We start from the raw sequence: 57671 nt of genomic DNA on the forward strand, positions 1-57671 counted from the left end.
AAAGCTGACGAGTATTCCATGGCAGATGACGTGTTGCTCTCAACCAAGGCCGCCAAACGCAAGATATGCGTTTTGAGCTCTAGGTCATTTTGTACTGTTTGTTCAATACGGAAATCTTGAGCTCGGCGAACGCCAGCACTCTCAAGCATAGGACTTAATTGATCAGGGTGGACATATAACATTTTATAATGAAGGGTGTCGTCGGTACCGGAATGACCGTCGTGAGCATCCTCTGGGTTGAACACAATCACATTGCCAGAATAGCTTTTGTGGTGTTCTCCCAAGGCATAAAAGTCTTGTCTGCCCGACAAGGTAACACCAAACGAAAACTCTTCGTGGGCGTGAGTTCCATAGCAAAAGTCATTCATTGACGCTTCGAGCAACATCACTTCATCAAAGGTGGCGCTTTTCACAAACTGAAAACAATTTTCTGCCGACATCACAACCCTCTCACGCGTCTCTTAACCACTTCAATCAGAATAGAATATCCAGTTTGAAGATAAAAAGATTGGACGATATTGCGCAATCAGCACAAATAAACGCCTAATTTGATGCGCCAGATTCCACCTTTGCTAATGCCTGCAAATACATTCTCCAAGCACACATACCAGCTAATAGGTTACCAACCAATACGCCAATGAACAGGCCTTTTAGCCCTGCCAGCTCAGCACCGAGCCATAAACAAGGCAAAAAGAAAGCAAATAGCCGCAAGGCAGAAATGGTTAACGCCACATAGGATTTACCCAACGCATTACAGACAGACACCATCAACATGCAAACACCCAAAGCACCTAGGCTGACCGGGACGATGAGTAAATGCCAAGTTAAAATGTCCGACACAGCCTGTTCACTGGTCATAAGACGAGCCAAAGGCCCTGCTAATAAGAAGGTCAGTAACGCCACACCTAATTGAAACAGCAAAATATACCGAATCGCTATCGAAACCACAGAGCGGATGTCTTGAATCCGATTGGCCCCCAATAAGCGACCAACCATAGGTGGCATCGACATGGTTAATGCTAAAACAGAAACAATGGTAAAGAACTCAAACCTCGACCCTAACGCCCAAGAGGCTACCGCCGCAGTACCAAAGCTAGCAATCAGCTTGGTGGCCATCATGGAGGACACTGGTGGTAATAACTGACTGATCATAGCAGGCCCCATAATATGACCAATCGACGCTAAGCTTTTACCAACATTCAAATTCCTCCAATCAAAACTTACCCAGCGTTTAGCCGACACTTGAGGCGCAACCACCAACGCCCCCACCAAACCAAATGCCACGGTTGTGGCTAACGCCGCACCGTTAAGACCAAGATCAAGAGTAAAAATAAAGATAGGATCCAACACCAAATTCAACACACTGGTTACTATCATCATGATGCCTGGCAAAATCGTATTGCCATTGGCTCGGCTAATGCTGTAAAAAAAGTACAATAAAGCACCAACCCAAGCGCTTAATAACCAATACGGCCAATAATCGTCCACCGTACCATAGACAGTATCCGGTGCACTTAATAACGCTAAAATTGGCCCTCGCATCAGCCAAATGAGCACACTAAAGACGGCAATACCAAGGCTACCAATCATTAGCACCAAGCCGCCCAGTTGCTTCGCATACTGAATATTTTGAGCACCCAACGCCCGAGCAATCATCGCTGTCGTGGCAATGCCCAGCCCCACTTGCAATCCGATGACCAACATTTGAATCGGCAAGGTAAAACCTTGAACTGCCAGAGGTACAACACCTAACTGGCCAATGAAGGCACTGTCCACCAGCTGAAAACTCATCAAAGACAAGATCCCAAACAACATGGGCCAAGTCATATTAAATAATTCACGTGCAAGAGAAGGAGAGGAAGTCATAAAGTGGCAAAGTATCTCTAAAAAAGAATGTTAAACTTCCCTATTGTAACGCGAATAGCGTGACAGTTTTACCTGTTACATTGAGACAATAATCCATCACCATAAAAAGGCGTTAATGGACCATTTACGCTGCCTTTAAACTAAAGCAGACACTCACCCTCTTTTCAGGGAAGAAAAGCGTCCTGCCAATAACATTAAAGCAACACTCATCACTGACAACATAAAAAAGCCCGTGGCAAAGGGTGTTAGAGTATTGTGATAGAACTGCCCAACCGATACGGCCAAGACAATCGCAATCATACTAGACAAAGATGAAATCAATGATGCCCCCAACCCAGCGGTTCGGCCTAATGGTTCCATCGCCATGGCATTCACATTACCGAACACCATACCAAAACAAGAAAACATCAGCATACAAATGGCCATAAACCAGAAAAAAGGCGGTACGCCATCATAATTCAGCACCAAGATAGACAACACAAAAGACAGGCAAACCATCACGCTTAACGCAAAATAAACGCAAACCTTCATCCCCACTCTCAGCACAATTTTGCCGTTGAAAAAGTTCATCACGCTAGAGCCAATGACCATCATAGCGAAATACAGAGGAAAATCCTCTCCCACCAAATAAATGTCTTGAAAAATTGACTGGGCGGTACTGATATACAACATTAACCCGCCAAACACGCAGCCTAACAAAGCCGTGTATGCCATGACCTCTTTACGACTCAAAATGTCTTTTGCATCCGACATCAAACTGGACCACTGCAATGGAATACGACGCTCTTTCGGTAACGTTTCCGGTTGCCGCCAACAGAACCAAGCAAGCGCTAACAAAGACTGAATCAACAACATGGCAAAAATCCATCGCCAGTTGCCCAATTGCATCACCAACTGACCAATTGCCGGAGCCAGCAAAGGCACTAACAAAAAGACCATCATGATAAAAGACATGATGCGCGCCATGGCAGCCCCCTTGTACAAATCACGAATCAGCGCCCGGGATACTATTTTTGGCGCTGACACCCCAAACCCTTGGATCAAACGCCCAGCCAATAACATTTCCAACGACGAAGAAAGCAATGCCACTAGGGTGCCGACAAGGTAAATCGCGATTCCTAACACAATACTATTTTTCCGCCCGAGAGCGTCTGACAAAGGGCCAAAAGTGATCTCACCAAACACCATGCCCAAAATCATCGCCGAAATAATCCATTGGGTATGCTGATAATTCTCGATCAATAAATCTTGTGAAATAAAGGAAAACGCCGGCAACATAGCGTCCATTGTCAGCGCAGTTAAAGACATCATCAAAGCAAATAAGGTAATAAACTCGGCTTCAGGCAGTTGTTTTATTGATGAATCTAACGCTATGGAATCTGAACTCGACATACTTTTCCTTAAAAAATGAAAACAATCTATCCATCATATGACATAAATAAAACCGCTTCATTCAGTACCTGTAGTAAACTGTTAAATGTGCCGAACATCATGATAAATAACCCATAAAAACAACAAACGGGGTCACTATGGAATTAGGTCTGGCCAAACATTTAAAACTCAATCAACTGCGTTTAATTTCAGTCATTTCGGAATATGGACAGCTGGGCATTGCCGCTGACGAAATGGCCATGACACAACCCGCTGCCTCGCGAATGTTAAGCGACATTGAGCAAACGCTTGGTACGCGCTTATTCATTCGTCATGCAAAAGGAATGGAACCAACACTCGTCGGCCAAGCCGTCGCTCGCCGAGCACACAATCTCTTAGTCGAGTTACGCGATCTCGCCAGAGAAGTCAGTGAACTCAAAGAAGGCGGAGGAGGCACAACGGCGATAGGGGCCGTAACAGGAGCCGCTGTCGGCTTTGTCATTCCGGCCATTCAACAATTGCGCGCCATTGCCCCTAGAGCGGAAATCGATATCAATGTCGATACCAGTGATAGCTTGGTTCGAGACTTAATTGCTGGTCACAATGACTTTGTGTTGGCCAGAATTCCGAAACAATATGACGCCAATGTATTTGAAATTTTCCCTGCAAGAAGTGAGTCAGTACAACTCGTCGTTCGTAAAGACCATCCCTTGGCCAATGTAGAAAAAATCGCGGTTCGAGATTTAGCCCATTTTGAATGGGTGATGCAATCTCATAGAGCCCCCATAAGAGAGGCCGTAGAAGCGGCCTTTATGGAAGAACGTGCCGAGTTACCGTTAAGCATTACCAACAGCACATCATTACTCGCGTTAATCGCCATTCTAGTCTCTTCCAATGCCATTGCCCCAATGGCCAGTGAAGTCTGCGACCTTCTTGTTGGGCAAAAGGTAAATGCAAAACTTAAAATCCTTAAGTTAAATCGTAGCATCACCATGAGCCCATACTATGTATTGCAAATGCAAGGTCGCCAATTATCCCCCCTCGCGAATCAGCTCAAACGCTTGGTGCTTGCCGAGTTAGAACAAAAAGCGACAAGCCCTTAAACAAGTAAGGTAAAACGTTAACCGTCCGTCAAACTAGACAGACAATTCCGAGCATTCTCTAGGCAAGAGCTCAATCGGAATGTTCTGGTAACACACAGGTCTCAGGAAACGGCGGATCGACAAGGTACCGACAGAGGTAGCGCCAAAGTTTGTTGACGCAGGGTATGGGCCACCATGAACCATGGTGTCACTGACCTCAACACCGGTTGGAAAACCATTCGCCAACACTCGCCCCGCTTTTCGTTCCAACACAGGCATAAGTTTCTGACACACCTCATAATCTCCTTGATCAAGATGAAGCGTGCAAGTTAGCTGCCCCTCCAAATGACGAGCCAACTCAACCATTTGCTCAATACTGTCCGCCAATACGACCAAACCTAGCGGGCCAAACACTTCTTGATGCAAGGTCGGATTGTCCAGCCAAGCTTGCCCTGACACCACGAACAAATTTGGTCGTGCTGTACGGTCTTCGGTATCGGCTGTGCGTAGAACCGACGTGACATCCGCATTCTCTATCGCCGCGACACCTGAACGGTAAGCACTGGCAATGCCATCGGTTAACATGGTTTGCGCAGACACTTCCGACAAAGCCGCACTCGCGGCGGTTATCATGGCTTTCGAATCGGCGTTATCTAGCATCACCGCAATACCGGGATTCGTACAAAACTGCCCCACTCCCATTGTCAGTGAACTTGCCCAACCTTGGCCCAATTCTTCCGCTCGGTTTTTGAGCGCTTCAGGCATAACAAACATGGGGTTAACGGACCCCAATTCACCAAAGAAAGGAATTGGCTCAGGACGTGCTGCACACAAATCAAAGAGCGCACGACCTCCCGCTAAACTACCGGTAAAGCCAACCGCTTTAATCAAAGGATGCTGAACCAAAGCTTGCCCTGCTGCAAAGCCATCTCCCTGTATAAATGAAAATACGCCCGCTGGCATATTGCATTTTTGAATGGCTGCGTCGATTGCTTGTGCCACGACTTCCCCAGTCCCTGGGTGCGCCGGATGGCCTTTTACCACCACAGTGCAACCCGCGGCTAATGCGGCGGCGGTATCGCCACCCGCCGTCGAAAAAGCCAATGGAAAGTTGGACGCACCGAATACCGCCACAGGACCAATTGGTCGCTGTACCATGTGCAATTCCGGACGAGGTAACGGCTCACGATCCGCTAACGCCCCATCAAAGCGGTGGTCCAAATACTCACCCGATAATATGTGGCTTGCGAACAATCTCATTTGCGCTACGGTACGACCACGCTCACCTTGTAATCTGGCTTCTGGCAAACCGGTTTCTTGTACGCCAATCTCTGTAATGCTATCGCCACGAGCCTCTATCTCATCTGCAATGGCGTTTAAAAAAACAGCTCTATCTTGACGAGAAGAATAACCATAAAGTTCAAAAGCCGCTTCCGCAGCTTTTACCGCAGTCTCCACATCGGCTGCTCGCGCAAGATAAAAAGAATGTGAAGGTCCACTCGCAGGATTAGATGAAAACGTGTCTTCGCTTTTCACCCACTTCCCAGCGATAAAGTGCTGTCCGGTCAACATGCTGACTCCTTATTAATTATGACGAAATAGTGTGCAGATCTTGTTAATGACTGTCTTTCGGAACCGCCGCACCACGGCAACCTTTCAAAAAATCAAAATCGGCCCCGGTATCGGCGCCTTGGACATGATCATGGAACAATTTAATATAGCCGCTTTTAGGTGCCTCAAGATGTGTTTTCCAGTTGGCCAAGCGAGTCGCCATTTCTTTATCCGTGATGTCTACTCGCAAACAACGACGCTCTACATCCAACTCGATCATGTCGCCATTTTTCACGACCGCCAAAGGACCACCCGCTGCGGCCTCCGGCGTAGTATGCAACACCACTGTGCCATAAGCGGTGCCTGACATCCGCGCATCCGAAATCCTCACCATGTCTTTAATGCCTTTGCGTAAGATTTTGGGCGGCAGGCCCATATTGCCCACTTCGGCCATACCTGGGTAACCCTTCGGACCACAATTTTTCAGCACCATCACGCAATGCTCGTCTATGTCTAAGGCTTCGTCATTAATCTTGGCTTTATAATCATCAATGTCTTCAAACACCACCGCCCGTCCGCGATGCTGTAATAAATGCGCGGAGGCCGCCGAGGGTTTAAGCACGGCCCCCTGAGGCGCAAGATTACCTTTTAGCACCACGATACCGCCTTTTTGAGTTAAGGCTTTTTCAACCGGTAAAATAACATCCTCATTCCAGTTACGAACCTCTTTAACCTCGTTCCAAATCGATTCCCCCGAGACAGTAAGCGCAGTTTTGTGAAGTTTTCCAGCTTCGGCTAGATGCTTAATCACCACAGGCAATCCGCCGGCGTAAAAAAACTCTTCCATCAAATATTTCCCTGACGGCATGAGATTCACTATGGTGGCAATGTCCTGACCCAACTTATCCCAGTCATCTAAATTCAGATCAACACCCACGCGGCCCGCAATGGCTAATAAATGAATCACCGCATTGGTTGACCCGCCAATGGCACCATTGATGCGAATTGCATTTTCGAATGCCTGTCGTGTTAACACGTCCGACGGCTTCAGATCGTCTTTCACCATATCAACGATTCGACGCCCAGTAAGGTGTGCCATAACCCGACGACGACTGTCTACAGCCGGAATCGCTGCATTTCCTGACAGCGCCATGCCCAACGCTTCGGCCATCGAGGCCATGGTACTGGCGGTCCCCATCGTATTACAGGAACCCGCAGAGCGAGACATGGATTGCTCTGCTTCTAAAAAGTCTTCCTGAGTCATATTGCCCGCTTTGATGTCCTCTGACATCTGCCATAACGCGGTACCTGAGCCAACCCGCTCACCTCTGAAGTAACCGTTGAGCATCGGGCCACCAGAGACAACAATCGCCGGAATGTCCACACTGCATGCGCCCATCAATAACGCAGGCGTTGTTTTATCGCAACCAGCCAGCAATACAACGCCATCCAAAGGATTCGCTCGTAACGCTTCCTCAACATCCATGGCCGCCATATTCCGATACATCATGGCAGTCGGCCTAAGCGAGCTTTCCCCAACGGAAAAAACAGGGAACTCTAATGGCAAACCACCAGCCTCATAAATGCCATGCTTTACTCGATCGGCAAGTTCTCTAAGGTGCGCATTACAAGGTGTTAATTGCGACCAAGTGTTACAAATACCAATCACTGGGCGACCATCAAACAAATCAGCAGGCAAGCCTTGGTTTTTCATCCAACTGCGATGATAAATATGATCTCGAGACGTACCGCCAAACCATTCGGTGGAACGTAATTTTCGCGGCCATGGTTTGGGAACAAAGATATTTTTTGATGACTCCGTCATACCCAACCTCCATCAACAATAAAATTCTGCGCCGAGCACATAGCGGCCACATTCGACCCCAAAAATAGTGCCATATTCGCCACATGCTCTGGTAACACCTTACCGGCCAAACATTGACCTTGCTTGATCTTTTCTTCGGCCGCATCGTCCACCCACAAACGCAGCTGCTTTTCCGTCATCACCCAACCCGGAACCAAGGTATTGACGCGAATACCAGCGGCGCCAAGATCACGAGCCAATGAGCGAGTTAACCCATGCATGGCGGCCTTGCTCGTGCCATAGGTTGGATACCCTGCGGTGGCCATCATCCAACCAACAGAACCAAAATTGACAATAGAACCCCCACCAAGCTCTTTCATCATGGGGGCGACAGTTTGGGCCGCAAACATGGCATGCTTTATATTTACCCCCACTAATTCGTCAAAACGCTCTTCCGTCAGCGACGCCAAAGAGTGACGAACATCATTGGCCGCATTATTAAGTAAAATACTAATGGGTCCGAAGGCGTCTGCTGCATTGCGAATTTTGCTCTGATAATCTTTGATATTAGTAATGTCACACACATCGAAGCGCACACAGTGCCCGTCCTTCAACAAGCGTTCTGCAAGCTGACGTCCCGCTTTCTCATCCAAATCCACAAACGCTGTTTTTGCTCCTTGTTTTGCATAGGCTTCCACAATCGCCGCGCCGATGCCCGTCGCGCCACCCGAAACAAACACGGAGCGGTCTTTTAAATCTGGGTAAATGGCACTCTGTAGCCTATTCATAAAGCACTCACTTCTGTCGATAATGGCGCGGCCTCAGAGAACGTATTACGCAATGGCAAACCGAAGGTCGGCGAGACAATTTCAAAGACATCCCCTTCGCGAGCTTGAACGCCATCCGCAAAAGATAGGGTCGCCGTGCCAAACATATGCACGTGCAAATCCCCTGGCTGACGGAAAATGGCATATTTAAAATGATGGTGTTCAAGATTCTTAAAGGTGTGCGACATATTGTCTTCACCCGACACAAACCCCTTTTCCCAAAGGGTGGTTTCACCTCGCTCTATTCGAGAATGCCCTTCAATGTGCCTGGGCAGTTCACCGACCAACAACTCAGGACCAAACGCCGCTGGGCGTAATTTTGAATGCGCTAAGTAGAGATAATTCTGGCGCTCCGTCACGTGATCCGAAAACTCATTAGCCAATGTATAGCCGAGTCGGTGTACTTTCCCATCCTCACCAATGAGGTAAAAGCCAGCGATTTCAGGTTCTTCCCCTCCATCCAAGGCAAAAGAAGGTGACAGTATCGCCTCTCCTGGCGCCATCACACCTGCCCCATTACCTTTATAAAACCATTCAGGCTGAACACCTTCTTGACCTTCTATGGGTTTGCCCCCTTCTACGCCCATTTGAAAAATCTTCATCGAATCCGTCAGTTCTTCACTTTTCGCATGCATGGCATTACGGGTGGAGGCCGAACCTAAATGCGTTAGACCGGTTCCCGTCAAATACATGTGTGCCGGATCCGGATGACGTACAGGACAATCAAGTTGGTTGCTCTGTCCCAATTCGACCAAATCCACTTGCTCACCCAGCCCGTGCTGTTTAATCACGGATGCCAATGTGACGTTATGTTTAATGGCTTCTTGCGCCAACTCATACACACTCAAAGCTTGCTTGACGAGACGCGCTTCCTGCCCTTCACGACACACCACGCCACCTTGTTTTATTTGCGATAAAAACAACATAATTGACTCCTTAGCGTGCTTTTTGTTTGTTGTAGACGTCGAAGACCACTGCCGCGAGCAAGACCAAACCTTTAATGACTTGCTGCCAATCGATGCCTATCCCCAAAATCGACATGCCGTTATTCATTACACCCATGATAAAGGCACCAATCACAGCACCAATCACTTTACCCACGCCCCCCGTCATTGAGGCGCCACCAATGAAGACGGCGGCAATGACATCTAACTCAAAGGCAAAACCAGCCTTTGGCGTCGCGGTATTCAGGCGTGCCGCAAAAATAAGCCCAGCAAGCGCCGCCAACATCCCCATATTGGCAAAGGTCAAAAAGGTCAGGCGTTCGGTATTAATACCCGACAGTTTGGCCGCTTTCACATTACCGCCTAAGGCATAGATACGACGCCCAATGGTTGTGCTGTTGGTGACAAAGGTATAAACGGCGATTAGAACCGCCATAGTGATCAACACATTTGGCAATCCGCGATAAGTGCTCAGTAAATACGACAGATAGATAATCGCCACAGCAATTAAGGCATTCTTAACTAGGAAAAACGAAAACGGCTCGTCTTGAATGCCATACTTTAAAGATTGAGCACGACTACGTGCGGCCAAAAACACAATGGCACTGGCCGCTAAAATGCCAAGCACTAAGGCCGTCACATTGGGGCGACCGATTCCAAACACATCAGGAATAAAGCCAGTACTCAATAGCTGAAAGCTCTTCGGAAAGGGTCCCACCGATTGCCCTTCCAATAAGGCTAGGGTCAACCCACGAAACACCAACATACCCGCCAAGGTGACTATGAAAGCGGGAATCTTCCAATAGGCAATCCAATACCCCTGTAAGCCACCAATAATGAGCCCAACCAAAAGACAAACAGGCACCACAACCACGGTTGGCAAGCCATAATTGACCGACATGACCGCCGCCAATGCGCCAATGAATCCAACAACCGACCCCACAGACAGATCAATATGACCCGCCACAATCACCAATAACATGCCAATGGCCATAATGATGATGTAACTATTTTGTAGAAATAAATTGGTTAAGTTCACCGGCCGCATCAAGGTGCCATCGGTTAAAAACTCAAACATCGCCATGATCACCACGAGCGCAATTAACATCCCATAATCTCGCACATGTGTTTTTAAATAATGAGTAACAGAAGGTGCTTCTTGCACCGCCGAAGTCGTTTCTTTTGTTGTTGTCATGGTTATTGCTCCTGTTACGCTTTCACTATCATTGACATGATTTTTTCTTGGCTTGCATCGGCTTGCTCTAACTCACCCACAAAACGGCCTTCGTTCATCACATAAATACGATCACACATGCCAAGCAACTCCGGCATCTCGGAAGAAATCATCACCACGCCTTTGCCATCATCGGCCAGCTGATTGATGATGCTGTAGATTTCAAATTTGGCACCGACATCGATGCCACGAGTTGGTTCATCCAAAATGAGGACATCAGGTTGTGAGTACAGCCATTTGCTCAACACCACTTTTTGCTGATTACCACCCGATAAATTCATGACTTTTTGAAACACACTAGGGGTTCGAATATTCAAGGCTTTTCGGTAGTCTTCTGACACTTGGCGCTCAATATTTTCATCAATGACACCGTGTGACGAAACGTTATTAAGGTTGGCCAATGTCGTGTTAATTTGAATGGTTTCTTCTAGAATCAGGCCGAGCTCTTTACGGTCTTCTGTCACATACGCCAAACCGCTTTTTATGGCATTGGGCACCGTCGATAAGTCCGCAATGTCACCCCGTAATGTCACTTCCCCTTGGATATTTTTGCCATAGCTCTGGCCAAACAAACTCATTGCTAACTCTGTACGACCTGACCCCATTAACCCTGCAATACCAACCACTTCACCGGCACGAACATGAAAGCTAATATCATGGATAATCTGTCGATCTAACGCGTCTGGGTGCCAAACATTCCAAGCTTCTACTGCCATCAGCATTTTGCCTGGGTGACCCTCATCGGATGCTTTGTCTCGAGTGGGATAGCGATGCGCCATGTCTCGGCCTACCATGTCGCGAATAATATCCTCTTCACTAATGGCCTGTGCGTGACAATCTAAAGTGGATACTGACTGGCCATCACGAATCACCGTAATGCTGTCAGCAACCCGACTGATTTCATTGAGTTTGTGGGTAATCAGAATGGAAGAGATGCCTTGCGCTTTGAATTCCAGTAACAGTTCCAACAGCTTGGCACTGTCGTTTTCTTGCAATGCTGACGTGGGCTCATCCAAAATCAGCAACTTCACATCTTTAGCCAATGCCTTAGCGATCTCAACCAATTGCTGTTTGCCAACCCCTAATTGGCCAAGCAAGGTAGAAGGTGACTCTTTTAATCCGACTTTTTCTAATAGAGTTTGTGTTCGTGCATAGGTTTTCGGCCAATTAATCACGCCATGATCAAGATTCTCGTTACCCAAAAATAAATTTTCGGCAATCGACAAAAGTGGCACCAAAGCCAATTCTTGGTGAATGATAATAATGCCTTTCTCTTCGCTATCCGTTATCCCTGAAAACCGAGTCGTTTCATTGTTAAACAGAATATCGCCGTCATAACTGCCATATGGATACACACCACTCAGCACTTTCATAAGCGTCGATTTGCCAGCACCATTTTCCCCTACCAGCGCATGAATTTCGCCTTCACGCACTTTCAGGTTCACCGAATCGAGGGCTTTTACACCAGGAAAGGTCTTGGTAATGCGGCGCATTTCCAAAATGATATTTTCCATAAAACATCCCATCAGCTGGACCTGCTATTCGTGAGAAGCCTCTCACTAGCAACACGTCCGCTTCGTTCTTATTGTTAATTTAGGATAATAGAAACCTTTTTCACTATGTCTCGAGCCAACCAATACCTGAATAGGCGTCTTGATTCAGTTCTATACAGGTATTGGTTAACGTCATCTGCGAGCGCTTATTGGACTTGAGACTTTGTATAGTAGCCGCTACCCAACAGCACCTCTTGCCAGTTGGAATTATCCACTGTGACAGGTTCCAGCAAATAACTGGGTATCACCCTAATGCCGTTATCATAGGTTTCGGTATCATTGATTTCTGGTCTGGTATCACTCAACACGGCCTGAACCATTCCCACGGTCACATTGGCCAGTTCCCGCGTGTCTTTAAAGATGGTCGAATATTGTTCGCCTGCGATAATGGACTTCACTGACGGTACTTCCGCGTCTTGCCCCGTCACGATTGGCATCACCATATCACCAGAACCATAGCCGACACCTTTGAGCGAAGACAAAATGCCAATGGAGATACCATCGTAAGGCGATAAAATGCCATCAATACGCTGTGTGGTATAATGCGCTGACAATAAATTGTCCATGCGTGCTTGTGCGGTCGCGCCATCCCAACGCAAGGTACCTACTTTATCCATTCCCATTTGACCCGATACTATCTTCACCTTGCCTGAATCTATCATTGGCTGAAGCACAGACATCGCCCCATTGTAAAAAAAGTAAGCATTGTTATCGTCTGGTGAGCCGCCAAATAGTTCCACGTTATAAGGACCACTACCACGCTGTTCCATACCACTGACCAAAGACTTGGCTTGCAGTACACCCACTTTGAAATTATCAAACGTCGCGTAATAACTTACATAAGGACTGTTCTTGATCAGGCGATCATAAGAAATCACCTTGATGCCTGCCGCATCAGCGTTTTCTAACGCATTCGATAAGGTTGTGCCATCAATCGCCGCGATGACCAAGACATCAACGCCTTTGACAATCATATTTTCAATTTGAGAAAGTTGATTCGGTATTTCATCTTCTGCGTATTGTAGGTCTACTTTATAGCCTGCATCTTTGAAGAGGGTGACCATTGAGTTGCCATCTGTGATCCAGCGTGCGGAGGATTTCGTTGGCATCGCGATACCAACATAGCCATTCGCAGCAAAGGTACTTGCAGAGCTGAGTAGCGTCGCACCAAACGCCAATCCAATCAGGGTATGTTTCAGGTAGTTCATTAGCTTCTCCTGTTGCGGCCAAGTCAGCTCCATGAAAAGCAAACTCAGTTGGCCTTTAGAGTTATTATGATTATTTTGTCTAGCCAATCAGGTTTTAAAAACCTACCCAGCAGCGTAGGTAAATTAGACATACCATTCAAATAGAAATAATGACCAATGACATACCGATATTGGTATGAACATCTTCCTAATACACTAAAACCAAACAATTCTAAGCTGCGCTCTGCAAACAAATTTCGTATGATGGAACCCCCTTTTAGCACGCTGTTCATTTAGAAGGAATGTATGGAATTTATTTGGATCTTATTCGCTTTTGTATGCGGTCTTGCGGTCAAATTGGTCAATTTGCCCCCCTTGATTGGTTTCTTATTAGCCGGCTTCTTACTCAACTATGTAGGCATTCAACCAAGTAGCGTTCTGGATTCTCTCGCCAATGTGGGCATTACTCTAATGTTGTTTAGCATCGGACTTAAGTTACACGTGAAAGACCTATTGAAGCGTGAAGTTTGGGCATCAACGTTAAGTCATATGGGGGTTTGGACAGTGTTGTTCGGTGGTCTTGGCCTGCTCTTTGCCATGTTAAGCTTGCCATACTTTACCCAGTTAACCCTTCAAACAGCCGCCCTAATTGGCTTTGCTTTGAGTTTCTCAAGCACTGTGTGTGTTATGAAGCTGTTAGAGGAAAGCGGGGAGTTAAAAACCCGCCATGGCCAACTCGCGCTTGGCATATTAGTCATGCAGGACATAGTGGCGGTGGTGTTTCTGGTCGCCGCAACAGGGCAAATACCTTCACTTTGGGCGTTAGGCTTATTCGGTCTTATTCTGGTTCGCCCTTTGATCAATAAGCTTGTCGATCAAGCTGGACACGGGGAAATGCTTCCGTTAACCGGCCTTTTCCTGGCTTTAGGTGGCTACGAATTATTTTACCTCGTCGGTGTGAAAGGCGATTTAGGCGCGCTAATCTTCGGCATTTTGTTAGCTTCTCATACTAAAGCATCTGAAATGAACAAGTCTCTGATGAATTTTAAAGATTTGTTTTTAATTGGCTTTTTCCTTTCCATCGGTTTTACCGCGCTACCAACCCTGAGCATGATTAGCATCAGTTTCATCATCACCTTGGTGATTTTGGCCAAGTTTGCTCTCTTCTTTGTCCTACTAACAAAATTGAAGCTACGTGGCCGTACATCATTTTTATCCGCTTTAATCTTATCGAATTACAGTGAGTTTGGTCTAATTGTGGTGGCATTGAGTGTATCCAATGGCTGGCTAAACAAAGAATGGTTGGTGATTTTGGCGCTTGCTGTGTCTTTTTCGTTTGTTATCACCAGTATTATTTATCGACTATCGCATCGACTGTACCTTAAAAATAAGGACGCGATTCGTCAGTTTGAAAGCACTGACTGCTTGCCTGTGGATGTCTTCAGTCAACCTAAAGGTGCGCATATATTGGTTGTCGGCTTAGGACGAGTGGGACGTGGTGCCTTTGAATCACTCAAAAATCTTGTGGGCAGCAGTGTTGCCGGAATGGATGCCGATCGAATTCGGATTCAACGCATGCAAGAAGCCAATGAAAATGTCTTTTACGGTGACGGTGAAGATGCTGATTTGTGGGAACGATTGGATACTTCAGACATTCAGCTCATCATGCTCGCGTTACCAATTGCTGAAGACAGTACCAACATCGCTATCCAGTTACGTAAAGCCAATTACCAAGGCCAAATTGCCGCTATTGCTCGTTACCAAGATGAGCGTGACGAACTGCTCGCGGCTGGCATTGATAACGTCTTCAACTTCTATACCGAGGCGGGTACTGGCTTCGCGGAAGAAAGTTTAGGATTGATTAGACCAAATGAGTCTAGCAAAGCCACCATACCGGCACTCTAATATCACACTCTGATTAAGTGGTTAGGTGGAGGCAGGTAATGCATCCATCTGAGCCTTCACGGCTTCGGCCTTTTCCGTTAACTCAGAATACAAGCGTATGTCACCACCACGCTGAGCCTGCATGGCTTTTTCAAGTAACTCACCATACTCTTTGTTGAGCTTTTTCTTTGGATCGGCTTTCAAGAAACTAAACATACTCACCCCCTCTGTGTGTCCTTTTAATAGATACGAAGCTCATTCAATTTTAGATGTGTTAAGCCATAAAAAATGCCAACTTAAGCGTATTAAGTTGGCATTTTCGTTTCAATCATCAGCAACACTCTGATTCAACTCAGCGTGATTCTGGACTATTAAACGTCTAGGTAGTCCATGATGCCTTCAGCCGCTTTACGACCTTCATCAATCGCCGTGACGACTAGGTCAGAACCGCGCACCATATCACCACCAGCAAAGATTTTCTCATTGGTGGTCTGGAACATGAACTGGCCTTTTTTCGGCGCAAGAACACGACCACGAGAATCGGTTTCGATGCCAAACTTCTCAAACCAAGGTGCTGGGCTAGCTTGGAAACCAAAGGCCACTAATACCGTATCCGCTGGAATGATTTGCTCACTGCCTTCAATAATTTCCGCCGAGCGACGACCATTTTCATCAGGCTCACCCATCTGAGTCTCGACGACCTTGATGCCTTCTACTTTATCATCACCAATAATCTCAACTGGCTGACGGTTAAAGAGGAACTGAACGCCTTCTTCTTTTGCGTTAGTCACTTCTTTGCGAGAGCCCGGCATGTTTTCACGGTCCCGACGGTAAGCACAAGTCACGCTTTTTGCACCTTGACGAATGGCAGTACGGTTACAGTCCATCGCAGTATCACCACCACCCAGCACGACAACCTTTTTACCTTTAAGATTGATGTAATCGGCTTCGTCTTCTTCCAGCTCCAAGCAGTGATTCACATTGGAAACCAAATAATCCAAAGCGTCATACACGCCAGGCAGGTCTTCTCCAGGAAATCCGCCTTTCATGTATTTGTAAGTACCCATGCCCAAAAAGACCGCATCGTACTCTTCTAACACATGTTCAAATGGCACATCGTCACCGACAGAGGTACCCAAAACGAATTCCACGCCCATTTCTTCGAACACTTCACGACGACGTGTCATGACGCTCTTCTCAAGCTTGAACTCAGGAATACCAAAGGTCAGCAAACCACCAATTTCAGGGTATTTATCGAATACTACCGGCTTGATACCGTTACGCACTAAGACATCAGCACAAGCTAATCCAGCAGGGCCAGCACCGACAATCGCAACCGTCTTATTCACCGGCACGACTTTTGACATATCTGGACGCCAGCCTAAAGCAAACGCGGTATCGGTAATGTATTTTTCAACCGAGCCAATGGTCACCGCACCAAAACCACCTTCGCCCAGCGTACAAGCGCCTTCACAAAGACGATCTTGTGGACACACTCGACCACAAACTTCTGGTAAAGAGTTGGTTTGGTGGCTCAACTCCGCGGCCTCCAAAATGTTGCCTTCACTGACCAATTTCAGCCAATTCGGAATGTAGTTGTGAACAGGGCATTTCCATTCACAATACGGGTTACCACATTCTAGGCAACGGTGAGCCTGATCTTTTGCGTTTGGCTCTTCAAACGGTTTATAAATTTCGACGAACTGAGCCTTACGAGTGATTAAAGGCTTCTTCTTTGGATCCTGACGATCAACTTCGACGAATTGAAATGCATTGTTCAAGCGCTCAGACATAAGCTGCTATCTCCTGTGGCCGCTTGCTCGCAAGCGGCGCTTCTCTCAAATGGGTCAAATCAAATTCATTCATGGCACATCGTTTAAAAAGTGACCTGCCATGACAGCGTGTTTTATTCTGGACGTTGACGAGTACTGGCCAACAACGCCCCTAAACTCGCGGCTTTCGGTTTTACCAGCCAGAATTTGCCAATGTAGTCATAGAAATTCTCTAGAATTTCTTTACCCCATTCACTGTCAGTTTCACGAACATACTCTTCGATAACAGAACGAAGGTGTGAACGATACTCTTCTGTTAATTCCGTACCAATGCGGTGAATTTCCACCAACTCATGGTTGTACTTATCAACAAAGGTACGATCCATATCCAGTACGTAAGCAAAGCCACCTGTCATACCCGCACCAAAGTTGTATCCCGTATTACCGAGTACCGTTACCATACCGCCCGTCATGTATTCACAACAGTGATCACCAGCCCCTTCGATCACAGTATGGGTACCAGAGTTACGTACCGCGAAACGCTCACCAGCCGTCCCTGCGGCGAATAATTTACCGCCGGTTGCCCCGTACAAACAGGTATTACCAATAATGGCGGTTTGTTGTGATTCAAAGATCGAACCACGAGGTGGACGAATAACCAACTTACCGCCAGTCATGCCTTTACCAACGTAATCGTTAGCATCACCTTCTAAGTACATGTTCAGACCACCAGCGTTCCACACACCAAAACTTTGGCCTGCCGTCCCTTTTAATTTCAAGGTTAAGGGCATATCGACCATACCTTGATTACCGTATCGCTTAGCAATCTCACCCGACAAACGGGCACCAATAGAACGATCACAGTTAGTCACATCAAAGGCAAATTCACCGCCTTCTTTTTCTTCTACGACGTTTTGAACGGTATCCCACATTTTTAGAGCCAATAGGCCTTTATCATGTGGCGGATTCAACGGCACTTCACAGTACTGAGGCTTGTCCGCTGGAATCGCGTCATTATTCAAAATCGGAGACAAATCTAGGTTCTGTTGTTTCTCTGTTTCACCCGGTAGCAGGCTCAACAAATCCGTACGACCGATGAGATCTTGTAGGTTAGATACACCCAGTTTCGCTAGCCACAAACGCGTATCTTCGGCCATAAAGCGGAAGAAATTCTTGATCATATCGACCGTACCTAGGAAATGATCGTCACGCAGTTTTTGGTCCTGAGTGGCGACACCAGTAGCACAGTTGTTCAAATGACAGATACGCAAGAATTTACACCCCATGGCGACCATAGGCGTAGTACCGAAACCAAAACTTTCAGCCCCAAGGATGGCCGCTTTGACTACGTCTAAACCGGTTTTCAAACCACCGTCCGTTTGTAGACGGATCTTGCCTCGCAGATCATTAGCACGAAGGGCTTGTTGCGCTTCTGCAAGACCCAATTCCCAAGGCGAACCCGCATGACGAATCGAGGTGAGAGGGGACGCTGCGGTACCACCGTCATAGCCAGAAATAGTGATCAAATCTGCATAGGCTTTCGCCACACCGGCGGCAATCGTGCCCACACCAGGTTCAGACACCAGTTTCACAGAAACCAAGGCTTCGGGGTTAACCTGTTTCAAGTCGAAAATCAGCTGAGCCAAGTCTTCGATCGAATAAATGTCATGGTGCGGTGGTGGCGAAATCAAGGTCACACCCGGCACGGCATAACGCAAACGAGCGATCAAGCCATTTACTTTACCACCAGGTAGCTGACCACCTTCACCCGGCTTCGCACCTTGCGCTACCTTAATTTGTAGCACTTCAGCATTAACCAAATATTCAGGCGTCACACCAAAACGACCAGAAGCAATTTGTTTAATTTTAGAACGACGTTCTGTACCGTGACGAGCAGGATCTTCGCCGCCCTCACCTGAGTTAGAACGACAACCCAACTCGTTCATCGCTTGCGCTAAGGCTTCGTGCGCCTCTGGTGACAAGGCACCAAGCGACATACCTGCCGAATCAAAACGCGGTAAAATGCTTTCAATCGGCTCAACCTGATCCAGTTCAATCGGCGTAGCCTTATCTGAAATGGCAAACAAGTCACGCAACATAGAAGCCGGTCGGCTGTTTACCAATTCCGTGTACTTACTAAAGTCAGCAAAATTACCACTGCCCACTGCCGTTTGTAGGTTTCGTACTACATCTGGATTAAACGCATGATATTCTGCATCGTGTACGTATTTTAGGTATCCGCCTTGCTGAATCGGCTTACGAAGTTTCCAGGCATTATTCGCTACTGACGCTTGTTCACGTTGGAAGTCAATGAAACTTGCACCTTCAATGCGACTCGCAACGCCTTTGAAACAGAGGTCGACCACATCTTTTGCCAAACCAACCGCTTCAAACAATTGCGCACCACGGTAAGACGCCATGGTTGAAATCCCCATTTTCGATAGGATTTTCATCAAGCCCTTGTTAATGCCTTTACGGTATTTCGCATGACAAGCAATGGGGTCGCCTAAGACTTCGCCTTTCTCAATCATGTCGTTAATCAGACGATAAGACAGGTAAGGGTAGACCGCTGTCGCACCAAAGCCTAATAACACAGCAAACTGATGAGGATCACGGGCAAAACCAGTATCGACTATGATGTTAGAATCACAACGTAGGCCAACCTTAGTTAAATGATGGTGTACTGCCCCAACGGCCATAGGCGCCGGGATCGGCAAACGGCTCTTGGTTAAGTCACGATCCGTTAATACGATAATCACCGCACCATCACGTACTTCTTGCTCAGCTCTTAATTGCAACGCCTTGATCGACTCTTCAAGGGACGCTTCAGCCGGATCATAGTTCGTGCCTAAACGTACTAAGCTGAATTTATGATCATCCATCGCTAATAGACGACTAAACTTACGAGGCGACAATAGCGGCGATGACAAAATAATTCGGTTGGCGTGCTTTGGTGTTTCTTCAAACAAATTACGCTCTACACCGACACAGGTTTCCAATGACATGACAATGGATTCACGCAATGGATCAATCGGTGGGTTGGTCACCTGAGCAAACTTCTGACGGAAGTAGTCACTGACCGGGCGAGTCTGGCTCGACATCACCGCCATTGGGGTATCATCCCCCATCGAACCCACCGCTTCATGACCACTTTCAGCCAACGGACGGAAGATCTGTTCACGCTCTTCAAAGGAGACTTGGAACATCTTCTGGTAGGTCGTCATTTCATCTTTCGTAAAAGGTTCAAATTCCTGTGATGACTCCACCAAGATGGTTTCGATGCGAATGGCTTCTTGCTTCAGCCACTTTTTGTATGGGTGTAAGGCTTTAAGACGATTATCGATGTCGTCTGTGTGCAGCACTTTACCGGTTTGCGTATCCACCACCAGCATTTGACCAGGTCCAACACGACCTTTCGCCACCACATCTTCTGGCTTGTAGTCATAAGTACCGATTTCAGACGCTAGCGTAATGAAACCATTCTTAGTAATCACCCAACGAGAAGGACGCAAACCATTACGGTCCAACATACAAATCGCATGGCGGCCATCCGTCATAACAAGACCTGCGGGACCATCCCAGGGTTCCATGTGCATGGAATTGTATTCGTAGAATGCACGTAATTCTGGATCCATGTTTTCTACATTTTGCCATGCTGGCGGAATGATCAAACGCGCCGCACGGAAAATATCCATGCCACCCGTGACGAGTATCTCTAACATGTTGTCCATAGAAGACGAATCAGAACCCGTCAGGTTAACCAAAGGTTGCAGATCTTGCAGCTCTGGAATCAACGGCGAACGCAATTTGCTGCCACGTGCCAATGCCCAGTTACGGTTACCTTCAATGGTGTTGATCTCACCATTGTGTGCCAACATACGGAAAGGTTGTGCCAACGGCCAACGGGGTAAGGTATTGGTCGAGAAACGTTGGTGGAACACACAAATAGCGGTTTTCAGCTTTTCGTTACCTAGGTCTTTGTAAAAAGACGGTAGGTCAACAGGCATCATCAAACCTTTGTATGACAAAACCTTGTCAGACAAAGAACAGATGTAAAAATTTTCATATTGCGCCAACGCTATTTCAGCTTGACGACGCGCCACGAACAAACGCGTTGCAAACGTACGCGCATCCATACGATTGCTATCAATGAAGACTTGCTCAATACGTGGTAAACAGTCTAATGCAATGCCACCAAGACAAGAAGAATCCGTTGGCACATCACGCCAGCCAACGACTTTAAGGCCTTGCTCTTCTAGCTCTTTCGTCACACGCTGACGTTGTTCTTCCGCCAGCGCCAAATCCTGATCTAAAAAGACCATCCCAATGCCATACAAATCCGAAAACGTATGGTTAAACAAGGTTGCCGCTTCTGCACGTAAAAACGCATCAGGCTTTTGAATTAATAGGCCACAACCGTCGCCCGTCTTACCATCAGCAGCGATACCGCCGCGGTGCGTCATACATGTCAAAGATTCTATGGCGGTTTTTAGCAGTTCATGACTGGTACTGCCTTCCATATGTGCAATTAAGCCGAAGCCGCAGTTGTCTTTGAACTCGCCAGGACGATAAAGGCCTGCATTCATACACCAACTCCCACAGTTGAAACATAAAAAATAAATAAGATGTTGAATCGTTTATCTGATGGCGGGGTTAAAAGTGATTCTATTATTAGAAAAGTGTTTTGATAATGACTACTATTTACCCAAAAAGCCACCGAAATGGAGGCCTATACTACCTTGAGGAGATCAGTGACTCAAACTTGAGTCTCCCTGCATTCTGTTATTTTAGGGCTTTTTATAGGGTAATTAGAGGCAATTTAGTGGAGGATAGAGAATTATCTATGGCAGGAGTTTTTGCAAACAGAAAATTCCTCTGTTCATTCACGTTTTTTAGAGAAATACAGTTATTTTTACTAAATTGCGATTTTCTTACACGAACAACCCACCAAAAAACGCATCCGACAGCATTTTTCAATGAGTTTTTCTTATCTGAAAGGGGATTATCCTGATGCCTTATTGTGCCTTACGAATGTCTTCTTGAATACCGCGAGCACTTCTTGCCCAAGGATTCAAGGATCGCAAATCACTCGGTAGCGTTTCCGCCGCGGCAATGGCTTCACTGCGATTACGATACAAACCATACACAACCACAAACCAATCGCGAGCATTGTGCTGAGCCTTAAAGTAACCAAAGGCGTCGATACCACCTTGATCACGAATAAAGTCTTTTACGGTTTGCTGATTGTGAGTCCCCAACAGCTGAAGCGTATAGCGATTCGGGTTTTGTGATAGCCACCACTGGGTTTTATTAAACACATCGTCCGGCGTGTTCACCACCGTTTCTTCTGTTTTCGGCACAACAGGTTTTGGTTCGGTTAATTCGGGCGACTCCACCAACATGGGGGCTTCTGAACGAGCCGGTGCGGCCAACCGAATCGGTGCTGTTTCAACACTTGGAGCCACAGGTTCATTGACTGAACGAGCCTCATTGGTTTTAGACATGCTAATAGCAGGTAACGATGTGTCTTCTGGGATCGGCGGCAAGACAACCTGTCCAGCTTGACCAATTTGTCGCTGCATAGCATCAATACGAGCAATGGTTTCTTCGGAAGATTGGCCCTGTCTAGGACTCAATGGAATCACATTCGCGGTGCGGTCATTTGATGTCTCTTCGGCTTTATCCGAAAACAATACAGCCACCAAGATCCCCAACATCACAATCGACAATAACGCCATGTGCGCTAATGGAAAGCCCATGCTCAAGCTAAAACCTTTACCCGATTTAGCCTTATTACCTTTCCCCATCAGACGTTGAGCAATTTCATTAATACGACCAGGATAACCACCTGACTCCTGATGAATTTGCTTGATCTGTTTATCCGTAAACGGCAGGTTAATACCACCGCCAACAGCACGAACTCGATGCAACATGTAAGCTCGAGTTTGTTCTAACGAATAAGGTGCAAGACTAAAAGAGTGGCTCAATTGCTCATAACGAGAGCGTTGATAAGCGTCCAGATTGCGTCCCAACGAATGTGCACTAAACAACACAATATGCGGTACAGTTTGATTTTCTGTTGCCAACGACATCATATCCAACAACATACTTACCGCATCGGTATTCAGCTCTTGTGCATTATCAACCAGCACTAATGCGGCCTGACCTTTGTCCTCTAAATCATGGGAGAATTTGAGCAAAGGCCCGAACGTGGCTTCATTGGGAGCTTGAGTGAAATGTCCAGAAAAACCCGCATAGATAGCTTGTAACAATTGCCCTGCGGTCATCAACATGCTGGCTTTCACATGGCTAATGACTGTCATTTCATCTTGATGACGAGCAAATTCCATCAAGAAACGACTTTTGCCGCTTCCTTCAGGGCCTTGAACGACTGAAAGTAAATTACTATAGCGACTTAAATGTTCCAGCAAAGCCAGCTGCTGATTACCTTCTTCCGAAGCAAAGTAAACGGAGGCATCCTTCGAACCAAAGGGATCCCTCAGCGGCCCTTTGGAGGGCTGATTCAAGGCATCCTCGAGATCAAACTGAAACTCTGGCTGAGACATATCGTCCTTCTAAGATATCATCAACTAATATTATGCCAAACTGGCTTGTTTACCGACTTCAAGCGCGTCCACAATGCAGGCTTCAAAAGCGTCTATTGGGAAATCTGACGTTACCATGGCGTCGCCTAGCGACGCGAGTAAGACCAAACGCAAGCTGCCATCTAATACTTTCTTATCTAATGCCATACGTTCAACAAAGCTGTCCAAGGTCATTTCAAGTGGCGGTAACACGGGCAACTTAGCCGCTTCAAACATGGCCACGGAACGACTCACATCTTGCTCACTGAGGCTACCCATACGCCATGACAAATCCACTGCCAGCACACAGCCCGCTGCAACGGCTTCACCATGTAACCACTTACCATAACCCAGTTCAGCCTCAATAGCATGACCAAAGGTATGACCTAGATTTAAGATCGCACGAATACCGCCTTCCCGCTCATCCTGTGCAACGACATTGGCCTTAGCCAAACAAGAGCGATAAATAGCTTCGGTAATCTTATTCGATTCCAGCGCCATTAAGTCGGTCATTTCAAGCTCTAACCAATCGAAAAATTCCGCATCACAGATCAAACCATATTTAATGACTTCCGCCATACCCGCCGACAATTCACGTGGCGGTAAGGTCGCCAAGGAATCAATATCGATAATGACCGCTTGCGGCTGATAAAAGGCACCAATCATGTTTTTACCCAACGGATGGTTAACCCCAGTTTTACCGCCAACCGAAGAATCAACCTGAGACAATAAGGTAGTGGGCACTTGAATAAATGGCACTCCTCGTTGATAAGTCGCTGCAGCAAACCCAGCCATGTCACCAACCACACCACCGCCTAAGGCAATAATCGTCGTGGTACGATTGTGTCTAGCCTGCAATAAAGAAGACATAATCAAACCATAGGTATCCAGCGTTTTATAAGCCTCTCCATCCGGTAAAATACACGTATCCACTTGATAATCGGCGGACAGCATGGTCACCATGGCATCTAAATAAAGAGCAGCGACAGTATCATTGGTGACAATCATGACTTGTTTGCCATGAATGGCCTCATCAAACAATGCCTTTTGTTGGCAAATACCACTGCCGATGTAAATAGGGTAACTACGATCACCAAGATCCACGGTTAAGGTGCGCATTAGGATTGCTGTCCTCCGATGTTAAATAACGCTTGATGGCTTCTAATACTTTATTAGCGACGGCTTTGGGATGACGGGCATCGGTTTCAATGACTAAGGTCGCCACCTCTCGATAAAGAGGGTCACGCACTTCGAATAATTTTTTCAACGTTGCTTTGGGGTCACCCGCTTGCAACAAAGGTCGATGAGAACTCTTCGAGGTTCGATAAAGCTGCTGCGCTACCGAAGCATATAGGTACACCACTAAACCATCTTGCTGCAAAATATCACGATTCTCTGATCGTGTAACAATACCACCACCCGTCGCTAGGACAGTATTGTGTGTATCTGACTGAACCATGTTTGAAAGCGCTTGCGTTTCTCTTTTACGAAATCCCTCTTCCCCTTCGCGCTCAAAAATCCATGGTATATCGGCACCGGCATTGTCTTCTATGACTTTGTCTAGATCGTAAAACTCTTTGCCCATCGATTGTGAAATCAAACGGCCTATCGTTGTTTTTCCAGCGCCCATTGGGCCTACTAAAATAATATTGGGGGCATTTATCATTGTATTTTGTTACACAGAAATTAAGCCAATTAAGAATAGGTCTTAGTTTACCGTCATTTGTAGCAGTTTTGGCGTAATAAATACAAGTAATTCAACCTTTTCTTGTTGTTTTGAGTGGCTTTTGAATAATTCTCCCAACCAAGGTACAGAACTCAACAAAGGTACTCGACTTTCCGTCGTAAAACTTTCTTCCCTAAAAACCCCGCCCAAAACAAGCGTTTCTTGATCCTTCAACATCACTTGGGTGGTCAATCGATTGGTCTTCAAACTCGGCACGCCATTGACCAAGTCTCCAACCGAGTCCTGATGAATACTCAACTCCAATAAAATGTAGTCGTCTTGTTTTACATAAGGCGTTACTTCCAACATTAAAGCCGCCTGTCGAAACGACACACTCACAGTGTCATCGCTCACCGTCTGGTAAGGAATTTCTGTCCCCGACTCGATTCTGGCGGTTTGACCTGTCGAGGTCACGATTTTAGGTTTGGAGACCACATTCGCCATGCCTTCACTTTCAAGCATATCCAACGTTAACGACAGCAAACTATTGGCCCCTGTGGCGGACACATTAAATTCACTCGTGGGTGCCAAAGCACCAAGATCAATGGCTCCCCCAATAGAAGAGCGTACACCTTGAGATAATGTACTTTGCCAGTTCACACCAAATTGTGACTGAGCCGATCGACTGACTTGGGCAATTTGAGCACTAATTTCGATTTGCTTTAGCGGTGAATCCAACCAAGCTATCACCTCTTCCACCCCTTCCAACGGCGCACAGTAATGCCCAAGCAATGAATTCGTTCTGAGATCAACGACAATAGAAATAGAGGGATATAAGGTTTGTAAATGTTTACCAACACCTTCTGCCTTAGCGTGTTTCAAAGGCCAAAAAGAGCGCTGACAAAGGTCCGGTTCGGGAAGGACTTTATCGACCACCCTATCAGGCATCAATACCGCCACACCAGACTGCCATTGCAAACGAATACCAGGCTGACGCGCTACAGCCTCTAATACATCTTGCCAACTAGCATCCTTAATGGACAAGGTGAGATTGCGGTCAATGTCTGGACTAATCACCACACTTTCATTTAACTGGGCCGCTAACCAAGGCAAGACTTCCTGTAACGGCTTATTTTCAAAATACACATCCAATGATAAGCACAGGTTACTAAAACATAACCCAGCTAGGCTAATCAGCCACCTCCTGTAGCAAACTGTCATTCTCTGACCTCCCTGTTGTTATTAACAACGTATATTGTGAGCCATCCTTGGCGACTAAAATGACACGATCAGCTAATACCGCGAGGACACTGACACCTGCTTCAGGCAACCAACTTCCCTCGTGAAGCCAATATTGTTTTTGACGAAATTGCATTAGAGCTGAGCGTCGGTCAACACTTTTCATTGTGGAGAATAAACGCCAATCTCGAGCATTAAAATGCGGCCGTCTAAAGGGGGTTGGTAGCCAGTTCTCAAACTCTCGATTGACCGCGGGTAATTGAACACCCAATTCAATAGCACCTTGCCAACGACCATCCACTTGTCGTTGCCAATCCATCTCCATTACCGATACCGCCAAAGTTTCCTGCACCCTTTCGAATACAAGCTGCCATTGAGTCATGTTCGCCACCCCCTCAAGACGCCAGCCTGTTACCAAACGATTACGTGTGTTGATGACGGTCTGACTGAGCCAATCCAAATCGGACAATGGCATCGCTAACAGACGATCGTCTTGACGTTGAATCTTATGCCAGCGCAACCAAGCATCCGCCAGTTTTTTTTCTTCTCGTTTCCAGTCGTCATAGGCTGAGAATAAAAATGGATACCAGATGACCAGCTGCAAGCACAGTATGAGCAATATTAAACGGCCATTAAGCAGACGCAAAAACGCCATATTAATGACAGAACACTTGAATCGAGACATTCACCACCTCCTCTTGATCAAGCGTTGAGAAGGAATCTTGCACTACTATCCAACGCCAATTAGGGTAGGCACTTTGCCAATTATCCATCACCATTTTCAACATGCTTTTCGGCAAACTAAAGCGCATATCAGCTTGCTCACGCTGGACGCTAAATCCCTCGACTCTCACCGTGGCAGGTAAACCTTGAACTAGGGTTAGTGCCGTTGACACAAAAGGGGGTGCTTGTTGGTCTTGCAACCAATTTGACGTCACATCTACAACCTGTTGATAGCCTATTCCCGCCGACTCGACCGCCTGCTCAAGATACCAATAGAGACCCAGCGCCACGAAATGAATCGCCAAGCTAAACACCACACCGAGCCATAGATAACGGCGCACCCTTTGTTGTTTTTCATATTCAGGATGATAACCAGAGATCTGCTGGCCAGTGCAATAGGACCAAGACCTAGATGGGAAATGTTTAAATTGACTGTAAGCAACTAGAATACAATGTCGCCCCTGCTGCTGGAATGCCGAAAATAAAGGCTCAGACCAGCTTTTTGAGCAAGCATATACAGTGAGTTGGGTATCGAGGTTTGAGGCCGTTTTATGCTGAAACGCATACAAGGTATTGTCGGGGGTAGCGTAAGTCGATTCAACGGCGAAACTGAGTGCCGCTAAAGGCAATAATCGAGCAGAAACCGGATGATCCAAGCTATGCTGAGTCACACTTAGCCATTCGTCTGGCACCAATATCAGCAACCTTGAGGCACAATCCAATGATTCGAAATCAAAGTCTTGCAGACACTCATTGATCTTCTCAACCGATGGGGTGGAGGGTTCGGGGGTCACCAATCGCGGTAACAATTCATGGTATTCGGAAGAGTGAAAAAGCTGACAAGCCTGCCCTGAAAATAGAGCGATTGAATAATTTAAAACGAGCGCCATCTTTCATCCTTGAAATAATTATTAACGAAGAGTCAAAGGTCAGCATCCATACCAAACTTTTTTCTCAAGATAACACGTTTTGCTGCAAAGTTAAGCGCCAATTCTATGAAGATATTAGGTATAATGATTCTTTTTCATCCAGTGGCAATTGGTTATCTATGGCTAAGGTATTAAAAATTCTCTTTTTTCTCGGTGTATTTGGAGCAATTAGTGCGGCTGGCATCACCTATGCGATTTATTACAATGTAAAAGATCGCATTCCAACTGTGGAAGAGCTAAAAGACATAGAGTTACGGATCCCATTGCGCATCTACACCGCCGACAACCAATTGATTGGCGAATTTGGTGAACAGCGCCGCTCACCAATTAACTATGCTGACATTCCAGCCAACCTTGAACATGCTATATTGGCCGCCGAAGACACTAATTTCTACCATCATCCCGGTGTTGATATTCTTGGCCTTGGTCGTGCCGTCGTTCAACTGATCACCACAGGTCAGAAGCAAGGTGGCGGTAGTACCATTACCATGCAGGTAGCCCGTAACTACTTCTTATCTTTCGAGCAAACCTTTACCCGTAAATTCACCGAAATCTTCATTGCTTTGAAGATGGAGCGTGAACTCACCAAGCATGAAATCCTTGAACTCTACGTCAATAAAATTTATCTAGGCAAACGTGCCTACGGCTTCGAAGCTGCGTCGCAAGTCTATTATGGCAAGGGTTTATCCGAGCTAACCTTAGCTCAAATTGCGATGATTGCCGGTCTCCCCAAAGCGCCCTCACGATACAATCCTATCGTAAACCCTTCCCGAGCCTTAATCCGAAGAAACTGGATTTTGCAACGTATGCTGTCACTTGGGATGATTAATAAACAAGCTTATGAAGCCGCCGTAGAATCGCCAGTAACGGCTGAAAACCATGGTGTCACACCTGACATTGAAGCGGGCTACATCGCTGAAATGGTTCGCTCTGAGCTATACACTACCTTTGGTAATGACCTCTATAACAATGGTATGACTGTGTATACCACCATAGATTCAGGTCGTCAAAAGGCCGCGAATGACGCTGTTTACAATGGTGTGATTAGCTACGACATGCGTCACGGCTACCGTGGCTCCATTGAAACTCGTATCGATTTAGTCGATGCACCTCTTGAAGAACAGCAAGCCGCATTGGAAGAGGTCAGTCGATTTAAAGATTGGCAAGCCGCTTTAGTCATTGCAACAGAAGACAAAACCGCAGATGTTCGCATGGTCAATGGGGAACGAGCGACATTGTCTTGGGAAGCCGTAAAATGGGCAAAACCCTATGTTGATGCTGACAGTCAAGGCCCTGAGCCGCAAACCATGGCCGACATATTAGTGCCTGGTGATGTCATTCGTTTGCGACCAGACGCTAACCAAGGTTGGCTACTGGCTCAGAAACCCCATGTACAGAGTGCGTTAATTTCATTAAACAGTAAGAATGGTGCAATCCAGTCTTTAGTTGGTGGTTTTAATTTCTACGAAAACAAATTCAATCGCATCACACAATCTAAACGCCAACCTGGTTCAAACTTTAAGCCATTCATTTACAGCAGCGCCTTGGCCCGTGGTTATACTGCGGCCAGCACCATCAACGATGCACCAGTCGTATTCAATGACACAAATCTGGCTACCGCTTGGCGCCCAACCAATGATGGCGGCAAGTTTTATGGTCCGACACGTTTACGCCAAGCATTATATCGTTCACAAAATATTGTTTCCGTTCGACTCTTGGACGAGCTAGGCATCCGTCCAACATTGAATTTCTTAAAACGTTTCGGGTTTGATCCTGATGAATTGCCACACAACTTATCCTTGTCATTAGGCAGTGCTAACCTGTCGCCATTACAAATTGCCGCCGGTTATGCGGTGTTCTCTAACGGCGGTTATCAAGTACAACCTTATTTGATTGATCGTGTTGTGGATCGTGACAATCAGACTCTTTTCCAAGCCACTCCCGTTACGGTCTGTGAAACTTGCACTCTGCTAGAAAGAAACTCAGAAGATGAACCACAAATGGGCCTATTCAATGACCTAGATGGTATTGATAGTTTGCCGGTTGCCCCACAAGTGCTCGACCCAGAAGTCAATTACATCATTTATGACATGATGCGTGATGTCATCAAATACGGTACTGGACGACGCGCCTTAGTACTAAAACGCGACGACATTGCCGGCAAAACCGGCACGACTAATGACGGACGCGATGCTTGGTTCTCAGGCTTCAACGGTGACATCGTCACCTCTGTGTGGAGTGGCTTTGATAACTCCACACCACTAGGACGCTACAGTGGTGGTCGAGCTGAATGGGGTGGTTCAGTATCATTGCCACCTTGGATTGAATACATGCGTTATGCTCTACAGGACACGCCGCCTGATTACGTTGCTAAGCCCTCGAGCTTAGTCACAGTGCGCATTGATCCTAAAACAGGTGAACGTGCCTTACCGGGTCAAAAAAATGCCATTTTTGAGATCTTCCGTAAAGACCATGTTCCACCTAAGCGTGATCTCAACTCACCCGCTTTGGACGACGGCACCACTAGTGAAGTGCAAGAAGAAAAACAAGAAAACAGCGCCCTAGAAAACCTATTCTAATAACCTATTCAGTGCTTAGGGGTCACTCCCCAACCAAAGAGCTGAATGACTTACACCTTTAAAAGATACGCCATAAAAAAGCCCATTTTACCGGGGCTTTTTTATGGCTCTTCCTTTTGCTTACGACTAGCATTAGGACCATTTTGCGACGGGAGCTTGATAATCGAGTAAAGCCGTCAATAAGGATTCCGGTGTCGACTCTCGAATGAGCATATCAAGATACTCCGGCTTCACAAAACCCGCTTCTTGCATGCTTTCCACCATGGTAAATAAAGGGTCATAAAAGCCCTTCACATTATAAAAAGCACACGCCTTTTGATGCAGGCCCAGTTGCCCCCAAGTCCACGCTTCGAACATTTCTTCCAAGGTGCCAACACCGCCAGGTAATGCCACAAAAGCGTCTGCTAATGCCATCATCTTCGCTTTACGTTCATGCATGTCAGCGACAATGTGAAGCTCAGTTAAGCCAAGATGAGCGATCTCTTTTTGTTTTAAATGATTAGGAATCACACCAACCACTTTTCCACCAGCGTCCAATACCGCATTGGCAATCACGCCCATCAAACCGACGTTGCCACCGCCATACACGACGTCCACACCCTGCTTCGCCAAGTACTGACCTAATGACCAAACACTCTTCACATAATCTTCTGAGCGACCCTCTGCGGAACCACAGTAAATTGCTACTCTCATCAATGCACTCCTGACATGGGAATTATTCGCCATAAAAAAAGGCGAGACTCAGAAAAGAGTATCGCCTTTTTTGCTGTGATTAGACCATTAATAGGTCCATCAAAGTATTGTACGCAACTTAAGCACCAAAGTGATCTAGGCTCTCAAGTGGGTAGAAGTCAGGGTATGGAAGTTGAGCCACACCAGAATCTACCGCTGCTTTTGCGACGGCAGCAGAAACAACATTTAGTAAGCGAGAATCCATTGGCTTAGGCAAGATGTATTCTTTACCAAAACTCAATGCTGCACCACCGTATGCCGCGACCACATCCGCTGGCGCTTCTTCTTTCGCCAAATCCTTCAGTGCATGAACCGCAGCCACTTTCATTTCTTCATTAATCTGTGTTGCACGCACATCCAATGCACCACGGAAAATGAATGGGAAGCCCAATACGTTGTTTACCTGATTTGGGTAATCAGAACGACCTGTCGCCATGATCAAGTCAGTACGTGTTTGGTGTGCCAATTCAGGGCTGATTTCTGGATCTGGGTTAGAACAAGCGAATACCACTGGGTTAGCCGCCATTTTGCTCAACTGATCACCAGACAATAGATCAGGACCAGATACGCCGATAAAAACATCCGCGCCATCGATGGCATCATCCAAAGTACGCTTGTCTGTATCGATTGCGAACATCGCTTTAAACTGGTTCAAATCGTCACGACCAGAATGAATAACGCCTTTACGGTCCAACACAAAAATGTTGTCACGCTGAGCACCACAAGCAATGATCAGTTTCATACAAGCTGTCGCTGCCGCACCCGCACCTAGACAAACAATTTTCGCCTCAGCGATGTCTTTGCCTTGAAGTTCAAGCGCGTTCAACAAACCAGCTGCCGTTACAATCGCTGTACCGTGTTGGTCATCATGAAACACTGGAATTGAACAACGCTCGATCAGCTGACGCTCAATTTCAAAACACTCTGGTGCCTTGATATCTTCAAGGTTAATACCACCGTAGGTGTTCGCAATACGAGCAACGGTATCAATAAACGCTTGAGGGCTTTCAGATTCCACTTCCACGTCCACTGAGTTGATGCCGGCAAAGCGCTTAAACAACAAGCCTTTACCTTCCATAACTGGCTTACTAGCCAATGGACCAAGGTTCCCTAAACCAAGAATGGCAGAACCATCAGAAATAACCGCGACCAAGTTACCTTTACCTGTATAGCGATAAGCATTTTCTGGGTCTTTCGCAATTTCACGGCAAGGCTCAGCCACACCTGGACTATAAGCTAGGGAAAGGTCACGAGCCGTTTCAGTCGGTTTAGTAATGGTAACGCTCAATTTACCTGGAACTGGATTCTCATGGTAATCCAATGCAGCTTGCTTCATATCTTCTGCCATTATGATGTTTCCGTCTGTTTGGTGTTATTAATTTAGTTGCTTTATGTTTGGGCCTTAATTCTTGATAATGAAATACACTGCATTTTCATTCCAAAAAATGGCACCTTATCATTTTGGTTCGTCAGAATAATCTATCTAACACACACTTTAAAGCACAAAACCGTTAGAATATTCTATCAATCAATTAGGATTGAGATCCTTGATTTCACGCAAGTCATTCGGATGCCTTACCGATAGAACCCACGATTTAAAAGCGTTGTTACGATTCGTTCTGTGATGTTGCCAACCTCTTATCTCGATGGTTTTTCCCTCTAACCCAAACACAGTCTGAGCGGGCCAATAATCTGAGACATAAGGTGGCAAGTTGATTACTAGATCCTGCTGAGTTTCTAGCCACCAACCTCCTCGGTTGCGGGTAACGGAAGAGATATTCACTCTAGCGATTGCAAAACCAGCTTTTGGCTGCCATTGCAAATTGTGTTGCCATAACCTTTTATGTGCTTTGCGAGCCGCGTTTTCAGCATCGACAAAACATGCCTGATAGGCTAAATTGGGCGGCACCGCAATACGATAACCAAGCCCTTCAAATAGTAACTGACTTGTCAGCGAAATACGATCTTTATCGAACAGGTAATAGAGCTTACGGCCATAGCGGTCTTGATCACTTCTAGCCTTCTGAATAAACACGTAACCGTCTAAGCGAGACGCTAAAAACTGTGTGGCTTGCTCAGCATAAGCTTGGTGGTTACCCGCCTTATGATCTAATTCTGGGGTATTTATTCCAACCAAACGTACCTTACGGCCATCGCTCAAATGAATCGTATCGCCATCGACAATGCGTTTAATCTGAGCGCGCTCTAACGGGCCGGTTGCCCGACAAAGTTCGGTTGCGCCAGCACTAAATGACAGGCATAAAAAAAGCGCCAAGTAAACTCGACGCTTTTTTAACACTCTCACAATCATGCCACCAATTACTTAGTAGTACGACGTGCTCCGAAACGCTTGTTAAAGCGATCCACACGACCACCAGTGTCCAGCATTTTTTGCTGACCTGTGTAGAATGGGTGGCAGTTACTGCATACATCGATGTGCATGTCTTTGCCGATTGTAGAGTTAAGATTCAAAGTGTTACCACAAGTACAAGTTGCAGTAATCGCAGAATAATTTGGGTGAATATCTTTTTGCATTGTTTCTACCTTAAAGTTTGGTGTGCCGCCACTTGATCGACATAAAAGGGCTTTCGCCTCGCCAAGCACCGCACGATTCGTTGTACAGACATTGTACAGTGGTACCAAGAACCGCGTATTTTAGGGATCAATTGATGATTCATCAAGCCTTTTATCACTCTTTTCACATAAAATTGTCACTCGCGTAAACGCCTTGCACTAGCGTACACTAAGCCTATAAACCAATGGCTAAATTTTTTCCTTTACTAAACAAGGCTTAACCAAACGCATGCAAGAGGCTCTACTTACTCAGCACCCTTATATTAAAGTCGCCCTGCCAGTGCCGCTGCGGACCTTATTCGACTATAAAGTGCCAAAAGCCATTGCCTTACGTCATGAATTAACGCCTGGTATGCGAGTCAAAGTGCCATTTGGAAAAAGCAGCCGTTTAGGCGTCATTGTCGCACTCAGTGAGACCAGTGACTGGAACCCAGATGACGTCAAACCTCTTACTTCACTGCACGATAAACAACCGGTCATTACCCCGGAACTGATGGCGCTCTGCGAGTGGGCGGCACGTTATTATCATCACCCAATAGGCGATGTCGTTTTTCATGCGTTACCCGTGTTATTGCGCAAAGGTGAAAATGCGGAATTTCGCACTGAAAATTGGTGGTTTACCACAACAGCAGGTCAAGCATTCGAGATCGAGCAGTTAAGCCGTGCACCACGTCAGCAGGATTTTTTAAAAGCCGTTCAACAACACCCAAATGGCCTAAGTCAACAAGCCGCGTCGGTACTGGATCTGGCGCCCGCTGCGGGCAAAAGTCTCGAAGAAAAAGGCCTATTGCGCCGGGAGCCAAGAGCCTTTAATAAAGCGGGGGAAAAACACACTCACCAGACTCAGGTCCCTCCGACGCTCAATTTAGAACAGGCTTCAGCGATCGATGCTTTGCTCGATCACCGCCATCACTTCCACGTGTCTTTATTGGACGGTGTTACTGGCAGTGGTAAGACAGAAGTTTTTTTACGTTTAATAGAGCAATGCATCAAAGAAGACAAACAAGTGTTGGTCATGGTGCCAGAGATTGGCTTAACCCCTCAAACCCTAAAACGTTTCGAAGTACGTTTTAATACCGACATTGTTCTCATGCACTCCAATATGAATGACAGAGAACGCCTAGATGCCTGGCTGCTCGCCGCTAACGGTCATGCAAAAATCATCATAGGCACTCGCTCTGCCGTCTTTGTTCCTGCGCCAAAACTTGGTCTCATGGTCATCGACGAAGAACATGATGCCTCTTATAAACAACACGAAAAATTTCGTTACCATGCTCGCGACCTCGCCATGAAACGGGCGCAAAGTCTGAACATTCCAGTCCTACTGGCGTCTGCGACACCCTCTTACGAAAGTTTAACCAACGCCCTACAAAAGCGATTCTCTTGGCTCAAATTGCGCCAACGGGCTGGGGATGCTCATATCCCCAAAATGGAAAGAGTTGATTTACGAGGCCAAACCCTCGTTCATGGTTTGAGCGAAACCGCGCTGACCAACATGAAGCTTACCTTAGAGCGCAAAGAACAAGTTTTAATCTTTTTGAATCGTCGTGGTTATGCTCCAACACTGATGTGCCATCAATGTGGCTGGATTGCGACCTGTGATCATTGTGATGTCAATCTCACAGTGCACAAACGTGCAAACAAGCTGCATTGCCACCATTGTGATTCGCAAAAAGCCCTGATTCATCAATGCCCAGATTGTCAAAGCGAAGAATTATTTACGGTTGGAGAAGGCACAGAGCAGCTAGAAACCCAGCTCAATACGCTGTTTAAAGACACTCCCATTTTACGCATTGATCGAGACAGCACCCAACGTAAATCAGCCATGACCAAGCTCACACAAAAGATCCACGAACATGATCAAGCCATTTTAATTGGCACCCAAATGTTGGCCAAAGGCCACCATTTTCCGAATGTCACCTTGGTCATCATCATGGACGCAGATGCGGGATTATTTTCATCCGATTTTCGCGGCATGGAGCGCACCGCGCAACTTATCACCCAAGTATCAGGGCGAGCCGGAAGGGCGAAAAAACCAGGCCATGTATTGTTGCAAACCTATCATCCTGACCACGCCGCGATTGAATGCTTATGCAACCTAGGTTATGAGCACTTCGCAATGAATGGACTGGCTGAACGCAAATCCCTCTCTTTACCGCCGTTTTACCACCAAGTGATTGTTCGAGCAGAATCCACCAGCGAACAAGAAGCCATGCAACTATTAAATGCCCTGAAAAACGACCTAACCCCTATGCTGCCACCGGACGTTCATATGGTGGGTCCTTATGCTGCCATCATCGTTCGCAAAGCGGGACAGCACCGAGCCTTGATTTCAATTAAGTCGGCTCATAGGGCACCGTTACACCAAGTCACTGAAAGGATGACGCAATGGTTAGAACAGGCGACCAAACAACATAAAATTCGTTTCGCAATCGACGTTGACCCACTGGAAACTTATTAAGCGACAACGCATAATGTGCCCTGCATGACGCTCCATTTTTGAGTAAACCAACAACACACTATGTTTAAGCCAATCTACATTGCTAGCAAAGGAAGTCGCCCGAAAAAAGGCGCAACTCGTCGTACACCGCCACCAGCCGCAAAACGCAAAACCGCCTGGTGGTTATGGCTGCTGATTCCAGCCATTTTGCTGGCCTTCATTTATGGTTTAATGCAACTTAGTCAAATTGCCCCAGAAGCCGCAAAATCCAGTGCTGCCAAACCATCGAAGCCCGCTCCTCAGCCTAAAGCAGTCGAAAAAGCCAAGCCGGTTAAAAAACCAGTGAGCAAAGCGACGGCCAAAAAAGACAATTTTGAGTTCTATCAAATACTGCAAGACAGCGAAGTCGATACCAGTCATGTGGATGCTTATCAGTCTACGCCTCGCGGTGAACAAGATTTTTATTACATGTTACAAGCCGCTTCCTTCCGAAGTTCTGACGATGCCGATCGCCTACGCGCCAAACTCATCTTATCAGGACTGGTGGAAACCAGCATTCGACAAACCACTGGCAAAGATGGCCGTCCATGGTATCGCGTGATACTTGGCCCCTATATCTCTCGTTCGAAAATGAATCGTGCCGAGGACAAACTCGTCTCCATGGACATCTCTTCCTTCTCTTATAAAGTCAAGAAAGAGCCTTAACTCCGTTGATACAAGTGAACCGTATGGAGAACGCCATTCGGTTCACTCTCACCGCTTGAAATCTCATGGCTTGCCCCCACCTTGTTAGAATCGAAACTGGAGTAAAGCATGACAACGATTCTAACTGTACGCAAAGGCAACCAAGTCGTCGTAGGTGGCGATGGACAAGTATCTCTTGGCAATACCGTGATGAAAGGCAACGCTCGCAAAGTGCGTCGCTTATACCATGGTGAAGTCATTGCTGGGTTTGCCGGTGGCACGGCGGATGCCTTCACCCTATTCGAACGTTTTGAAGGCCAACTAGAGAAGCACCAAGGCCATCTCGTTCGTGCAGCCGTTGATCTAGCAAAAGATTGGCGTTCAGATCGAGCCTTACGCAAGCTTGAAGCCATGCTCATTGTCGCCAATACAGAAAGCACTCTGATCATCACCGGTACCGGTGATGTGGTAGAGCCACAACACGGCGCTTTAGCAATTGGCTCTGGCGGCAATTATGCTGAAGCCGCCGCCCGTGCTTTGATAGACAACACCGAACTCACAGCCAAAGAAATAGTGGAAAAGAGCCTTAACATCGCGGCGGATATTTGTGTATTCACGAACCACAGCCTAACCATTGAAGAGATTGTCGTTGAAGGCAAGCTGGAAGATCAATCCGCTTAACCCATTCATAACGCCAAACAGAGCAAATTAAAGAGACCAAATGATGAGCAGTATGACCCCAAGAGAGACGGTTAACGCCTTAGACAATCACATTATTGGCCAACAAAAAGCCAAACGCGCCGTCGCCATCGCACTTCGTAACCGCTGGCGTCGAATGCAGTTACCGGAAGACATGCGCGCTGAAATCACGCCTAAAAATATCCTAATGATTGGACCTACAGGCGTCGGTAAAACTGAAATCGCCCGTCGTCTGGCGAAACTGTCGAATGCGCCTTTCATTAAAATTGAAGCCACCAAGTTCACCGAAGTCGGCTATGTTGGTCGAGATGTGGAATCCATCATCCGTGACCTTGTGGAAATGGCCATCAAAATGCTGCGCGAGCAAGAAACTGAGAAATTACGCCACAAAGCAGAAGACGCGGCCGAAGACCGAATTTTAGACGCCTTGCTGCCTCCTGCTCGTGGTGGTGATCCAGAGCTAAACAATGAGAGCAACACACGCCAAATCTTCCGTAAAAAACTGCGCGAAGGTCAATTGGATGATAAAGAGATCGACATTGATGTCGCGGACACTCCTGTAGGCGTGGAAATCATGACGCCACCTGGTATGGAAGAAATGACCAGCCAGTTGCAAAACATGTTCTCAAACTTCGGTTCTAATAAAACGAAGAAACGTAAGTTAAAAGTCAAAGACGCGTTGCGCCAAGTGCGCGATGAAGAAGCCAGTAAGCTGGTCAATGAAGACGAATTGAAAACACGTGCGGTTGAAAGTGTCGAGCAAAATGGCATCGTGTTCCTAGATGAAATTGACAAGGTTGCCAAAAGCTCAGAACGCTCCAGCGGGGAAGTCTCTCGAGAAGGGGTTCAACGCGATCTTTTACCGCTTGTTGAAGGCTGTACCGTCAATACCAAATACGGCATGATCAAAACAGACCATATTCTGTTTATTGCCTCAGGGGCGTTCCATTTAACCAAGCCATCAGATCTAATACCAGAACTACAAGGCCGTTTGCCCATTCGCGTTGAATTAGATGCCTTGACCGTTGAAGACTTCAAACGCATTTTGGTTGAACCTAGCGCTTCGTTAACCAAGCAATATGTGGCGTTGGCGAAAACCGAAAACATTGATCTAAACTTTACCGATGAAGGCATCACCCGCATTGCGGAGATTGCTTGCCAAGTAAATGAAACCGTTGAAAACATCGGCGCTCGCCGCCTTCATACCGTTTTAGAACGTTTACTTGAAGAGGTTTCTTACTCCGCCTGCGACATGCCAGAAGGCCAACAAATTGACATCACGGCAGCCTATGTCGATGAACAATTAGGTGAAGTCGCAAAAGACGAAGACCTTAGCCAATACATTTTGTAATTGGCAAATTGCCTATTGAAGCGTAGCAAGCATTCGACTGAATGCTTGCTCCCTTCTGTGACCGGAGTGGAACACACCATGCTCACCCCAACCAAAATTCATTACCATAAACAATCTCGTGAACTTGAGCTGGCCTTTTCTGATGGCCAAACCTGTCAATTGAGTGCCGAGTTTTTACGGGTTCACTCCCCCTCTGCCGAAGTTCGAGGCCATGGAGCGCAAATGCCCATCCTCCAATATGGTAAAAAAGATGTGTTCATACAAAACATCGAAGGCGCAGGGAATTACGCTCTAAAAATCACCTTTGACGACGGTCATGATTCTGGTCTCTATACTTGGGAATACTTACATAATTTGGGTAAAAACCATGATCAGTTGTGGCAAATGTATTTAGCACGTCTTGAAAAAGAAGGTAAGACGCGGGACACTTCCGTGATTCAAATCCATCAAAGTTAAACGATATTTTCAAATTAGGAAAACCTGTCATGGGCTCACTCAGCTTATCCGCCATTAGTGCGATTGAACATGGTATTAACCTTGCCCTTCAGCAAGATACACCTTCTCAGCAAAGGTTAAGCAAGCTCGCGGGACAGCAGGTAATTCTGTACGTTGAAGATTTCTCACTCATCTTACAAGTGCATATCCTTGAACAAGGCGTCATGTTGCACAAGCCTGATAATCTAGAGGATATCGAACTCGACCCTAAGTTAGATACACTAGTACAGGGACCAAGCTCAGCCTATCGTAAACTGCTCGAAGGCGATGGCTTCTTTGATGGGGATTTACGCATCCAAGGTAATGCACAAGCCCTGATGACCTTGCACAAAGTGATGGAAAACTTCGAGTTGGATTGGGAAGGTTTATTGGCAGATCACATTGGCGATTTGCCCGCCGCTACCCTGGCACGTTTACTACGAGTTCAATGGTCGTGGAGCAAAGAATTTGCCACCCAAGCACGAATCCAACTGGTGCAACATTTACAGTCTGACAGCCAGTTACTGCCAAGCAAGATCGAAGTGGATGCGTTTGTGGATCAACTGGAAAATTTTGGCACTCAACTTGACCGTTTTGAAGCCAAGCTCAGACTGCGTGAAAACAAATAACATTAAGCCTTTAGTCGACTAAAATAGACGCCAGCAATGGTGATAACGAAGCCAATTACCTGCACCATTGTCATGGTCTCAGAGAACAAGAAATAACTTTCCACGGCGGCGAGTGGTGGCGCTAACAGCAGCAGCATAGCGACTTGTGATGCATGGATTTTTCTCAGCAACCAAACCATTAAAAACACACCTCCACCAGACAACACCACAGCCCCCCAAAATAACAATAGATAGGATGACCATTGGGCCACAAAGACATGCTCTCCTAACATCCACACAAAACCAAACGCCACCACACCTGCGGCTAAGTTCTGGATGCCCATGGAAACAATGATGTCAGACGAAGCGATTGACATTTTCTGATAGATGGCACCAAGGGATAAAGCCAAAATAGCTCCAACAGCAAGGCAAAGTGTTAATAGAGTCACACCACCGTGACTCATGTCCAACTCCAACGCGGGAGAAATGACCAAAACCAAACCAATAATGCCAATCAGCATGCCTAACATGCTCAAAAAGGACGTCTTTTCTTTGATCAACAGAAACGCTAAAAAGGTGACTAAAACGGGTTGGAGAGCGCCTATCAACGCCATGACACCTGCCGGTAAACCTTTGGCAATGGCCACATAAGCGAGGCCAAGGTACAAACCACTCATTAATACCCCAGCCAATATTTGTTGAGGCAATTCTTGTCTTGACGGAAACGTCCGACGCTGCCAAAGCGCCAGCGCAAAAAACAACAGGGCGGCCAAGAAGAAACGAATGCCCAAATAGATATTGGGATCCATCAGACCAACAATCAGCTTACCTGTGATGAAACCTGTGGACCAAATTAACACTAAAAGCACATAAAGAAAGACCATATAATTCCCTATATCAATCGCTGCCTGTGCCTAAATGAATGTCAGAATTCGCGTTTTATTTCTTCTGCCTTCAAGCCCAAACCAATCAGAAAGTGCAACTTAGCGAAAGCCGCTTCATAGGTCATCGCCTCACCAGAGACCACACCCGCGTTCACCAAAGCCGACCCAGCCGCATACGCGCCAGCAACCACACTGCCCGCACCACATTGGCTGACATTAACGATGACCACGCCCCGTTCACTGGCTTGCTGCAATACCGATAAGAGTTCGGCGTCTTTATCGGGGGCATTACCCGCACCATAGCTCAACAGCACAGCACCTTGCACGGATTCATTTAATAAACCGCGCCAATGTTCCGCTCGAACCCCTGGAAAAACAGGCAATAAGGTCACCGCTCCAGACGCCATATCAGGAATACGAATCACACAAGGCAGGTCAAGAACTTGACCTTCTCGCCACTGCCAATCGATTCCAAGCACACCTCGTTCAGCACGATTCGGAGAGTGAAAGGCTTGCCAATCACTGGTATGCGCTTTGTGAGCACAATCGCCCTCAATCAAACGCCCAGCAAAGAATAAAAACACACCTCGAGCAACAGACTCGCAAGCGGAAATGGCGCCCAACACATTGTTCATGGCATCGGTTCGCACTTTATACATAGGCACTTGTGAGCCTGTTACGACTATGGGCTTATCACTTTTCTCAAACATAAAGCTCAGGGCCGCAGCGGTATACGCCATGGTATCTGTACCATGAAGCACAATGAAGGCATCAAACTCATGCCATTTACTTTGGATGTCTAAGGCAATGGTCTGCCAGTCTCTCGGAGTCGCGTTGGAAGAGTCAATCAACTCTGCATAACTTTGTATCACAAAGTCATGTTGCAGCTCATCAGAAGGGGTTAAATGCTCACTTAAATGGTCTGCAAAAGCCGCATCTGGGATCAAGCCTTGTGATGATGGCACCATGCCAATCGTACCACCGGTATAAGCAATGTATATTTTCATCTCGTTCCTCTTTTCGCCCTTATATCGGCACAGCACATTTCAATGCAGAGATAAAAAAGGCGCGAATCCTAATGAACTGCGCCTTTTTCACCAAATTAACCACTCATATAATGAGCGATATAAGTTACATTCTTTCTAAGGTTTCAATACCTAACAATGATAAACCAAGTTGTAGTGTTGAAGCTGTATTCAACGCCAACTGTAGACGGCTATTTTTAACGTCTTCTTCCGCGTTCAGGATTGGGCAAGCTTCGTAGAAGGTCATGAAGGTGCCTGCCAATTCGTATAGATACGCGCATAAGAAGTGTGGCATACCATCGTTCGCTACCTGCTGAATGGCCTCTTCAAACTGACACAGTTTCATCGCCAACGCACGCTCTTGACTTGCTTCGACTTTGATTTCACCCGTTAACGACGCGACATCCATCTCAGAGCGTTTCACAATGCTGGCAACACGAGAGTAAGCGTACAACAAATACGGCGCTGTATTGCCCTCGAAACTCAACATAGTGTCCCAGTTAAACACATAATCACTGGTACGGTTTTTCGATAAATCCGCGTATTTAACCGAAGCGATTCCGACCACTCGACTAATATTACGAAGCTCTTCTTCACTCATGTCAGGATTCTTAGAAGACACTAACTGATAAGCTCGTTCTTGCGCTTCTTCCAATAATGAAGACAATTTCGCGACGCCACCAGAACGAGTTTTGAAGGGCTTACCATCACTGCCCATCACAGTACCAAACGGCATATGTTCTAACTGAGTTTCTGGTTTCACGAAACCCGCTTTACGAGACAAGGTAAAGATCTGCTGAAAGTGCAAAGATTGGCGAGCATCAACAAAGTACAATACGCGGTTGGCTTCTAATGTGTGCTGACGGAAACGTACAGCCGCCAAATCTGTGGTCGAATATAAGAAACCACCACCGGTTTTTTGTACAATAATCGGGGTAATTTCCCCTTCTTTATTGGCGAATTCTTCTAAAAACACACATTGAGCGCCTTGATCTTCCTTCAACAGATTTTGCTCGGTCAGTTCATTGACCACATTCTGTAAGTCATCGTTGTAAGCACTTTCTGGCATCACATGCTGACGCTCTAAAGACACACCCAACATTTTGTAGGTTTCTTCACAGTGTGTCAGAGAAATGTCGATAAACTCATCCCACAAGGCCAAACAGTCTTTGTCACCTGATTGCAAGGCCACAACCAATTCACGAGCACGATCTGCAAACCCAGCATCGTCATCAAAACAAGTCTTAGCGGTTCGATAGAAGGTCTCCAAGTCCGACAGCGCCATGCTAATCTCGGCCTTTTCAGAACGTAAACGCTCCATGTAAGCCAACAACATGCCAAACTGTGTTCCCCAGTCACCCACGTGGTTTTGACGCACCACTCGGTGCCCTAGAAACTCTAAGGTACGGACAACGGCATCACCAATGACCGTTGAGCGCAAATGCCCTACGTGCATTTCTTTCGCCAGGTTTGGAGAAGAATAATCCACCACCACGGTTTCCGGTGCCGCAACACTTGGTACATCTAGGCGCTCACTTTGGCGCAGTGCCACGAGCTCTTTGCCTAACCAAGCATTCTTTAAGAAGATATTAATAAAACCAGGGCCTGCGATTTCGACTTTTTCCGCGATGTCGGACAAATCCAAACCATCAACTACTTTTTGCGCCAATTCGCGAGGATTCATCTTAAGACTTTTGGCCACGCCCATAATGCCATTGGCTTGGTAATCACCAAACTGAACCTTGGCAGATTGACGAGTCAGTGCTGGAGCTGTTTCTGGCGCACCAGCGGCTACCATAGCGGCTTGAATGCGTTGATTTAGAAGCGTTTGAATATTCACAGGAAAACCTTTAAACAGTTAACATGCCTTTGGGTTGGCATATCAAAATCACAAACCCTCCACTTGCCGAGCAAGCAGAGGGTTTAAATAAGAAAATTAGTGGCCTAATAATAACCGATTTGCCGCCGTTTAGCGAAAGAACAGCTGGCAAGCCAAGTTATTATTTTCATCCTGATAAGGATAGCCCAACTCATCCAAATAATGAGTCACATCGGTTTCTTCACCGACCGCTTGCAAACCAACCAATACTCGGCCATAAGCGTCACCATGATTACGATAATGAAACATGGAAATATTCCACTGTCCACCTAAGGTGTTGAGGAATTTCAACAAAGCCCCAGGGCGTTCTGGGAACTCAAAACTGTATAGCAATTCCCCTTTTTGACTGCGTAAGTGGCCGCCAATCATATGACGTACATGCACCTTGGTGGTTTCATCATCGGTTAAATCAATGATTTCGTAATCTTTTAGATCGTCCAGCAGTTCTTGACGACTGTGAGGGCTTCCGCCCAATGCCACACCAACAAAAATAACCGCTTGCTGATCATCACCGTAACGATAATTAAATTCCGTGATATTTCGGCCAACTAACGCTTGGCAGAAGTCTTTAAAGCTGCCAGGAGACTCAGGGATTTTAACCGCAATAATGGCTTCACGCTTTTCCCCTAGCTCCGCACGCTCCGACACATGGCGAAGGCGATCAAAATTGACATTGGCACCACTGTTAATGGCGATCAATGTCTGACCTTTTGCACCTTCACGTTCAATGTACTTTTTCAATCCAGCCAAGGCACAAGCACCAGCAGGCTCGGTAATCGCACGAGTATCATCATAGATGTCTTTGATCGCCGCGCACATTTCATCGGTCGTGACCGTGATCACTTCATCGACTGTGTCTTTGGCAATGGCAAAGGTGTTGTGACCAATTTCAGCGACCGCAACCCCCTCAGCAAAAATGCCCACTTGAGCAAGACGAGTCGGTTCACCTTTTTCCATGGCTGTTTTTAAGCAAGCAGCATCTTCAGGCTCTACGCCAATAATTTTGATATCAGGACGTAGATACTTCACATAAGCTGCAACCCCAGCGATCAAACCACCACCGCCAACCGGTATGAAGATGGCGTCAATCTTGCCTTCATGCTGATGTAAAATCTCCATACCAACCGTGCCTTGTCCGGCAATGGTATCCACATCATCGAAAGGGTGAACATAGGTTTGTCCGGTCTGCGCCATGATCTCTTTCGATTTGGCGGACGCCTCATCAAAAGCATCACCAAACAGCACGACTTCCGCACCATGGTTGCGCACGGCGCTGACCTTCACTTCCGGAGTCGTCGCTGGCATCACAATCGTCGCTTGCACACCCAGCTTTTTAGCGGCTAAAGCCAAACCTTGCGCATGGTTTCCTGCCGATGCGGCAATCACCCCTTTGGCTCGTTCAGCATCGGTGAGCTGACAAATTTTGTTATATGCCCCACGAATTTTGAACGAGAAAACGGGCTGTAGGTCTTCTCGCTTCAAAATAATCTCATTACCCAATCGATTCGATAATTGATTGGCACGAGACAGTGGCGTTTCTACAGCGACGTCATATACGCGCGCCTGTAGAATCTTTTTGATGATGGTATGAGGCATAATGTTTCCTAAGAAAATAACATTCGTCAGAACGAGACTGGCACCCAACATCATTGGGGAAACCAAGTCTAAAAATAGAACATCGCAATATACCTGCTCGACTCAACTCTCGTAAAGGCGAAAGCCTCTGAATCTGCAAAATAGCCAGCATAAATCTAAGTTGTTTTGGCTAACATTCAATTAGAGAAGGGAATATAATAACGCCACCACCAGAGGAAGCTTACCAAAAGAGTAAGCTCTACCCACTTTCTCATTCAACGATAATAAAGGGCTCCCCCTCATGACCCAAGATGAGTTAAAACAAGCTGTCGCGGAAGCGGCCGTTAACTACATTCTCCCCTTACTCGAAGACGACACTATTGTCGGTGTTGGCACAGGCTCAACGGCCAACTTATTCATTGATGAATTGGCCAAACACAAGAGCAAGTTTGATGGCACCGTGGCCAGCTCCGATGCCTCAGCTCAGCGCCTAAAAGATCACGGCATCCCAGTTTACGATTTAAATGGCGTTGATCAAATCCGTGTCTATGTAGACGGTGCGGATGAATCTAACCATCATTTACACCTTATTAAAGGCGGTGGCGCTGCTCTGACCCGTGAAAAAATCGTGGTCGCTTGCAGTGATGAGTTTGTTTGTATTGCTGACGAGTCCAAGTTAGTCAAAGTATTAGGCGACTTCCCTTTACCTGTTGAAGTGATTCCCATGGCGCGCAGCCACGTTGCTCGCCAACTGGTGAAACTCGGCGGTGATCCAGTCTACCGTGAAGGTGTCGTGACAGATAATGGCAACCATATTCTCGACGTTTACAATCTTGAGATTCTTGATCCAATTAAACTTGAAACTCAGATTAATGCCATTGTCGGTGTCGTCACCAATGGTTTATTTGCGGCCCGCCCTGCTGATGTGTTGTTACTGGGGACGCAAGAGGGTGTGAAAACCATCAAACCCTAAGCAATCAATAACCAGCAAAAGGACCAAGTCATTGGTCCTTAAATTGATCGCATGAAATGGTTTACTAAAAATCATCTTAAAAAAGTGCCGCTCTAGCTGACTCCGGCATGATGCAGTGGCATAATTTCTGACATCAATAAATACAAAGGAAATGCACAGCATGCAAACCCTCACACAGGTTTTGAAAGCCTCCACCACGCCTTCGGCTCTACAAGATGTATTGATGACAACCACGAACACTTGTATTGATATTTGCAACGCACTTCACAAGGGCTCTCTTGCCGGTATTCTGGGGGTTGCTGGAAATGAAAATGTGCAAGGAGAGGAACAAAAGAAACTCGATATCATCTCTAACGACATGCTTAAAACCGCGTTATTAGCCTGTCCAGAGGTTCGAGCGGTTGCATCAGAAGAAGAAGACGATATTGTTCCTGCTAATACCGCCGGCGAATATTTAATCGCTTTCGACCCATTAGATGGCTCATCCAACATAGACATCAATGCCATGGTGGGTACCATTTTCTCCATCTACCATGATACCGGTAGTGACGCGGCAACCGAACAAAGTTTCCTAAAACCAGGGACAGAGCAAGTCGCTGCGGGTTACGTTCTTTACGGTCCATCCTGCATGCTGGTACTGACCACAGGCCAAGGCGTGCAAATGTTTACGCTTGATCCTGAAAAAAATGAGTTTATTCAGACTCAAAGTAAGGTCGAAGTCCCTGCGGATACACAAGAATTTGCCATTAATATGTCTAACCAACGTTTCTGGTCAGCCGCTATGCAAACCTATGTAAATGATCTTGTTGCAGGTGCCACCGGCACCCGTGAAAAAGATTTCAACATGCGTTGGGTTGCCGCTATGGTCGGTGACGTACATCGTATTTTGTGTCGAGGCGGTATCTTCATTTACCCTTGGGACAGCAAGTCACCCAATCGAGCCGGTAAATTGCGTTTGATGTATGAAGCAAACCCTATGGCCATGCTGATCGAACAATCAGGTGGTAAAGCACATACACACAGTCAACGCATTCTTGATATCCAGCCAGAAGGCATTCACCAGAGAGTGGCGGTGATTCTTGGCGCAGCAAACGAAGTGGATAAGTGCCTAAGTTATTAACATAAAATAAAAAGTCTAGCGCCCAGCTAGACTTGTGAATAACCACTTAAGTCACTAAAGCATGCAATAAAAGACCACAGGACAAAGCAGACTGTAGAAATCAAGCTGCTTTGTCCATGGCACCTTCCTTATTCACAAAGCATTCCAAACAATCAGCAAAACAACACTGTCCCCACAGGCCTCGTTCCGCATAAGGTTGGTAAGCCCATGGATAAGGAGTTTGGTAATAACTTAACCCCAACGATCATAGGTGCAATTGGACAAAATATGCCGGTTATTGTTGAGACCTAAGATGTCTCTCACTTATGAATTACGAGACACATTACAAAGCTCAAATCCTTATCTAAATAAGCACTCCAAACACCCCCCCAAACAGAACAGACCCAACAAAACCAATGGTTAGATAGGCGATAAAGACTTCTTTCTTAACCAAACTCCACACCGCTGTCATCGCTGGAATAGAGCTAATCGCTCCCGCAGTCATAAAAGCCATCGCCGCCCCCGTTGTCATGCCTTGATTAATAAAGCCTGCAATTAGAGCTGGTGCGGCATAACCATTTAGGTAAGCAGGCATACCTACTGCGGCGCCAACGATAACCGAAAACAGTCCGTCCCCCCCCACAATCTGACTAATCACTTCAGCAGGAATATACAAAATCAAGAGGGCTTCAAGTACATAGGCAAACATCATCCATTTAACGAGAAACACTATATTCTCCTTCATCTGCTCGATAAATGTCTGTCGTCTTTGACTCTCTTCCCAGAACCGCCATTGCACACCAGAGGAGGTAATGGTGGTACAACACGTTCCAACTAATGGGGTAGATTTTAGCGGAGAAGCAAAGCTAGAGTGGCGCATTAACGCCTTTATACCGAAACCTCCAAGAAGCCCAAGACCAACGGCGATAATGGCTTTCCCTATTGCAAAAGGCCAACCTAGTGCGCTGGCAGTAATAATAAGGGCTGGCGGATCAATAAGGGGACTTGAAAGCCAAAAAGCCATCACTGCAGGTAGAGGTATACCAATTGCCAACAGCCCAGAAATAAACGGAATGACCTCGCATGAACAAAACGGCGCTAATCCTCCAAAAACAGCAGCCAGTAAAATCATCCGGTTCTCTCGACCATCAAAGGCCTTCGCTACTAACGACTCCGCACCGGTAGACTTTAAGTATGCGATCATCAAAACAGCAAAAACAATAAACGGTAGTGTTGCTATGAATGAGGCACTCGCGATCGTAAAAAATTCCGAGAACGCAAAACGATCTAACATAAAAACACTGGCAGAAATAAGTGCTATAGCAGACCAAGGGGTTAACAGTTTTTTGATGTAATACGTTACATCTTTGTTCGTCGACGTACGGCAGGCTGTCTCACAGCAGCTCGATTCCACAGAAGACTGCTCATCTCCGCTTCCAATTTCCACTCCAGTATTTGCTGTTTGATTACTCATAATCACACTCTCATAAATAGCCAGAAAATAAATCCATAATTCTACAAATGTAGAAATATATTATTTCTACAATTATAGAAATGTCAAATTATTTCCATGCTATTAGAAATATTGATCCATAAAATGGTATAAATGTATTCGAACATATCCACATAAAAAGGAAATCTCTTGTCAATTGAAGTCATTGCGGAAAAGCTGGCAGAGCTTGGACACCCTACTCGTTTAGCCATCTTGAAACATCTAGTGAAAGCCGGGAACACTGGCGCACCAGTAGGTGAAATTCAGGAACAATTGGACATTCCTGGTTCCACTTTGTCACACCATATATCGCGGATGGTCAGGGTAGGACTTGTTGAGCAAGTAAGAGAGAGCCGAACCTTGTACTGCTTTCCAAAATTCGACGCCCTAAACGAAGTAATCCATTATTTAACAGACGAGTGCTGTATTAATGAGGAGCCTCAAGAACACTAAGAATAATGTTTAGTCATTGAGATCAGTGCGGCAATCAAAGCAATAAAATACTTTTCGCGACGGCTTGTGTCCTTGGTACAAACGTATCCATCAAACAATACTCATCCTCTGTGTGCATTTTCGCCCCCACAGGACCCGTTCCGCATAAGGTGGGCACGCCCATAGACGAGGTAAAACCCGCATCAGAACAACCGCCTGTAAACTCACCCTCAACAGAAAAACCAACTGAGTTTGCCTGACGTTGATAATGCGCCAACACAACGTCACTCATTGACGCTTCAAAGGGCTGAAATTCTGACAAGATTTTTATCGTTGCGATGGCGCCTTCGATCACTGGCGTTTCAATAATGGCATTAATTTGGGCTTTGGCTTCTTCGCCTTGCTCTAGTGTCATGAAGCGAAGGTCAAGACGTGCCGTTGCCGTTGGAGCGACGGTATTTGAAGACATCCCACCACTGATAAGACCTATGTTCGTGGTGATGCCTTTGTCATAATCGGTCAATGCATGTAACGATGTTACGAGTTGAGCCAATGCACCAATTGCACTGATACCATCCGCATGGTTTACGCCCGAATGAGCCGCCCTTCCAGTCACTTGGATTTCAAAGCTCGCTCCCCCTTTACGCGCCGACACCACATTTCCACTGATGCGTCCGGGTTCGGCATTAAAAACGGCTTTCGCTCCGGCTACACGGTCACGAATAACAAAGCGACCTTCTGGCGAGCCAATCTCCTCGTCTCCGGTAAACAAACCAATAACAGGAGACGGTAGCTGTTGAATGTCGCTGGTTTTCAATAAATGTTGCAAACCTTTCAATACAAAACAATTCAGTACCAACCCAGACTTCATATCCGCAACGCCGGGGCCAAAAGCCTTCATGCCATCTCGACTGAATCGTCGAGTTTCCAATGTGCCTTTAGGGAATACGGTATCACGATGGCCCATCACAAAAATCGCAGGGGCATTGGCATTTGTTTCGTTCACCCCAACTTGGGCTTCCAATACATCTCCTGAATTTTCTAGAGCATGCCAAGTACAAGCAATGCCGTCTTCCACCAGCCAAGATTCCATCAACTTTCCGGCTTCATCTACGCCTGTTTTGTCATAGCTATTAGAATCAACATTTACCAACGCTTCAAGACAATCAATCATCGCGTCTTCTTGCGTTGCAATCCAATCACAAAGCAAATCGGCGTAGTTATCTAGCTCAGAAGCTAATCTTGATGTCATGTTATCGACTTTCCTACTAACAACCTTATCCATGTAAATATTCCTTAGTAATTAATTGCTTTTAGATGCGTTACGAGCCTGACGAATGTGCTCACCTTGCTCGGATAGATCCCAAAAAAGTCCTGTCATTATTTGCAATGCTTCGCGACACACGGGTGCTAACACATGTTCGTTTGGCGCATGTTGACTGCATGCGGGATACGAATGAGGCACCCAAACCGTCGGCAATCCGAGAATGTCAGAAAACACATAATTGGGAATCGAGCCCCCCAAATTAGGCAGCAAAGCGGTTTTTTTATTGGTCGTTTTTTCCAGCGATTTAAGCGCCCAATCTACCCAAGGGTCATCTGGGTTTAATCGAGTCGCGTGCATGGGTTCCCCATTTTGGGAAACCTCTACATCGTCAAACCCCTGCTCCGTTAAGTGAGTACGGATATTTTTTAGGAAGTTATCGCTGTCCGTTCCGACGACGAAACGAATTTGGCAATTCGCTTTTGCGTACCCTGGAATGGCGTTCACAGGGTTATCTGGGTTGCCGGTTTTGCAGGCAAGCATCTCAAGCGTGTTCCAGCCAAAGACTTGTTCGGCAGGTGACAGTTCCGGCTCTCCCCATTCAAGGTCAATGTCCGGATTGTTCTCATCCAAACCCACTTTAATATCTTGTAGAGCCTCTCGAACCGCATCGGGTAACTCATTCGGCAGCAATGATGGAACACGTATTCTGCCTTTGGCATCCACCATAGACGCCCATGCGTGAGCTAGACGCGTTCCCGCATTGCTAAGCAATCCCCCCCAGTTACCTGAATGGTGAGCACCTTCTCGCAAGTTAACGGTCAAATCGAAATTAAAACCGCCACGAGAACCAAGAAACACAGTAGGGGAATTGGCGTCCAGTCTAGGCCCATCTGACGCGAGAAAAAGATCGGCTTTCAGAGCTTCCTTGTGCAAGGTACAAAATTCCGTCAAACCAGGAGAACCCACCTCTTCGCCCGTTTCGATTAACACTTTCACATTAAAGCCGAGCTTGCCGTCTTTTGCGTTCAAGACCGATTTTAAAGACGCGAGGTTGATCGTATGTTGCGCTTTATTGTCTGCCGCACCACGCCCATACCAACGATCGCCTGTCGCGGTTAACGTCCAAGGTGATAAGCCTTCTTTCCATTGATCATCGTACCCAAGTACAACATCACCGTGCCCATAGGTTAGCAGTGTCAACGCACTCGGATCTTCTATACGTTCAGCAAATAAAAATGGCCATGAGCCCGGCGCCTCTTCCTCAGTAACGGGGTTAGGTAATATTGAAATTTTGAATCCCATGGCTTCAAGCTCAGGGGTCATCACATCTTCTAAATAGGTATAAAGCGGCTGAAAATCCTTGCGGTTTTGGCTCTCACTTTTTATCGCAACACGCTGACTTAACGCGTCAAAAAACTCGCCAGAGTCAAAATACGACTCTGACGCAACAATACTTAATTGGCGACTCATCTTGTCTCCTTAGTAGATAGGATAGCTTTACGACATGAGGTATATGGCTTTTAAGACGCGTTTGCCCATGCACTGTCATCCTGTAATTCAGGTAACCCTAAAGAAGGCTCTGGTGTTAAAACAGATGACAACAATGCTTGTGTGTAAGGGTGTTGTGCATTACAGAAAATATCCTCTCGGGTTCCCTGCTCGACAAGCTTGCCACGGTACATAACCGCCACTCGATCCACTAAATGTTCCACCACACCTAAGTTGTGGCTGATAAACAAATAAGTCAGACCCAGCTCTTGTTTCAGATCCATCAATAGATTTAGGATTTGTGCCTGTACAGAGACATCCAACGCCGACGTCGGCTCATCACACACCAAAATACTGGGTTTCAGTATCAATGCCCGAGCAATTGCGACACGCTGGCGCTGACCACCTGACAATTGTCCCGGATACTGATCCAATAAGCGCTCGGGTAATCCAACCAAATCACTCATCTGCTTAACGGATGCTTGTTGGCTTCTTTTATCCCCGACTTTATGCAGCTGAAGAGGCAAACTAATGATCTGACGAATGGTTTTACGAGGATTCAGAGAGGAATACGGATCCTGAAAAATAGGCTGCAACTGTTTGGCTAATGCAAAGCGATTGCCGTTGCTGATGACCTGATCATTGACCAACACACTGCCGTCTGTCGGCGGCAACAGCCCTAAAATCATCTTGGCTAAGGTACTTTTACCACAGCCAGATTCCCCAACTAATCCCAATGTTTCGCCCGGTGGAATGCGTAGCGAAACACCGTCAACGGCTTTAAGTGTCGTCGGCGCACTGAACACACCGTTTTTCAGTTGAAAATGACGTGATAGGTCGCAAAGTTCCAATGCATATTGTGGCATTACACCGCCTCCTTTAAGGATTCAACTGAGACTGGGCAACGCACTTGATGACTAGAAGGCGCAGTAAACTCTACCAGTGTCGGCGTGTCGGTTGCGCATCCCTTTGTCGCATGTTTACATCGGTTTCGAAAGGCACAACCCGCTAAATCACCAATCAAACTCGGCACGACCCCTGGAATGGATTCAAGATGACTTCCCGGCGCCGTTTTCCCTGGGATAGGAATGCAACTTAGCAAGCCTTGCGTGTACGGATGGCTTGGATTATTAAAAATATCGTTCGTTAAGCCCGTTTCCACGACTTGACCTGCGTACATCACCGCAACTCGGTCAGCGATACGTGCCACAACGCCCAGATCGTGCGTTATGAAAACGACAGCCGTTCCAAATTCCTGCTGCAGCTCACGAATCAATCGCAAGATTTGTGCTTGAATGGTCACATCCAAGGCAGTTGTGGGCTCATCTGCAATGATGAGATCAGGCTCACACATTAGGGCCATAGCGATCATAACCCGTTGTCGCAGCCCGCCTGACAACTGATGAGGATACTGACTAAGGCGCTTTTCTGGATAAGGTACCCCAGCACGTTCTAATAAATAGATGGCTCGTTCTTCGGCTTTGTCTTTAGTCAGCCCTTTGTGTCGCATAATGCCTTCACAAAGCTGGTTTCCTAATGTGTAGGATGGATTCAGCGATGTCATAGGCTCCTGAAAAATCATCGACATTCGCAACCCACGAACGCCATTGCGCTTTTTCTTCGAAAGAGACAGCAAATCCAGACCATCAAACTCCATTTTGTCTGCTGATACCTTTGCTTTTTTGGGTAACAAGCCCATAAGCGCCATTGACGTCATGGATTTACCGCATCCTGACTCGCCGACAATACACAGCATCTCACCTTTTTCTACCGACAGGTCAATGCCACGCACCGCACGCAATGTTCCATTGGCAGTCGGTAAATCAACCTGAAGATTTTTAACCTCTAAAACTCGACTCATTTAACCTTTCTCCTGCCTACTAATTGCGCCCTTCGGGAGCGTTCATATCTCTTAATCCATCACCAACCAGATTGATCGCTAACACCAAAATCATCAAGGTAATGCCCGGAATCGCAATGACCCAAGGTTGGAAAAACATATACGCTTTACCCTCTGACACCATTAGCCCCCATGACGGTAACGGCGGTTGTACACCTAGCCCCAAGAAGGACAAGGTAGCTTCGAGTAAAATGGCGTGCGCCATTTCCAGCGTAATAACGACAATCAGCGCACTAAGAATATTGGGCAGTAACTCACGAATCAGAATATAAGAGGTGGATGCCCCTAATACTTTTGCGGATGCAATGAACTCAGCATCACGTAATTGCTGGGTCGTCGAACGAGCCACCACGGCGAAACGATCCCACAAGAGCAAACCCAGTAGGATAATCACCATTTCAAGTGATCCCCCCACTAACGCAGCCATAGCTAAGGCAACCAATAGCACGGGCAAGGCTAATCGAGTGGTAATGATGTAACTGATGACCGCATCCGTTCGGCCACCAAAATAGCCCGCCAAGACACCTAGCGTCGTTCCAATAACCCCAGAAATAAGCGCTGCGGTTAAGCCAATCGTCAAAGAAATTCGCGCACCATAAAGTAAGCGACTAAGGTAATCTCGCCCTAACTTATCGGTTCCTAGAATGTGTTCCCATGTTCCTTTTTCATGCCATATTGGCGGGATCATGCGTTGAGAGATGTTCTGTACATAAGGATCATGAGGTGCCAACCAAGGCGCAAATATCGCTGCCAGAACAATAACACCTAAAATGACGGAGCCTATGAAAAGCCCTCGATGACCTAAAAACTTATTAAGCGCTCGTCGCCACTCTGGCACCACAGGTAACCCAGATGCTTCTGGGCCAGACAATTCTGACACTGGAGAGCTCGACGTTGAGTTAGAAAGAGTTTGAGACATAATGTGCTTCCTTTATCTAACTCGCAAACGAGGATCCAACATAGCGTTGATCACGTCTGCAACAAAGGTTAATGCAATGTAAAACACCGCGATGATAAGTACGACAGCCTGTACAACTGGGTAATCATTTCGAGAAATGGCATCCCAAGCCAGCTGTCCTAATCCTTTAAGGGAGAAAACGGATTCAATTACAATCGATCCGCCAAGCATGAAACCCAGCTCCACTGCGGCAAGCGCCACTACGGGAATCACAGCATTTCGCAGAGCATGTTTGAAGACAACAGACGTTTCACTTAAGCCTTTAGAGCGAGCGGTTCTAATATAGTCCGACCCCAATACTTCCAACATTCCGGTACGAGTCAGCCTCATCATGGCAGGCATCGCATAATAGCCAAGCGCAATCGCTGGCAATATAAAATGCATCCATGTTGAATTCCCACCCGCCGGTAACCAATGAAGATTTACGGCAAAGACAACAATTAAGGTCAAGGCGAACCAAAAGCTTGGCATCGCCTGTCCCACTACAGCAATCATTAGCGCAAGACGATCTATCCATGTATCTTGCTTTATCGCGGCAAGCACACCCAGTGGAATCGCAACAAAGGTCGCAATACCCAGCGCCAAAGCGCCGAGTGTTAAGGTGATTGGAAGGCGCTCACTTATTAAATCCATAACCGTATCTTGAAAATAATATGAGCGCCCAAAATCCAATTGAACGGCCGAACTTAACCAGGAAAAGTATTGCTGGATAATCGGTTTGTCTAAACCAAATGCGACGCGAATTTCTTCCACCTGATCGACTGTCGACTCCGGCCCCGCAATGGCCGTTGCTAGATCGCCTGACAAATGCAGTAGCATAAAGCTAATAATGGAAACCGTAATCGCCACACTGATCGCAACCAGCAACCGACGAAATATAAACACCAGCATATTTTCTCCTAAATTCTAAATTGACGACGAGTCGCTTTACTTCCAAGTAGACTCGTAGAAACGCGGCAATTCATCTGGATACGGCGTAAATTGCAAAGTATCACTGAACGCATAGTTACTGGAGTACGAGAACATTGGCACCCAATACGCTTCTTCAGAGATGCGTTTGATTGCTTGTGAGTAGGCTTTTTTACGCGTATTAGGATCGACTGAACTGTCTGCCGTATCCAGCAGTTTAATGACGGCTTCGTCTTTAGCAGAATCGTCGATTCCACCTTTAAAGAACACACTGGTAATTGCAGATGCGTCGTTGACAGAGTAAGAACCCCAAGTCTGGAACGACAATGGCACCTTGCCTGCGCGTTGATCGGTACGAAGCGCCGCGTATTTCATAAAATGAAGGTTTGCTTTGATGCCAATTTCGCTCAGATAGCCCATCATGGCTTCGGCTAAATCACGCTCGCGATAAGCATAAAATTCTGTTTCAAAACCGTCTGGGTAACCCGCTTCTGCAAGCAGTGCTTTGGCTTTATCAACGTCGTATTCGTATTTCTTGGCTGCTTCAGTGTCACAACCGAACTGAGTTGGGAAACACGGCGTATAAACAGAACGGCTGCCGCCGCGAATAAGGTCTTGAGAGAACGCATCACGATCAATCGCGTGGTTCACGGCTTCTCGAACAAGCTTGTTGTTAAATGGAGAATCTTTAAGGGTTTCACTTACAGTATCAATACGCAGGTAACCAATGCGCATGGTTTCGGCGCTTTTGACATCAAGTCCCGGCATCATTTTCATTTGATCGGCTTGATCAGAAGGTACGCGCCAGATCCAGTCGATGTCCCCAGTCATGAGCTGCGCAAGTCGCGCATCAGGGTCGGGAATCACACGGAATTCTAGTTTCTTAATAGCTGGTTTTGGAATGGGGCTGGCTTTGAAGTAGTCGTCATAGCGTTCTAAATTCACGCCTTCGCCCGTCAATACTTTGGTGATTTTGTAAGGCCCTGTTCCAATAGGCGCTTTTGAATACCCTTCAATGCCAACTTCTTTAAAGTACTTTGCTGGATATATTGGGGTCGGGCCGGATAGATACTCGAGTGCTGCAGGGAAAGGCTTAACAAGAACAAGGCGTACAGTGTAATCGTCTACTATTTCAGCATGATCTATCCAATCCACATTTTTTCGAGTGACGATCTTTGATTCGGGAGAGACAACATAATTGAATGTAAACGCGACGTCCTCGGCAGAGAAATCGTCACCATTATGGAACTTAATGCCTTTACGTAGTTTGAACACCAAATGCGTACTGTCCTCCCATTCCCAGCTTTCCGCGAGCAACGGCTTATATTCGGATGTACTTGGATCACGAAAAGCTAACGTATCCCACGCCATGTGAGACAAAATAACGCCTTCGCGTAAATTATTATGATACGGACTGACGTTTTCCGGTTCAC

General features: G+C 46.5%; 47 protein-coding genes (2 of these 47 running past the window's edge). 12 read left to right on the forward strand and 35 right to left on the reverse strand.

Translation table 11 applies throughout. The features are described 5' to 3' along the window. From MAR181_RS16240 to MAR181_RS16250, 3 genes are all read right to left on the reverse strand, one after another. On the reverse strand, positions 1–440 hold the 5' portion of the coding sequence (locus MAR181_RS16240) for an AraC family transcriptional regulator (RefSeq protein WP_013797693.1). 406 nt of this gene lie to the left of the window's left edge; 440 of the gene's 846 nt are visible here — the first part of the coding sequence; it begins with the start codon at positions 438–440; its stop codon lies beyond the left edge, outside the window. Between the two features lie 103 nt (positions 441–543). Further along, complete coding sequence (locus MAR181_RS16245) at positions 544–1866, reverse strand: MATE family efflux transporter (protein WP_013797694.1); 1323 nt, start codon at positions 1864–1866, stop codon at positions 544–546. Positions 1867–2019: 153 nt separating this feature from the next. Next, positions 2020–3258 carry a multidrug effflux MFS transporter gene (locus MAR181_RS16250; protein ID WP_013797695.1) on the reverse strand — a complete coding sequence of 413 codons (1239 nt, stop codon included), beginning with the start codon at positions 3256–3258 and terminating at the stop codon, positions 2020–2022. Positions 3259–3395: 137 nt separating this feature from the next. On the opposite strand from MAR181_RS16250, the gene MAR181_RS16255 reads away from it, so the two are divergent. Beyond that, positions 3396–4340: a LysR family transcriptional regulator gene (locus MAR181_RS16255; RefSeq protein WP_013797696.1), complete on the forward strand. Its 945-nt coding sequence runs from the start codon at positions 3396–3398 to the stop codon at positions 4338–4340. A gap of 33 nt (positions 4341–4373) precedes the next feature. On the opposite strand, the gene MAR181_RS16260 is transcribed toward MAR181_RS16255, so the two are convergent. The 7 genes from MAR181_RS16260 to chvE form a co-directional block, all read right to left on the reverse strand. Then, positions 4374–5891 (reverse strand): aldehyde dehydrogenase (NADP(+)), encoded by a 1518-nt coding sequence (locus MAR181_RS16260; protein WP_013797697.1) that lies wholly within the window; start codon positions 5889–5891, stop codon positions 4374–4376. Between the two features lie 43 nt (positions 5892–5934). Continuing rightward, positions 5935–7695, reverse strand: coding sequence for an L-arabinonate dehydratase (gene araD / locus MAR181_RS16265; RefSeq protein WP_013797698.1), 1761 nt, complete (start codon positions 7693–7695; stop codon positions 5935–5937). Next, the gene (locus tag MAR181_RS16270) at positions 7692–8462 is read right to left on the reverse strand and encodes an SDR family NAD(P)-dependent oxidoreductase (RefSeq protein WP_013797699.1); all 771 of its coding nucleotides are present in this window, start codon (positions 8460–8462) and stop codon (positions 7692–7694) included. Before MAR181_RS16270 ends, araD begins: the two co-directional genes overlap by 4 nt. Continuing rightward, the gene (gene araD1 / locus MAR181_RS16275) at positions 8459–9427 is read right to left on the reverse strand and encodes an AraD1 family protein (protein WP_013797700.1); all 969 of its coding nucleotides are present in this window, start codon (positions 9425–9427) and stop codon (positions 8459–8461) included. Before araD1 ends, MAR181_RS16270 begins: the two co-directional genes overlap by 4 nt. Positions 9428–9437: 10 nt before the next feature. Further along, complete coding sequence (mmsB, locus tag MAR181_RS16280) at positions 9438–10640, reverse strand: multiple monosaccharide ABC transporter permease (RefSeq protein WP_013797701.1); 1203 nt, start codon at positions 10638–10640, stop codon at positions 9438–9440. A gap of 14 nt (positions 10641–10654) precedes the next feature. Continuing rightward, positions 10655–12193 carry a multiple monosaccharide ABC transporter ATP-binding protein gene (gene mmsA, locus MAR181_RS16285; RefSeq protein ID WP_041651418.1) on the reverse strand — a complete coding sequence of 513 codons (1539 nt, stop codon included), beginning with the start codon at positions 12191–12193 and terminating at the stop codon, positions 10655–10657. Between the two features lie 185 nt (positions 12194–12378). Then, a complete protein-coding gene (gene chvE / locus MAR181_RS16290) occupies positions 12379–13440 on the reverse strand; it encodes a multiple monosaccharide ABC transporter substrate-binding protein (protein WP_041651426.1) in 1062 nt (353 codons plus the stop codon). Between the two features lie 285 nt (positions 13441–13725). Between chvE and MAR181_RS16295 the strand changes: the two genes are divergently transcribed. Further along, positions 13726–15324: a cation:proton antiporter family protein gene (locus tag MAR181_RS16295; RefSeq protein WP_013797704.1), complete on the forward strand. Its 1599-nt coding sequence runs from the start codon at positions 13726–13728 to the stop codon at positions 15322–15324. 21 nt (positions 15325–15345) lie between these two features. On the opposite strand, the gene MAR181_RS18420 is transcribed toward MAR181_RS16295, so the two are convergent. The 9 genes from MAR181_RS18420 to MAR181_RS16335 all read right to left on the reverse strand — a co-directional run bounded on the left by MAR181_RS18420 (position 15346) and on the right by MAR181_RS16335 (position 28177). Next, positions 15346–15519 carry a DUF6435 family protein gene (locus tag MAR181_RS18420; protein WP_013797705.1) on the reverse strand — a complete coding sequence of 58 codons (174 nt, stop codon included), beginning with the start codon at positions 15517–15519 and terminating at the stop codon, positions 15346–15348. A 155-nt stretch (positions 15520–15674) separates the two neighbouring features. Then, positions 15675–17096 carry an FAD-dependent oxidoreductase gene (locus MAR181_RS16300; protein WP_013797706.1) on the reverse strand — a complete coding sequence of 474 codons (1422 nt, stop codon included), beginning with the start codon at positions 17094–17096 and terminating at the stop codon, positions 15675–15677. A 113-nt stretch (positions 17097–17209) separates the two neighbouring features. Next, a complete protein-coding gene (gltB, locus tag MAR181_RS16305; protein WP_013797707.1) occupies positions 17210–21661 on the reverse strand; it encodes a glutamate synthase large subunit in 4452 nt (1483 codons plus the stop codon). 429 nt (positions 21662–22090) lie between these two features. Then, positions 22091–23641: an SPOR domain-containing protein gene (locus MAR181_RS16310; RefSeq protein ID WP_013797708.1), complete on the reverse strand. Its 1551-nt coding sequence runs from the start codon at positions 23639–23641 to the stop codon at positions 22091–22093. 30 nt (positions 23642–23671) lie between these two features. Continuing rightward, positions 23672–24778 (reverse strand): 3-dehydroquinate synthase, encoded by a 1107-nt coding sequence (aroB, locus tag MAR181_RS16315; protein ID WP_013797709.1) that lies wholly within the window; start codon positions 24776–24778, stop codon positions 23672–23674. Next, entirely contained in the window at positions 24750–25325 is a 576-nt protein-coding gene (locus tag MAR181_RS16320; protein ID WP_013797710.1) for a shikimate kinase, read from the reverse strand. The genes aroB and MAR181_RS16320 overlap by 29 nt, the downstream gene beginning before the upstream one ends. Positions 25326–25367: 42 nt before the next feature. Further along, positions 25368–26546, reverse strand: a complete 1179-nt coding sequence (locus tag MAR181_RS16325) for a type IV pilus secretin PilQ (protein ID WP_013797711.1) — start codon at positions 26544–26546, stop codon at positions 25368–25370. Further along, on the reverse strand, positions 26515–27249 hold the full coding sequence (locus MAR181_RS16330; protein WP_013797712.1) for a hypothetical protein: 735 nt from the start codon (positions 27247–27249) through the stop codon (positions 26515–26517). Before MAR181_RS16330 ends, MAR181_RS16325 begins: the two co-directional genes overlap by 32 nt. Then, positions 27221–28177: a hypothetical protein gene (locus MAR181_RS16335; RefSeq protein WP_013797713.1), complete on the reverse strand. Its 957-nt coding sequence runs from the start codon at positions 28175–28177 to the stop codon at positions 27221–27223. Before MAR181_RS16335 ends, MAR181_RS16330 begins: the two co-directional genes overlap by 29 nt. Positions 28178–28335: 158 nt before the next feature. Between MAR181_RS16335 and MAR181_RS16340 the strand changes: the two genes are divergently transcribed. Continuing rightward, positions 28336–30795 carry a penicillin-binding protein 1A gene (locus MAR181_RS16340; RefSeq protein ID WP_013797714.1) on the forward strand — a complete coding sequence of 820 codons (2460 nt, stop codon included), beginning with the start codon at positions 28336–28338 and terminating at the stop codon, positions 30793–30795. A gap of 132 nt (positions 30796–30927) precedes the next feature. Here MAR181_RS16340 and MAR181_RS16345 read toward each other — a convergent pair whose 3' ends face one another. The 4 genes from MAR181_RS16345 to rpmE form a co-directional block, all read right to left on the reverse strand. Further along, the gene (locus MAR181_RS16345; protein ID WP_013797715.1) at positions 30928–31488 is read right to left on the reverse strand and encodes an LOG family protein; all 561 of its coding nucleotides are present in this window, start codon (positions 31486–31488) and stop codon (positions 30928–30930) included. Between the two features lie 118 nt (positions 31489–31606). Continuing rightward, positions 31607–32875 (reverse strand): malic enzyme-like NAD(P)-binding protein, encoded by a 1269-nt coding sequence (locus tag MAR181_RS16350; RefSeq protein ID WP_013797716.1) that lies wholly within the window; start codon positions 32873–32875, stop codon positions 31607–31609. A gap of 180 nt (positions 32876–33055) precedes the next feature. Then, positions 33056–33838: a thermonuclease family protein gene (locus MAR181_RS16355; RefSeq protein WP_013797717.1), complete on the reverse strand. Its 783-nt coding sequence runs from the start codon at positions 33836–33838 to the stop codon at positions 33056–33058. A gap of 8 nt (positions 33839–33846) precedes the next feature. Next, on the reverse strand, positions 33847–34062 hold the full coding sequence (gene rpmE, locus MAR181_RS16360; protein WP_013797718.1) for a 50S ribosomal protein L31: 216 nt from the start codon (positions 34060–34062) through the stop codon (positions 33847–33849). Between the two features lie 268 nt (positions 34063–34330). Between rpmE and MAR181_RS16365 the strand changes: the two genes are divergently transcribed. From MAR181_RS16365 to MAR181_RS16390, 6 genes are all read left to right on the forward strand, one after another. Further along, a complete protein-coding gene (locus tag MAR181_RS16365; protein WP_013797719.1) occupies positions 34331–36562 on the forward strand; it encodes a primosomal protein N' in 2232 nt (743 codons plus the stop codon). Between the two features lie 60 nt (positions 36563–36622). Then, entirely contained in the window at positions 36623–37246 is a 624-nt protein-coding gene (locus MAR181_RS16370) for an SPOR domain-containing protein (RefSeq protein WP_013797720.1), read from the forward strand. Between the two features lie 108 nt (positions 37247–37354). Continuing rightward, positions 37355–37906, forward strand: coding sequence for an ATP-dependent protease subunit HslV (gene hslV, locus MAR181_RS16375; RefSeq protein ID WP_013797721.1), 552 nt, complete (start codon positions 37355–37357; stop codon positions 37904–37906). A 43-nt stretch (positions 37907–37949) separates the two neighbouring features. After that, positions 37950–39275, forward strand: coding sequence for an ATP-dependent protease ATPase subunit HslU (gene hslU, locus MAR181_RS16380; RefSeq protein WP_041651429.1), 1326 nt, complete (start codon positions 37950–37952; stop codon positions 39273–39275). 78 nt (positions 39276–39353) lie between these two features. Next, complete coding sequence (locus tag MAR181_RS16385; protein ID WP_013797723.1) at positions 39354–39731, forward strand: gamma-butyrobetaine hydroxylase family protein; 378 nt, start codon at positions 39354–39356, stop codon at positions 39729–39731. A gap of 29 nt (positions 39732–39760) precedes the next feature. Next, positions 39761–40378, forward strand: coding sequence for a ubiquinone biosynthesis accessory factor UbiJ (locus MAR181_RS16390; protein WP_013797724.1), 618 nt, complete (start codon positions 39761–39763; stop codon positions 40376–40378). A gap of 2 nt (positions 40379–40380) precedes the next feature. Here MAR181_RS16390 and MAR181_RS16395 read toward each other — a convergent pair whose 3' ends face one another. From MAR181_RS16395 to ilvA, 4 genes are all read right to left on the reverse strand, one after another. Continuing rightward, entirely contained in the window at positions 40381–41241 is an 861-nt protein-coding gene (locus tag MAR181_RS16395) for a DMT family transporter (protein WP_013797725.1), read from the reverse strand. 41 nt (positions 41242–41282) lie between these two features. Then, positions 41283–42248 carry an asparaginase domain-containing protein gene (locus MAR181_RS16400; protein ID WP_013797726.1) on the reverse strand — a complete coding sequence of 322 codons (966 nt, stop codon included), beginning with the start codon at positions 42246–42248 and terminating at the stop codon, positions 41283–41285. A 124-nt stretch (positions 42249–42372) separates the two neighbouring features. Further along, complete coding sequence (gene argS / locus MAR181_RS16405) at positions 42373–44106, reverse strand: arginine--tRNA ligase (protein ID WP_013797727.1); 1734 nt, start codon at positions 44104–44106, stop codon at positions 42373–42375. 129 nt (positions 44107–44235) lie between these two features. Next, positions 44236–45741: a threonine ammonia-lyase, biosynthetic gene (gene ilvA, locus MAR181_RS16410; RefSeq protein ID WP_013797728.1), complete on the reverse strand. Its 1506-nt coding sequence runs from the start codon at positions 45739–45741 to the stop codon at positions 44236–44238. A 280-nt stretch (positions 45742–46021) separates the two neighbouring features. On the opposite strand from ilvA, the gene rpiA reads away from it, so the two are divergent. Both rpiA and MAR181_RS16420 read left to right on the forward strand, forming a co-directional pair. Beyond that, the gene (gene rpiA, locus MAR181_RS16415; protein WP_013797729.1) at positions 46022–46693 is read left to right on the forward strand and encodes a ribose-5-phosphate isomerase RpiA; all 672 of its coding nucleotides are present in this window, start codon (positions 46022–46024) and stop codon (positions 46691–46693) included. Between the two features lie 160 nt (positions 46694–46853). Beyond that, positions 46854–47813: a class 1 fructose-bisphosphatase gene (locus MAR181_RS16420; RefSeq protein WP_013797730.1), complete on the forward strand. Its 960-nt coding sequence runs from the start codon at positions 46854–46856 to the stop codon at positions 47811–47813. A 343-nt stretch (positions 47814–48156) separates the two neighbouring features. Here the strand turns inward: MAR181_RS16420 and MAR181_RS16425 are convergent, their stop codons facing one another. Further along, entirely contained in the window at positions 48157–49266 is a 1110-nt protein-coding gene (locus tag MAR181_RS16425; RefSeq protein ID WP_013797731.1) for a permease, read from the reverse strand. 168 nt (positions 49267–49434) lie between these two features. On the opposite strand from MAR181_RS16425, the gene MAR181_RS16430 reads away from it, so the two are divergent. After that, complete coding sequence (locus MAR181_RS16430) at positions 49435–49737, forward strand: ArsR/SmtB family transcription factor (RefSeq protein WP_013797732.1); 303 nt, start codon at positions 49435–49437, stop codon at positions 49735–49737. Positions 49738–49771: 34 nt separating this feature from the next. On the opposite strand, the gene MAR181_RS16435 is transcribed toward MAR181_RS16430, so the two are convergent. The 7 genes in view from MAR181_RS16435 to MAR181_RS16465 are tightly spaced (at most 51 nt apart) and all read right to left on the reverse strand, a layout consistent with a single transcriptional unit that may run on beyond the window. Further along, complete coding sequence (locus tag MAR181_RS16435) at positions 49772–50968, reverse strand: M20 family metallopeptidase (RefSeq protein WP_049782776.1); 1197 nt, start codon at positions 50966–50968, stop codon at positions 49772–49774. 51 nt (positions 50969–51019) lie between these two features. Next, positions 51020–52453, reverse strand: a complete 1434-nt coding sequence (locus MAR181_RS16440) for a M20 family metallopeptidase (RefSeq protein ID WP_013797734.1) — start codon at positions 52451–52453, stop codon at positions 51020–51022. Between the two features lie 50 nt (positions 52454–52503). Beyond that, complete coding sequence (locus tag MAR181_RS16445) at positions 52504–53337, reverse strand: ATP-binding cassette domain-containing protein (protein WP_013797735.1); 834 nt, start codon at positions 53335–53337, stop codon at positions 52504–52506. After that, positions 53337–54332: an ABC transporter ATP-binding protein gene (locus MAR181_RS16450; protein ID WP_013797736.1), complete on the reverse strand. Its 996-nt coding sequence runs from the start codon at positions 54330–54332 to the stop codon at positions 53337–53339. The genes MAR181_RS16445 and MAR181_RS16450 overlap by 1 nt, the downstream gene beginning before the upstream one ends. A gap of 19 nt (positions 54333–54351) precedes the next feature. After that, positions 54352–55290 carry an ABC transporter permease gene (locus MAR181_RS16455; RefSeq protein WP_013797737.1) on the reverse strand — a complete coding sequence of 313 codons (939 nt, stop codon included), beginning with the start codon at positions 55288–55290 and terminating at the stop codon, positions 54352–54354. Positions 55291–55302: 12 nt separating this feature from the next. Then, positions 55303–56220: an ABC transporter permease gene (locus MAR181_RS16460; RefSeq protein ID WP_013797738.1), complete on the reverse strand. Its 918-nt coding sequence runs from the start codon at positions 56218–56220 to the stop codon at positions 55303–55305. A gap of 36 nt (positions 56221–56256) precedes the next feature. Next, positions 56257–57671: the 3' portion of an ABC transporter substrate-binding protein gene (locus MAR181_RS16465; protein WP_013797739.1), read on the reverse strand. Its footprint extends 136 nt past the window's final position; the window shows 1415 of its 1551 coding nt (coding positions 137–1551); its start codon lies off the right edge, out of view; it ends in the stop codon at positions 56257–56259.

This window comes from Marinomonas posidonica IVIA-Po-181 (genome assembly GCF_000214215.1).
In the GTDB taxonomy this organism is placed as follows: Bacteria; Pseudomonadota; Gammaproteobacteria; order Pseudomonadales; family Marinomonadaceae; genus Marinomonas; species Marinomonas posidonica.

What these genes read in the sequence shown, in the direction of transcription:
- MAR181_RS16245 (WP_013797694.1), bottom strand. Translation starts at nt 1,866, where the DNA reads ATGACTTCCTCTCCTTCTCTTGCACGTGAATTATTTAATATGACTTGG.
- MAR181_RS16250 (WP_013797695.1), bottom strand. Translation starts at nt 3,258, where the DNA reads ATGTCGAGTTCAGATTCCATAGCGTTAGATTCATCAATAAAACAACTG.
- MAR181_RS16255 (WP_013797696.1), top strand. Translation starts at nt 3,396, where the DNA reads ATGGAATTAGGTCTGGCCAAACATTTAAAACTCAATCAACTGCGTTTA.
- MAR181_RS16260 (WP_013797697.1), bottom strand. Translation starts at nt 5,891, where the DNA reads ATGTTGACCGGACAGCACTTTATCGCTGGGAAGTGGGTGAAAAGCGAA.
- araD (WP_013797698.1), bottom strand. Translation starts at nt 7,695, where the DNA reads ATGACGGAGTCATCAAAAAATATCTTTGTTCCCAAACCATGGCCGCGA.
- MAR181_RS16270 (WP_013797699.1), bottom strand. Translation starts at nt 8,462, where the DNA reads ATGAATAGGCTACAGAGTGCCATTTACCCAGATTTAAAAGACCGCTCC.
- araD1 (WP_013797700.1), bottom strand. Translation starts at nt 9,427, where the DNA reads ATGTTGTTTTTATCGCAAATAAAACAAGGTGGCGTGGTGTGTCGTGAA.
- mmsB (WP_013797701.1), bottom strand. Translation starts at nt 10,640, where the DNA reads ATGACAACAACAAAAGAAACGACTTCGGCGGTGCAAGAAGCACCTTCT.
- mmsA (WP_041651418.1), bottom strand. Translation starts at nt 12,193, where the DNA reads ATGGAAAATATCATTTTGGAAATGCGCCGCATTACCAAGACCTTTCCT.
- chvE (WP_041651426.1), bottom strand. Translation starts at nt 13,440, where the DNA reads ATGAACTACCTGAAACATACCCTGATTGGATTGGCGTTTGGTGCGACG.
- MAR181_RS16295 (WP_013797704.1), top strand. Translation starts at nt 13,726, where the DNA reads ATGGAATTTATTTGGATCTTATTCGCTTTTGTATGCGGTCTTGCGGTC.
- MAR181_RS18420 (WP_013797705.1), bottom strand. Translation starts at nt 15,519, where the DNA reads ATGTTTAGTTTCTTGAAAGCCGATCCAAAGAAAAAGCTCAACAAAGAG.
- MAR181_RS16300 (WP_013797706.1), bottom strand. Translation starts at nt 17,096, where the DNA reads ATGTCTGAGCGCTTGAACAATGCATTTCAATTCGTCGAAGTTGATCGT.
- gltB (WP_013797707.1), bottom strand. Translation starts at nt 21,661, where the DNA reads ATGAATGCAGGCCTTTATCGTCCTGGCGAGTTCAAAGACAACTGCGGC.
- MAR181_RS16310 (WP_013797708.1), bottom strand. Translation starts at nt 23,641, where the DNA reads ATGTCTCAGCCAGAGTTTCAGTTTGATCTCGAGGATGCCTTGAATCAG.
- aroB (WP_013797709.1), bottom strand. Translation starts at nt 24,778, where the DNA reads ATGCGCACCTTAACCGTGGATCTTGGTGATCGTAGTTACCCTATTTAC.
- MAR181_RS16320 (WP_013797710.1), bottom strand. Translation starts at nt 25,325, where the DNA reads ATGATAAATGCCCCCAATATTATTTTAGTAGGCCCAATGGGCGCTGGA.
- MAR181_RS16325 (WP_013797711.1), bottom strand. Translation starts at nt 26,546, where the DNA reads ATGACAGTTTGCTACAGGAGGTGGCTGATTAGCCTAGCTGGGTTATGT.
- MAR181_RS16330 (WP_013797712.1), bottom strand. Translation starts at nt 27,249, where the DNA reads ATGTCTCGATTCAAGTGTTCTGTCATTAATATGGCGTTTTTGCGTCTG.
- MAR181_RS16335 (WP_013797713.1), bottom strand. Translation starts at nt 28,177, where the DNA reads ATGGCGCTCGTTTTAAATTATTCAATCGCTCTATTTTCAGGGCAGGCT.
- MAR181_RS16340 (WP_013797714.1), top strand. Translation starts at nt 28,336, where the DNA reads ATGGCTAAGGTATTAAAAATTCTCTTTTTTCTCGGTGTATTTGGAGCA.
- MAR181_RS16345 (WP_013797715.1), bottom strand. Translation starts at nt 31,488, where the DNA reads ATGAGAGTAGCAATTTACTGTGGTTCCGCAGAGGGTCGCTCAGAAGAT.
- MAR181_RS16350 (WP_013797716.1), bottom strand. Translation starts at nt 32,875, where the DNA reads ATGGCAGAAGATATGAAGCAAGCTGCATTGGATTACCATGAGAATCCA.
- MAR181_RS16355 (WP_013797717.1), bottom strand. Translation starts at nt 33,838, where the DNA reads ATGATTGTGAGAGTGTTAAAAAAGCGTCGAGTTTACTTGGCGCTTTTT.
- rpmE (WP_013797718.1), bottom strand. Translation starts at nt 34,062, where the DNA reads ATGCAAAAAGATATTCACCCAAATTATTCTGCGATTACTGCAACTTGT.
- MAR181_RS16365 (WP_013797719.1), top strand. Translation starts at nt 34,331, where the DNA reads ATGCAAGAGGCTCTACTTACTCAGCACCCTTATATTAAAGTCGCCCTG.
- MAR181_RS16370 (WP_013797720.1), top strand. Translation starts at nt 36,623, where the DNA reads ATGTTTAAGCCAATCTACATTGCTAGCAAAGGAAGTCGCCCGAAAAAA.
- hslV (WP_013797721.1), top strand. Translation starts at nt 37,355, where the DNA reads ATGACAACGATTCTAACTGTACGCAAAGGCAACCAAGTCGTCGTAGGT.
- hslU (WP_041651429.1), top strand. Translation starts at nt 37,950, where the DNA reads ATGAGCAGTATGACCCCAAGAGAGACGGTTAACGCCTTAGACAATCAC.
- MAR181_RS16385 (WP_013797723.1), top strand. Translation starts at nt 39,354, where the DNA reads ATGCTCACCCCAACCAAAATTCATTACCATAAACAATCTCGTGAACTT.
- MAR181_RS16390 (WP_013797724.1), top strand. Translation starts at nt 39,761, where the DNA reads ATGGGCTCACTCAGCTTATCCGCCATTAGTGCGATTGAACATGGTATT.
- MAR181_RS16395 (WP_013797725.1), bottom strand. Translation starts at nt 41,241, where the DNA reads ATGGTCTTTCTTTATGTGCTTTTAGTGTTAATTTGGTCCACAGGTTTC.
- MAR181_RS16400 (WP_013797726.1), bottom strand. Translation starts at nt 42,248, where the DNA reads ATGAAAATATACATTGCTTATACCGGTGGTACGATTGGCATGGTGCCA.
- ilvA (WP_013797728.1), bottom strand. Translation starts at nt 45,741, where the DNA reads ATGCCTCATACCATCATCAAAAAGATTCTACAGGCGCGCGTATATGAC.
- rpiA (WP_013797729.1), top strand. Translation starts at nt 46,022, where the DNA reads ATGACCCAAGATGAGTTAAAACAAGCTGTCGCGGAAGCGGCCGTTAAC.
- MAR181_RS16420 (WP_013797730.1), top strand. Translation starts at nt 46,854, where the DNA reads ATGCAAACCCTCACACAGGTTTTGAAAGCCTCCACCACGCCTTCGGCT.
- MAR181_RS16425 (WP_013797731.1), bottom strand. Translation starts at nt 49,266, where the DNA reads ATGAGTAATCAAACAGCAAATACTGGAGTGGAAATTGGAAGCGGAGAT.
- MAR181_RS16435 (WP_049782776.1), bottom strand. Translation starts at nt 50,968, where the DNA reads ATGACATCAAGATTAGCTTCTGAGCTAGATAACTACGCCGATTTGCTT.
- MAR181_RS16440 (WP_013797734.1), bottom strand. Translation starts at nt 52,453, where the DNA reads ATGAGTCGCCAATTAAGTATTGTTGCGTCAGAGTCGTATTTTGACTCT.
- MAR181_RS16445 (WP_013797735.1), bottom strand. Translation starts at nt 53,337, where the DNA reads ATGCCACAATATGCATTGGAACTTTGCGACCTATCACGTCATTTTCAA.
- MAR181_RS16450 (WP_013797736.1), bottom strand. Translation starts at nt 54,332, where the DNA reads ATGAGTCGAGTTTTAGAGGTTAAAAATCTTCAGGTTGATTTACCGACT.
- MAR181_RS16455 (WP_013797737.1), bottom strand. Translation starts at nt 55,290, where the DNA reads ATGTCTCAAACTCTTTCTAACTCAACGTCGAGCTCTCCAGTGTCAGAA.
- MAR181_RS16460 (WP_013797738.1), bottom strand. Translation starts at nt 56,220, where the DNA reads ATGCTGGTGTTTATATTTCGTCGGTTGCTGGTTGCGATCAGTGTGGCG.